This window comes from Variovorax sp. YR566 (genome assembly GCF_051992195.1).
GTDB lineage: Bacteria > Pseudomonadota > Gammaproteobacteria > Burkholderiales > Burkholderiaceae_C > Variovorax.
In genome coordinates this window covers 710,813-765,990 of the sequence record NZ_CP197092.1, presented here as the reverse complement: position 1 = coordinate 765,990, position 55,178 = coordinate 710,813, and the positions used below count along the sequence as shown (strand labels likewise).

Sequence of the window (55,178 nt, the reverse complement as noted above, 5' to 3'; positions counted from 1 at the left end):
GCACGAGCGGCGCACCGTCGAGGAACTTCTCGGAGAAGTGGCAAGCCACCAGCCGCTCGTCGAGCATGCGCAGCAGCGGCCGCTCTTCGTGGCAGCGCGGCGCCACGTGCGGGCAGCGCGTGCTGAACACGCAGCCCGAAGGCGGATTCAGCGGCGACGGCAGCTCGCCCTTGAGCACGATGCGCTGACTGCTCAGGCCCGGTGTCGAGGCCAGCAGCGCCTGCGTGTACGGATGCAGCGGCCGCGCGAAGATGCGCGACTTGGGGCCCTGCTCCACCGCATGGCCGAGGTACATCACGAGCACGTCGTGCGCAATGTGCCGCACCACGCCGAGGTCGTGCGAGATGAAGAGGTACGCCAGGCCGAGTTCGGCCTGCAGGTCGGCCAGCAGGTTCAGCACCTGCGCCTGGATCGACACGTCGAGCGCCGACACCGGCTCGTCGGCCACCAGCAGGCGCGGGCTCAGCATCAGCGCGCGCGCAATGGCAATGCGCTGGCGCTGGCCACCCGAGAACATGTGCGGATAGCGGTTGGCGTACTCGGGCCGCAGGCCCACGCGCGCGAGCATGTCGCGGGCCTTGGCAGCGCGCTCCGACTTGCCCATGGTGGTGTTGATGGCCAGCGGATCTTCGAGCACCGTCGAGATCTTCTTGCGCGGATTGAGCGAGCCGTAGGGGTTCTGGAACACCAGCTGCACAGCCTGGCGCAGCTCGTGCTTGCGCTCTGGCGGCGGGTTCACCGCATCGGCGCCGACCAGCGTGAGCTGGCCTGCCGTGGGCTTTTCGATCAGCGCGACCATGCGCGCCAGGGTCGACTTGCCGCAGCCCGATTCGCCGACCACGGCCAGCGTGCGCCCGCGCTCGATGCGAAACGAGATGTCGCCCACCGCGCGCAGATGCGACGGCGCGCGGAACAGGCCGCGGCGGATGTCGTAGGTGCGCTGGAGGTTGTTCGCCTCGACAACCACTTCAGTCGATGCACTCTCGCTCATGACAGCACCTCGGCCGCTTGCTGCTTCGGCGGATCGCTCTCTATGGCCGCCCTGCGCCCCGGCTCGCCGAGCGGAAAGTGGCAGCGCACCTCGGCGCTCTGCCACTCGCGCAGCGCGGGCCGCACCTGGCAGGCACGCTCGGTCACGTAGCTGCAGCGCGGCGCGAACAGGCAGCCTGCGGGCCTGTCGTGCACGCCGGGCACCACGCCGCTGATGGTGGCGAGCCGGCCCTCGGGCGCGGCGCGCTCGGGCAGCGCAGCAAGCAGCGCCTCGGTGTACGGATGCTGCGGCGACGCGAAGAGCCGGTCGACGCGCTGGTGTTCCATCACCTGCCCCGCGTACATCACGGCAATGCGCTGCGCCATTTCGCTGACCACGCCCATGTTGTGCGTGATGAGCACCAGCGCCATGCCGCGCTCCTTCTGCAAATCGCGCAGCAGGTCGAGGATCTGCGCCTGGATGGTCACGTCGAGCGCGGTGGTCGGCTCGTCGGCGATCAGCAGGCGCGGGTTGCAGGCGATGGCCATGGCGATCATCACGCGCTGGTTCATGCCGCCCGAGAGCTGGTGCGGATAGCTGCCCAGGCGCGACGACGCGGCCGGGATGCCCACCTGCTCGAGCAGCTCGGTCGCGCGCTTCTTCGCCTCGCGCTTGTCGAGCTTCAGGTGCAGTCGCAGCGTCTCCATCAGCTGGAAGCCGATGGTGAAGCAGGGGTTGAGGCTGGTGGTCGGCTCCTGGAAGATCATCGCGACCTCCTTGCCGACCAGCGCGCGGCGCGCCTTGTCGGAAATGCCGAGCAGTTCCTTGCCCGCAAAGCGCATGTGGTCCGCACGCACGCGGCCCGGAAAGCCGACAAGGCCCATCAGCGCCATCATGGTGACACTCTTGCCCGAGCCCGATTCGCCGACGATGCCGAGCACCTCGCCTTCCTCGAGCGTGAGGCTCACGCCGTCGACCGCATGCAGCACGCCGCCCTGCGTGGGGAACTCGACGTGCAGATCTTTGATTTCAAGCAAAGGCATCTGTTCTTTCCTTTGCTTCAGCGCTTGAGCTTCGGGTCGAGTGCATCACGCAGACCGTCGCCCAGAAGATTGAAAGCCAGCACCGCCGCGAGGATCGCCATGCCCGGGAAGGTGACGACCCACCACGCGCGCAGCACGAACTCGCGCGCATCGGCCAGCATGGTTCCCCACTCGGGCGAAGGCGGCTGCGCGCCGAGCCCGAGGAAGCCGAGCGCCGCCGCATCGAGGATGGCGGTCGAGATGCCGAGCGAGGCCTGCACGATCAGCGGCGCGGCGCAGTTGGGCAGCACCTCGCTGAACATCAGGCGCAGCGTGCCGGCGCCGCTCACGCGCGCGGCGGTCACGTAGTCGCGCGAGACCTCGGCGATGACGGCGGCGCGCGTGATGCGCACATAGTGCGGCAGCACGACAATGGCCACCGCGAGCATCGCGTTGACCAGCCCCGGCCCGAGGATCGCGACGATCACGATGGCCAGCAGCAGGCTCGGCAGCGTGAGCACGATGTCCATCAGCCGCATGATCGCGATCTCGAGCACGCCGCGGAAGAAGCCCGCGATCAGCCCGAGCACCACGCCCACGACCACCGACAGCGCCACCACCGCGACGCCGATCGACAGCGACAGCCGCGCGCCGTACATCAGCCGCGAAAGAATGTCGCGCCCGATCGCGTCGGTGCCCAGCAGGTAGCTGACGGAGCCGCCCTGCTGCCACACCGGCGGCTGCAGGAAGACGGCGCTGTTGGTTTCGTTCGGCGCGTGCGGTGCGATCCACGGCGCGAACAGCGCAACCAGCAGCAGGAAGACGATGGTGGCAAGCCCGATGACCGCGCCGCGGTTGGCCGAGAACGCCGTCCAGAACTCGCGCCACGGACCGGGAGGGGCGGTGCTTTTCGCACCGGTGGAAATGGTTTGTGTCGAGGCCATGAGCTCAGCGCCGGATGCGGGGATTGATGACGCCGTAAGCCACGTCGACGAGCAGGTTGACCAGCATCACGATGCCGCCGAGCAGCAGCATGCCGCCCTGCAGCACCGGATAGTCGCGCCGGCCGATGGCCTCGATGAGCCACTTGCCGACACCGGGCCAGGAGAAGATGGTCTCGGTGAGGATCGCGCCCGTGAAGAGCACGCCCACCTGCAGCCCGATGACGGTGACGACCGGGATCAACGCATTGCGCAGCGCATGCAGCCCCACCACGCGAAAGCGCGACAGGCCCTTGGCGCGCGCGGTGCGGATGTAGTCCTCGCCCAGCACTTCGAGCATGGCCGAGCGCGTCATGCGCGCAATGACCGCAAGGGGCACCGTGCCGAGCACGATGGCCGGCAAGATGAGGTGATGCAGCGCCGACCAGAAGGCATCGACGTCGCCGGCACGCAGCGAGTCGATCAGCAGGAAGCCGGTGTCGGGCTCGATGTAGTACTGCACCGCGATGCGCCCCGACACGGGCGTCCATCCGAGCTGCACCGAAAAGAACAGGATGAGCAGCAGCCCCCACCAGAAGATCGGCATCGAATAGCCGGTGAGCGATGTGGCCATCACGCCGTGGTCGAAGATGGAATTGCGCCGCACCGCCGCGAGAATGCCGGCCGGCAACCCCAGCAGCAGCGCGAAAAGAATGGCGCAGACCGCAAGCTCGACAGTGGCCGGGAAGAGCGCGAGGAACTCGCTCATCACCGTGTCCTGCGTGATGAGCGACTTGCCGAGATCGCCGTGCAGCACGCGGCCGATGTAGATGCCGTACTGCACGATCACCGGCTTGTCGAAGCCGTAGGCGGTGCGCAGTTCGGCATGGCGCGCGGGGTCGATCCCGCGCTCGCCGGCCATGGTTTCAATGGGGTCGCCCGGCACGAGCCGGATGAGAAAGAAGGCGAGCAGTGTCATGCCGATGAAGGTCGGCACCAGCAGGCTCACACGGGTCAGTAGGAATCGAAACATCGACCCGCGAATATGCAAGATCGATGCCGTGGCCCTACCCGGGCCGAACCCTTACTTCAGCGCTTACTTCTTGGCGTCGCGCAGCTCGCGGCGAAGGATCTTGCCGACCGGCGTCTTCGGCATGTCGCTACGAAACTCTACGATTCGCGGCTGCTTGTAACCCGTAAGGTTTGCTCTGCAGTATTCGCGCACCTGCGCCTCGGTGAGCGAAGGGTCTTTCTTCACGATCACGAGCTTCACGGCTTCGCCGGTCTTGTCGTCGGGCACGCCGACCGCCGCGCATTCGAGCACACCCGGAATCAGTGCAACCACGTCTTCGATCTCGTTCGGGTACACGTTGAAGCCCGACACCAGGATCATGTCCTTCTTGCGGTCGACCACCTTGAAGTAGCCGCGCTCGTCGACCACGCCGATGTCGCCGCTCTTGAAGTAGCCGTCGGGCGTCATGACCTTGGCGGTCTCGTCGGGGCGCTGCCAGTAGCCGGCCATCACCTGCGGGCCCTTGATGGCGATCTCGCCGCGCTCGCCGGTCGGCACTTCGTTGCCGTCGTCGTCGAGCAGCTTGAGCCAGGTGCTCGGCAGCGGCAGGCCGATGGTGCCGGTGTAGGCGGTGCTGTTGGTCGGGTTGCAGGTGGTGGACGGCGAGGTTTCCGACAGGCCGTAGCCTTCGCAGATCGGGCAGCCGGTTTTCTCGAGCCAGAGCTTCGCGACCGCGGCCTGCACCGCCATGCCGCCGCCGACCGAGACCTTGAGGTTCTTCCAGTTGACGGTGTTGAAGTCGGGGTGGTTCGCCAGCCCGTTGAACAGCGTGTTGACGGCCGGGAAGCTGTGGATGGTGTGCTTCGACAGTTCCTTCAGCACGCCGGGAATGTCGCGCGGATTCGGAATCAGGATCAGCTTGCCGCCCGTGCGCATGTTCAGCATCATGCCGACCGTGAACGCGAAGATGTGATACAGCGGCAGCGCGCACACGCTGGTGGGCTGCTCGTTGGCCGGCACCTTGTTCATGACCGGCTCGTTCCAGGCCTCGGACTGCAGCACGTTGGCGATCACGTTGCGATGCAGCAGCACCGCGCCCTTCGACACGCCGGTGGTGCCACCCGTGTACTGCAGCACCGCCACGTCGTCGGGGCCGATGGCCACGGGCTTGAGCGATGCGCTCGCGCCCTTGTCGAGCGCGTCGTTGAAGCGCACCGCGCCCGGCAGGTTGAACTGGGGCACCATCTTCTTGACGTTGCGCACCACGTAGTTGACAAGCGCGCCCTTCAGGAAACCGAGGCGGTCGCCCATGGAAGCCAGCACGATGTGCTTGACCGGCGTGGCCCCGATGCATTGCTGCAGCGTGGTGCCAAAGTTCTCCATGATGATGATCGCCTTCGCGCCGGAGTCCTTGAGCTGGTGCTCGAGTTCGCGCGGCGTGTACAGCGGGTTCACGTTGACCAGGATCAGCCCGGCGCGCAGGATGCCCGCGACCGAGATCGGGTACTGCGGGCAGTTGGGCATCATGACCGCCACGCGGTCGCCCTTGGCGAGGCCCAGGCCCTGCAGGTAGCCCGCGAAGGCCTTGCTCTGCCTGTCGGTTTCCGCGTAGCTGATGTCCTTGCCCATGAAGCTGTAGGCCGTGCGGTCTGCGTACTTCGTGAAGCTCTCTTCCATGAGCGCGACCAGCGAGGGGTACTGCGAGGCATCGATATCGGCGGGCACACCCTGCGGGTAGCTGCTGAGCCAGGGACGATCGGTCATTGGATTTGTCTCCTCCGGGAAGTCGGACTTGTTGAAAACGAAAACGGCGCTCGAAGTGGCGCCGCGAAGAACTCGCCCGCCGTGCGGGCAGGGACCTTCGGCCTATTCGATGGCCTTGCCCATATCTTCCACTACTTTTTTGGCATCGCCAAAGACCATCATGGTCTTGTCCATGTAGAAGAGCTCGTTGTCCAGACCGGCATAACCGGCGGCCATGGAGCGCTTGTTCACGATGACGGTCTTGGCCTTGTAGGCCTCCAGGATCGGCATGCCGTAGATCGGGCTGCCCTTGGTGTGCGCGGCGGGGTTCACCACGTCGTTGGCGCCCAGGATGATCGCCACGTCGGCCTGGCCGAACTCGCCGTTGATGTCTTCCATCTCGAACACCTGGTCGTAGGGCACTTCGGCCTCCGCCAGCAGCACGTTCATGTGGCCGGGCATGCGGCCCGCCACCGGGTGGATCGCGTACTTCACGGTGATGCCCTTCTCGGTGAGCTTGGCCGCGAGTTCCTTCACCGCATGCTGCGCGCGTGCGACTGCAAGGCCGTAGCCCGGCACGATCACCACCGTCTCGGCATTGCCGAGCACGAAGGCCGCATCGTCGGCACTGCCGGTCTTCACCGGGCGCTGCTCCTTGGCCGCGCCGCCGGCCGTGGCCGCCTCGCCGCCGAAGCCGCCCAGGATCACGTTGAAGAACGAGCGGTTCATGGCCTTGCACATGATGTAGCTCAGGATCGCACCCGAGGAGCCCACCAGCGAACCGGCCACGATCAGCATGGCGTTGTTCAGGCTGAAGCCGATGCCCGCGGCCGCCCAGCCCGAGTAGCTGTTGAGCATCGACACCACCACCGGCATGTCGGCGCCGCCGATCGGGATGATGATGAGCACGCCCATCACGAAGGCCAGCGCCAGCATCGCGAAGAAGGCCGGCCAGCTTTCGGTGAAGACGAACACCAGGCCCAGGCCGATGGTGGCCAGGCCCAGCACGAGGTTCAGCATGTGCTGGCCCGCGAACTGCACCGGCGCGCCCTGGAACAGGCGGAACTTGTACTTGCCCGAGAGCTTGCCGAAGGCGATGACCGAGCCGCTGAAGGTGACGGCGCCGATGGCCGCTCCCAGGAACAGTTCGAGCCGGTTGCCGCCCGGGATCGGGTCGCCCTTGATCGCGATGCCGAAGGCATGCGGCTCGGCCACTGCGGCCACCGCGATGAACACCGCGGCCAGGCCGATCATGCTGTGCATGAAGGCGACCAGCTCGGGCATCTTGGTCATCTCGACCTTGTTGGCCATGTAGGCGCCGAGGCCGCCGCCGAGCACCAGCGCGACCAGCACGTAGCTCAGCCCGTTGAGGTTGCCGCTGGCGAGCTTGTAGATCAGCGCGCCGGTGGTCAGCACGGCGATTGCCATGCCGGTCATGCCGAAGATGTTGCCGCGGATCGAGGTGGTCGGATGGCTCAGGCCCTTGAGGGCCTGGATGAAGCAGATGCTGGCAACGAGGTACAGCAGCGTGACGAGGTTCATGCTCACTTGGCGGCTCCCTCTTCAGCCTTCGGTGCGACGGCCTTCTTTTCTTTCTTCTTGAACATCTCCAGCATCCGCCGCGTGACGAGGAAGCCGCCGAAGACGTTCACCGCGGCCAGCGCCACGGCCAGCACGCCCATGGTCTTGCCCAGCGGCGTGTCGGTGAGTGCGGCCGCCAGCATGGCGCCCACGATCACGATGGCCGAGATGGCGTTGGTCACTGCCATCAGCGGCGTATGCAGCGCAGGCGTGACGGTCCACACGACGTGGTAGCCGACGTAGATGGCCAGCACGAAGATGATCAGGTTGATGACTGTGTGCGAAACGATGTCCATGTTCTTCTCCTCGGCGGGCGTTATTTCTTCGTGACCTGGCCGTCTTGCGTGACGCGGCAGGCGGCGACGATGTCGTCCTCGAGGTCGATCTTCAGCGCGCCCTCCTTGGTGACGATGAGCTTGAGAAAGTCGAGCACGTTGCGCGCGTAGAGCGCCGAGGCATCGGCCGCCACGAGCGCCGCGAGGTTGGTTTCGCCGACGATGGTCACGCCGTGCTTCACCACCGTCCTGTCGGCTTCCGACAGCGGGCAGTTGCCGCCCACGCCGCCCGCGCCCTTGCCTGCGGCGATGTCGACGATGACGGAACCCGGCTTCATCGACTTGACCATGTCCTCGGTGATGAGGGTCGGCGCGGCGCGGCCCGGAATGAGGGCAGTGCTGATGACGACGTCGGCCAGCGCCACGCGCTTGGCGACTTCGACCTGCTGGCGCGCGAGCCAGCTTGGAGGCATCGGCTTGGCATAGCCGCCGACGCCGACCGCGGCTTCTTTTTCTTCATCGGTGTCGTACGAAACTTCGATGAACTTGCCGCCCAGCGATTCGATCTGCTCCTTGACGCTGGGGCGCACGTCGGACGCCTCGATGACGGCGCCCAGGCGCTTGGCCGTGGCAATGGCCTGCAGGCCCGCCACGCCCACGCCGAGGATGACGACGCGCGCGGCCTTCACCGTGCCGGCCGCCGTCATGAGCATCGGGAAGAAGCGCTGGTACTTGTCGGCCGCGATCATCACGGCCTTGTAGCCGGCGATGTTGGCCTGCGAGGAAAGCACGTCCATGCTCTGGGCACGGGTGGTGCGCGGCGCGGCTTCGAGCGCGAAGCCGACGACGCCTGCAGCCGCCAGGCGCTGCAGGCCGGCCGCGTCGAAGGGATTGAGCATGCCGATGACGACGGCGCCGGACTTCAGCAGCGCGGTTTCGGCATCGGTGGGCGTGCGCACCTTGAGCACCATGTCGGCGGAGAAGGCCCCAGCCTGGTCGGTGATCTCGGCGCCTGCGGCCTGGTACGCGGCATCGGTGACGCTGGCTGCAACGCCGGCCCCCGACTGCACCCGTATGGAGTGCCCTGAAGCGACCAGTTTTTTCACCGTCTCAGGTGTAACAGCCACGCGGGTTTCGCCAGCCAGTGTCTCGGCGGGCACGCCTATCAGCATAGAGATCTCCTCAGAGCAAGGGGGCACAGGGAATGCGGGCAGAGCTTACAGCAAGATTACAGCCGCCCGCCGTCGCCAAAACGCTCTGTGGTTTTGACCCCAAAGTGCCGATGAATGCTGTCGCCATCGCTATTCAATTGATAGCAAATTCGGGTATTCGATAGCCGCCTCGCGAAGACCGCGGCACGTGTTCAACCTCGCGCCGTCCGAACTCCAGGCGGTTTGTCCAGCGAGAAATTCTCGACGGCCACCCATGACGCCCTCCATTCAGGATCTGCATTTGCATTCAACTGCCGTTAACTTCGTTAACAAGTGAACTGAAAACCTCGATTTGCGTGCATTAGTTGCAATTCAAAAACTTTACGTTAGTCGCAGATAGATACACTTCAGCCCAATCGTCAGTTCACAGAGACTGACGAAGGGGAGGAAGAAGGGGATGGAATGCGAATCGCGGTACTCAATGACGGTGCAGATCAATTCAAGCGAATCAATCGAACCATGGCGGCACTCGAGCACGAGTGCCATCCCTACACGGAAGGAAAAGCGCTGCTGCAGGCAATGCGCCGGCAGACCTTCGACCTGCTGATACTCGACTGGAACCTGTCCGACATGGAGGGCCCGGACGTGGTGAGGTCCATCCGTCACGAACTCAACAGCCGGCTTCCCATTCTTTTCGTGACCGACAAGCGTGACGAGGCGGACATGGTCGAAGGCCTCAACGCGGGCGCGGACGACTTCATGGTCAAGCCCACCCGTGCCGGCGAACTCGAAGCGCGTGTGAATGCGCTGCTGCGCCGGTCCTACCCGGCCCAGCACGAGATGGAACTGGTCTTTGGCCCTTACCACTTCTATCCGCCCTCGCGCGTTTTGAAGGTTCGCGGCGTGCAGGTCGAGCTGAAGAACCGGGAGTACGAGCTCGCGCTGTTCCTGTTCCAGAACCTCGGGCGACTGCTTTCGCGGGAGCACCTGCACGAGGCCGTCTGGGGCCTAGGCATCGAGGCGTTGTCGCGCTCGCTCGACACCCATATCTCGCGCCTGCGAACCAAGCTCGACCTGCGCCCCGCAAACGGCTTCCTGCTGCTGGCCATCTACGGCCTGGGCTACCGGCTGGAAACAATCGAAGCCGATGCGCTGTCCAGCATCAGCGCGCGCTGAGTCGGGAATCTCCGGCACGCTACAGTCTCCAACGCCCCCCGCCGTCATGTGCTTGCGCCACAAGGAATGAGACGAATGAATTCGATGATCCGGTTGCTGCTCGCCGCCGCGTTGTTCTGGAGCTGGTTCAGCCCCGCCGCTGCGCAGGAGGTCGAAGCCAGCGACATGGTGCGCGGCGGCATGCTGGCGATCCAGATGATCGACCAGGGCAAGGCCGGCGAACTGTGGGACGGCGCCACCCCGGCCACCCGCAAGCGCGTGACGCGCGCCGACTTCACCGGCCAGGTCGCCAGGAGCCGCGCCCCAATTGGCGCACCGCAGATGCGCACCTGGGTGGCGGTCAATCGCCAGGTCGTGGCCGACGCGGACAGCGAGACGGCCGGCCAGTACGTCAGCGTCGAATACGAGACCCGCTTCGCGAACAAGCCCGACGGCACGCTGCGCGAACTCGTGAGCTTTCACCTCGACAGCGACCGCGTCTGGCGCTTCAGCGGCTACGTGCTGAAATAAGCGCCCCAAACACGGCAAATCCCATGGCAGGCCCGCGCTGGAAACCCAACGTCACCGTGGCTGCGGTAATCGAGCGCGACGGGCGCTTCCTGCTGGTCGAGGAGCAGACCAGCGACGGCCTGCGGCTCAACACACCCGCGGGCCACCTGGACCCCGGCGAATCCCCGGCCGAGGGCTGTGCGCGCGAAACCCTCGAAGAAACCGCCCATCATTTCACGCCAACAGCGCTCATCGGCGTCTATATGGCGCGTTCCCGGCCGCTGGCCGAGCGCGGCGAAGACACCACCTACATGCGCTTCGCCTTCACAGGCATCCTGGGTGCATTCGAAGAAGGCCGACCGCTCGACGAAGGCATCGTGCGCACCATCTGGATGACGGCAGACGAAATCCGCGCCAGCGTGGCGCGGCATCGCAGCCCGCTGCTGCTGCAGTGCATCGAAGACCATCTGGCCGGCAAGCGCCACCCGCTGGACCTGATCCAAGTCGACGAATCGGTGCGGTCGTCGCCCTGAATCAGACGATGACGCCGCCGCCAAGGCAGCGTTCGCCGTCATAGAGCACGGCCGACTGCCCCGGCGTCACAGCCCATTGCGGCTCGCCGAAGCGCAAGCCGAACGCAGCGGCATCACCAGCATCCATCTCGCAAGCCGCATCGGCCTGCCGGTAGCGCGCCTTCGAGCCGTAGCCGCCCGGCACCGGCGCCTCGCCGGAGACCCAGCTCGCATCGTCCGCCTTCAGCACCGACGACAACAGCCACGGATGGTCGTGCCCCTGCACCACCCACAGCGTGTTCTTCTCGACGTCCTTGCGCGCCACGAACCACGGCGAGTGATCGCCCGAGCCGCGCTGCGCGCCCTTGTCCTTCACACCACCAATGCCCAGCCCCTGCCGCTGCCCCAGCGTGTAGAAGCTCAGCCCCTGGTGCTCGCCCAGCTTGCGGCCGCGGTCGTCCTTGATCGGGCCCGGCTCCTTGGAGATGTAGCGGTTGAGGAAATCGCGGAACGGCCGCTCGCCGATGAAGCAGATGCCGGTCGAGTCCTTCTTCTTCGCGTTGGGCAGGCCGATTTCCTCGGCGATGCGGCGCACCTCGGTCTTGTGCAGTTCGCCCACCGGGAACAGCGTCTTCGACAGCTGCGCCTGGTTCAGGCGGTGCAGGAAGTAGCTCTGGTCTTTCGAGGGGTCGAGCCCCTTCAGCAGTTCGTGCTTGCCGGTGGCCTCGTTCAGGCGCACGCGCGCGTAGTGCCCGGTGGCAATCTTCTCAGCGCCCAGCCGCATGGCGTGGTCGAGAAAAGCCTTGAACTTGATCTCGGCGTTGCACAGCACGTCGGGGTTCGGCGTGCGGCCGGCCTTGTATTCGCGCAGGAACTCGGCGAACACGCGGTCCTTGTAGTCGGCCGCGAAGTTGACGTGCTCGATCTCGATGCCCAGCACGTCGGCCACGCTGGCGGCGTCCACGAAGTCGATGTTCGACGAGCAGTATTCGCTGTCGTCGTCGTCTTCCCAGTTCTTCATGAAGATGCCGACCACCTCGTGCCCCTGCTGCTTGAGCAGGTGCGCCGTGACCGCGGAGTCCACTCCGCCGCTCAGTCCCACCACGATCCGTTGCTTTGCCATAAGCCCGCCATTGTCCCAGCCCGGCGGTAGGGGCTTCCCGTGTGTGGGAAATCGGGAAAACCCCTGTCGCCGGCTTGTCAGGCCCAGGTCCACAGCGCAAAGGCCCGGCGCTACAGTGCCGCTGAAGAAGGGCGGCGCAGACCCGCCACGCGATTTGCAACAACAGCACAGCGGAGACAAGACGCATGGCCACCCCCTCCCCCGCCGCCCTTTCCGGCGACAACACCCCCTGGACACGCGCCTACCCACCCGGCATGCGCTGGGACGCCGAGCTGCCCGTGAAGCCGGTGCAGCAGATGCTCGACGAGGCCGTCGAGCGCTGGCCCGACCACTCCGCCGTCGAGTTCATGGGCCAGGCCATCACCTACCGCCAGCTCGGCGCCGCGGTCGACCGTGCCGCCAAGGGCCTGCAAGACCTGGGCGTGAAGCCCGGCGTGCACGTCGGCCTCTACCTGCCCAACACGCCTCATTACCCGATCGCCTTCTTCGCCGTGCTGAAGGCCGGCGGCACGGTGGTGAACTACTCGCCGCTCGACGCCGAGCGCGTGCTGGCCCACAAGATCGAGGACAGCCGCACCGACATCCTCATCACGCTGGACCTCGTCAACCTGTACCCGCAGATGGCGCGCCTGCTCGACAAGTCGCGCCTGCAAAAGCTCGTGGTCGGCAGCCTCGGCGACTACGGCGCGATGGGCGACAAAGTGCAGGCCCAGCTGCAGGGCGCCGGCCAGATCGCTCCCGTGCCCACCGACGACCGGCATGTGCGCTTCACCGAGCTGCTGAAAAGCGAAGGCACGCACAAGACCCACCCGCTTGGCGACCTCGCCGAAGAAATCGTGGTGCTGCAGTACACCGGCGGCACCACCGGCCTGCCCAAGGGCGCAATGCTCACGCACGCCAACCTCACGTCGGCCTCGGCGCAGTACTACGAATCGACCAAGGGCGATCCGCCCATCCTGGCCGAAGGGGCGGAACGCTTCCTGGTCGTGCTGCCGCTCTTTCACATCTTCGCGCTCAGCGCCGCGATGCTGCTCGGCGTGCGCCTGGGCGCGGCGCTGGTGCTGCACACGCGCTTCGATGTCGACGCGGTGATGAACGAGCTCGCGGCCAGCAAGATCAGCGTGTTCCCCGGCGTGCCGACGATGTACACCGCGATCCTCGCCCACCCCAAGGCGAAAGAGATGGACCTGCGCTCGCTCAAGTTCTGCGGCTCTGGCGGCGCGCCGCTGCCGGTGGAGGTGGAGCAGCGCTTCTTCGCGCTCACCGGCTGCCACCTGAACGAAGGCTGGGGCATGACCGAGACCTCGCCCGTGGGCACCTTCACGCCCGCGCGCGGCGTGCGCAAGGCGGGCTCGTGCGGCATGCCGCTGCCGCAGGTGCGCATCAAGCTCGTGAGCCTTGACGATCCGGCAAAGGACGTCACCGCGTTCGGCGAGCCGGGCGAACTGTGCATCAAGGGCCCGAACGTGATGAAGGGCTACTGGAACAACCCGAAGGCAACCGCCGAGTCGATGACGGCCGACGGCTATTTCCGCAGCGGCGACGTCGCGAAGATGGACGCCGACGGCTACTTCTACATCGTCGACCGCACCAAGGACATGCTGCTGTGCGGCGGCTACAACGTCTACCCGCGCGTGCTGGAAGAGGCGGTGTACGAGCACCCCTCGGTGGCCGAGGTCTGCGTCATCGGCATCCCCGACGAGTACCGCGGCCAGTCGCCCAAGGCCTTCGTGAAGCTGAAGGAAGGCGCGAGCGAGCTGACGCTCGATGCGCTCAAGGCCTTCCTGAAGGATCGCCTGGGCAAGCACGAGATGATCGGCGCGCTGGAGATCCGGCCGGAGCTGCCCAAGACCGCCGTGGGCAAGCTCTCGAAGAAGGACCTCGTGGACGAGGAAGCCCGCAAGCGGGCCTGAGCTTTACTGCTTCGGCGCCTGTCCGAACGCGTTGGCCAGCAGCTCATAAGAGCGCAGCCGGGCCGCGTGGTCGAACACCTGCGAGGTGATCATGAGTTCGTTGGCGCCGGTGCGCGCGACGAACGCTTCCACGCCCTTCTTCACCGTCTCGACCGAGCCCACCGCGGAGCACGACAGCACCGAGTCGAGCAGCGCGTTCTCCGCGGGCCCGACCTTCTGACGATAGTTTTCCACCGGCGGCGGCAGGCGCCCCGGCCGGCCGCTGCGCAGGTTCACAAAGGCCTGCTGCCACGAGGTGGCGCGGAACTCGGCCTCTTCATCGGTGTCGGCCGCGAACACGTTGAAGCCCAGCATCACATACGGCTTCTGCAGCTGTGCCGACGGCTTGAAGGTCTCGCGATAGATCTGGATGGCCTGCATGATCTGCTGCGGCGCGAAGTGCGAGGCAAAGGCATAGGGCAGCCCCAGGTGCGCCGCGAGCTGCGCGCCGAAGGTGCTGGAGCCGAGGATCCACACCGGCACTTCGAGCCCCGCGCCGGGCACGGCCCGCACCGGCTGCTGCGGCGTCTTCGACATGAAGTCCATCAGCTCGATCACGTCCTGCGGAAACTGGTCTGCGTCCGATTCGAGGTTGCGCCGCAAGGCCCGCGCGGTGCGCTGGTCGGAGCCGGGCGCGCGCCCCAGGCCGAGATCGATGCGCCCCGGGTACAGCGATTCCAGCGTGCCGAACTGCTCGGCAATCACCAGCGGCGAATGGTTCGGCAGCATCACGCCGCCTGCGCCGATGCGAATGGTGGACGTGCCGGCCCCCACATGCGACAGCAGCACGGCCGTGGCCGCGCTCGCAATGCCCGGCATGCCGTGGTGCTCGGCCAGCCAGTAGCGCGTGTAGCCCAGCTTCTCGCCATGCTGCGCCAGCGAGAGCGAGTTGCGGAACGACTGCGCGGCGTCGCTGCCCTCGGTGATCGGGGAAAGGTCGAGGATCGATAACGGAATCATGGGCGCGATCATGGCGCGAACCGCCCAACGCCGTCGCCCGAGGGGCTATTCGGTTTGGTATAGCGTCGTCACGCTCGCGAAGTCGCGGCCGTTCTGCTCCACGTTCACCTGGAACGGCACGCTCTCGCCCGGCGCGATGGCCGGCAGGTTCTCCACCAGCTTGAAGCCCGTGAGCTGCCCGTTGCGGTCGCGCAGGCTGACCCACAGCCGCACCTTGCCGACGATGCCCGTGCCCGGGTTCTTCACGCTGCCCGTGACTTGCACGCTCTTGTAGGTGAAGCGCTGGCTGAAGTTGAGCAGCACGCTGCCGGTCTCGGCTTTGGTGCCCGTCACCTTCACCTCCAGCGGCTTGCGCGGACCCGGCAATGCCGCGCGGCGCATCGGTTTCCATTCGATGCGAGTCGCGGTGATGCGCTCCATGTCCTCGGGCTCGAGGAAGATCGGAAAGCGCTCGCCCGGATAGAGATACGCCAGCCCCGCGATGTTGGTCGTGCCATGCGCCTTGCTGCCGCTGAAGCGCGAGATCACGCCGCCCGGCGCGAGCACCACTGCATCGGCGCTGCGGTTCACCAGCTCGCCCAGGAACAGCCGCTGCTGGATGTTGTTGCGCCCGTCCACCAGCGGCAGCAGTTCGAGCTGCTTGTCGTCGAAGCGCTCGCTGTCGTCGGCCAGCAGGTCGTCGGTGCCCAGGCGCAGTTCGGGGTTGAAGGACTCGGGGCCGCCCACCGTGCGGATCACGCGGTCGGCATTCAGCACCGGCGTGCGCGTGCCTGAAGACTCGACCGTGCTGTAGCCGATGCGGTAGTCCCATGCCGCGATGGCCGTCGCGCGGCCGAAGCGCGCGATGCTCACGTCCATCGAAGTCCGCGTGCCCGGCTGGATCTCGTTGGCCTGCCCGTAGCCGTGGCCGAAGCCGATCACCTGCCCCGCGTCGTCGTACAGCGTGACCAGCACCTCGAAGCCGCCAAGCACCGTGGCGTCCTTGCGGTCGTTGGCGATGCGCCCCACCAGCCGCACGCGCTCGCCCTGCTGGATGAGCCGCACGCGCGAGAAGGCCATGCGCGGCCCCTGCACCGCGCTGTAGGGCTCGGCCAGCTTCTGCACGCGCAGTTCCTGCCGAGTGACGTTCTTGCCGTTGGGCATGTCGATCAACACGGGCGCACTTTCGCCGGGCTCCAGCACGGACAACGGCAGCATCTCGCTGCGCTCGTCGAGCTTGCTGTCGCCGTCGTAGTACGTGGCGCGAATGCCCGCGCGCGACAGCGACTTGCCGGTTTCGTTGCGCGCCACCACCAGCAGCTTGGGCATGGCCGAACTGCCGCTGCCCACCAGCACCTGGCGCGGCTCGTTGAGCTTCAGGCCATCGACGGGAATGGTGCGGTCGACCGCAGCGGCCACCACGGACCGCGGTGCACCGGATGCGGCGTCGCGGGAGTCGAAGAGAAACAACCCGACCACGCGAAACACCAGCACCACGCCCAGCAGGATGGCTATGGCTATGCCGACCTTGCGCAGCACCAGCTTCTGCCTCAGCGCCTCTTCAGCCGCGAGCCGGCGGCCGGCTTCGTTCTTCACCTGGTTGAGCACGCGCTCCAGCCGGTCGGACACGTTGTCTTCCACCAGCGTGACCGAGCCGCAGTGGTCGCAGGTGTATTCGTTGAGGCCGGTGCGCTTGAGCACGCTGCTGCCGCATTCGCCGCACTTGAGCGTCTGGAGGTCGATGGTCATTGAAGTGCTGCTCCCGTATTGTTTTTCCTGCGGCGCGCCAGCTGACTACCAGTCGAACAGGTCCGCGATGTCGCCGGCCTCGCTGGCGCCAATCAGCGGCGCGAGCCGCTCGATCAGGCGCGCGCGGTGCACCGGGTTGACGGAATCGTCGTCCATGAAGATGTCCTCGCCCGCCTCCTCCCACACCTGGCCGACAGTGCCGAGGCACGCGGCCATCTCGAGGATGTCGGCAAAGATCGGTGCATCGTCTTTCCACACACCCTCGCCATGCCGGGCGAACTGTATCGCGCCTGTGTTCAGGTCGAAGATGAAGGGGTCCGCGCCCTGGTCGGCCACCACCAGCCAGTGGTCGGGCCAGTCGGCAATGCGCTCGCCGGTGATGCCGTGCCAGCGGTAGCCGGCCTGCAGCTCCCACAGCCGCGCGAGCGTCGGAATGCTGAAGGGGTTGCCGGCGGTCGGCACCGTGAGGCCCGCATGGCCCACGCGGTCGTTGATCCACTCGCCGAGCGGGCCGACCTGTGCGTAGAAGGTTTCGATGGCGGCCGGCAGAGGGATCTCTCCGCGCCAATGCTCGGCGGCGGATTGCGGCGCCAGCGCGCCATGGGAAGCCAGCGCCGCGCGGGCCTGTTCGATCGATGCCATCTGTCCTCTCCGTTCAGGGGATGCAAGCAGCCTGCAATGCGGCGCGCAGGGCCTCGATGTCGCCCGGTGCTACCTCGCGCACGCCGGTCAAGCCTGCGAGGCCGCATGCGGTCGAGGCCACCACGGGCACCCCGGCTGCCACAGCGCGCAGCACCGCGCGTGGTGCGTGCTCGACGTGCGCGGGCAGCACGACGACGCTGGCGCCCGCCAGCCAGTCGCCTTGCCAGTTCATGTGTTCGATGTGCGCGATGCCGCGCCAGAGCTGCGCGTCATCCGAAGGCGAGCCCAGCACGCGCAGCCGGTACGGCCAGCCTTGCAGCGCCGCGGCAAGTTCGCGCGCGCCCTTGCGTGCCAGTGCGCTTGCGGCGAACACGACGAGCGGCGGCCCCCTGCGTTCGATGAAAGCAGCAGCCTTGACCGGGGGCAGCATCCAGTCGAGCTGCGTCAATGCTGCTTGCGGTGCCAGCTTGGCGAGCTGCCGGGCGACATCTGCATGCGGCGTGACCACGGCCTTCGCACGGGCAAGCGCCAGCGTCTCGGCGCGCACCAGCGACGGATCTGCGCGGAAGTCGCGCAGCGTTGCGTCACCGGGCCAGTGCCGGGCCGCGGCATCGAGCCGCTGTTCGATTTCGGCCATCGGCAACGCGCTGGCCAGCACGGTGACGCGGCGCCCGTCAAGCGCACCGATGCGCTGCAGGTGCGGCAGCAGTGCCTGCGCGACCACCAGTTCGGTGTGCTCCGGCGTCAGGCGGCTTGCCAAGGCTTGCGCGAGCCAGCGTTGGCCGTCGATCAGGCTCGCCTGCCGCCGGCCTGCATGCCGCGCCCAGAGCCGCTGCCACAGCGCGCGGCGCAGGCTCACGGCCCACAGTGTCTGCACGGGCACCGCCGTCTCACGGTGCCAGCCCGTCGCGGGCAGACGCCAGAACGCAAGCCGCAGCGGCGCCGGCTGCAGGCGCTGCGCGTGTGGATGTTCCTCGCGCAGGTAGCGGGCGAACTCCGGCGTCCAGCCATCGACCAGCACTGCGGCGCGGCCCTTGGGGCCGACGTCGACCTGGGGACGATGGCGAAAGCAGGAGGTCTGTTCGCAACTCAGGCAACCGCGCGCCAATGGCAGTGCTGCGCCCGCGTCGTCATTCGTTCGGCGCAGCACCACAGGAGCGGCCGGTGCCGCCAGCGGAGAACGCGCGCGGATGCGCAACACCAGTTCGCTATCGGTCAATTCCACTTCGAGCCGCCACGCATGCTTGGCGCGCAGCTTGAGATCGACGTAGTTCCAGAACACCGTCGCATCGACCGCGTCACTGTCGGCCGCGCCGGCCTGTTCGATGCGCGCCGTGTGCCCGTGGCGCTCGACCAGTTCGAAGCCCGCACGCACCGCCACGGTGGCGAGCGCGTTCGACAGCTGGCAGAGCCCGCCGGCCAGCGTCGGCACCACGCAGCCGCCGCGCAGCTCGCGGCCCTGCACGAAGCCGCGCCATGCGCCCGGCCGCCCCAGCTGGCGCCAGAAGCTCAGCACTTCGCCTGCTGGCACCTCGATGGCATCGAAGGCACGGCGCGCCACGCGCAGGTTCTGCACCTTGCCGGCCACGAGCGGAAACTCTTCGGCGCGGCCGTCGGACCACAAGGGAGTGCGGTATTGCGCGAGCACCGGCGCGTCGGCCAGTGCGCTGTCGCCGCCATGCCAGCGCCGGGCCGAAGGCCGCAGCGTCTCGCGCAACGCATGGGCCGTGGCCAGCAGCCGCGAGCGCAGCCAGAAATCGATCGCGTCGATGCGGCGCGGCGGCTGCCAGGCCTGTTGCACGCTCACGCGGAGGGGCCGCGCTTGCGCCATTGGCCGAGGTCGGCTTCGATGCGCTGGTCGACGTTGCCGCTCCATTGCACGCCGAAGCCGGCCGCGCGCAGCAGCTCGGCGATGCGATGGCCCACCACCACGGTGTTGGCTTCGCGCTGCTCGATCTCGGGGATCATGCCGCCGCTGAAGGCCAGGTGCAGGCGGCCGGTGCGCACCGCCGCGTCGAGGTCTTGCGCATGATAGAAGCAGCAGCCGCGAATGCCCGAGTCCATGCGCCCCGCGGCGCGCCATTGCTCGCGCACGTCGTCGTGGCCATCGGCGAGCGTGTTGCCTGCGCGGTGCAGCGCAATGATCTTCTCGCTGCGCAGCTGCGCGAACACGGCTTCGAGGCGGTCGTATTCGGTCTGCGCGGGCCACCCGGCCTCGGCCGCGCGCTTGGCGGCGCATGCACTTGCGGCCTCGGCCTTGACCCAGGCCCGGTCTTCGGTGGTGATCTCATCGGGATCGAGGTACTCGTCGGTGATCAGCCATTCGACATCGGCGTCGGGATAAAAGCCGCTCCACACCAGGTCGTGGATGCGTCCGCGCGTGTCTTCGGGGTCGAGAGTAAGGGCCATGCGTGTTGGGTTGCCGCCTCGGCTGCAACGGGATCATGCTTTCTTTTTTCCTGACGGAAGCGTGCTCGTATTTTCACCCGGCCGCACCACGATGACGCACTAATGCGAAAGCATGAAGTCTTGCGGCCACCCCTTCCGCGCCGCGCAATCATGAAGGATGCGCCGTGGCAAGGCAATGCGCCTTTTGGCGAAGGCAGCGCCGCCACATGGCCGGGAGCCGCACCGGCGTGGTGCTGCTTGTTTGCTGCGCGACTGGCTATGCTCGGCGGCTCTTCATGCTGCAGCGCCATTCCGCCATCGACCCGATCGCCCAGCCGGACGACGAAAGGCTGCCCACCGAATGGACCTCGCGCGCGCCACAGGCCACGGAGCGCGCGCCGAAGTCGGCCGCCGACTGGGCCGCGTGGCTGGTCGCGCTCGCGGTGCTGGTGTTCATGTCGGTCTTCGGCTTGCGGGCAATGACCTGGGCGCTGGCCGGTGGCTGGCAATGGCTCTGGCTGGCGGTGGGGCTGCCGTTCTTCGGGGTCTTCTCGGTGTCGGCGGTGCTGCTCGTCGTCACGAGGCTGCGCGAGCGCCGCCGGGTGCGCGTGGCGCTTGAAGGCATGTCGCTGGAGCGCGGGGAAGGCTTTCGCATCGGCGAGCCGTTCGAACTGCGGCTGCGTGCGACGGTGCCCGTTGCGCGGGAAGGCGAACGCACGGTGGCGCCAGAACGTATCGTCATGCGGCTGATGCGGCGGTCCCTCGTCGATGCGCCCGATGGCACGCGGTCGCTGGTCGATGAGTGCTGCGATGAAGCCCTCGCGTCCCGGGAGGATGCGCGGGCAGGGCGGCTGCTCTATGCCTGCGAACTCAGCGCAGGCTCCGGATACGGCGACGCCGCGCAATGGTTCGTCGAACTGCACGACCCGACCGACGACGACAACGCGCCCTTCCTCATCGCCGCGCTGCGGCTGCTGCCCGCGCGCTGACCAGGCGCAGCAAGCCAGACGCAAAAAGGCCGGGCCATGCATCGCATGGTCCGGCCTTTTGTCTCAGCCCCTGTCGGGGGACTGATTACAGCGGCAGTGCGTCACCGCGAGCGGCAGCGCGGGCTGCGGCACGCACCGCGGCGCGGTCCACCGTGCTTGCCACGACCGGTGCGACACCAGCTGCAGCGCCTTCGGCATACGGGTCAGCGCTGTGTGCAGCGGCAACTGCATCGGCGCGAACGGCGGCACGGCTGGTCGTCGAGACGATCACGCGAGCGGGGCCTGCGTCGGCGCCGGTGGCATAGGGGTTGGCGCTATGGGCTGCAACCACGGCCTGGCCGGCAACGTCGGCGCGGCTGGCGGCCGAGGTCACTTGGTGCACGCCTTCATACGTTTCAGCGTGTGCGGCACCGGCAGCGGCCAGCAGGGCGATGGAGATAGCGGAGAGGAGCTTAGAGGCGGTCATTTGGATGTCCTTCAATTCGTTTCAGTTCTTTGGATGATTTCGAACCGGTCTTGGGTGGGTCACCGTCCCTCCGGGGGCGGCCACCTCGCTCGGGGCCCTGTTCACCCAGATCGGCTTTGGGGCCGGTCTGTGAGATGAATTGTGCGCCGTTGTCTAAGTAAAAACCCTTAGAAAAAAGAACCACGGCGTTCACGAAGTGGAAACAATCAGCTGCTCCAAAGGGAGATCAGGGCTTGTCGTAGAGTCTTTGCATGAGCGCGCCGGCCCCCGCCTTTCCACCCCCGCCCCCCTGGGGCACTGCGGACACTGTCTTCGACAGGCTGGTGGGTGCATGGGACCTGGAACGAACCATCGAGGGCCAGGCCTCCATGACCGGCACAGCCGTGCTCACGCCGCTCGAGACAGGGATGCTGAAGTACCGCGAAGAGGGCCGGATCCGCCTTGCCGACGGCAAGGAATTCGACGGCCACCGCGAATACTTGTTCGAACGCGCCCCGGGCGGCTTCGTGGTGCACTTTGCCGAAACCCCGCCGCGCCTGTTCCACGCCATCGGCATCGTGCGCGACGGCGATGCGCTCGCCGGTTCGGCCACGCACCTGTGCATGCCCGACACCTACGACAGCAGCTACCGCTTTCTGGCGGACGGCTCCTTCACCATCCGCCACACGGTCCACGGCCCGCGCAAGGACTACCTCTCGGCCACCGTGTTCAGGCGACGCGGCAAGTAGCTCAGTCGCGGTCGAGCCGCCAGCCCGGCATGCCGCGCATCACCGTCTGCACGAGCATCGCGCAGATGCCGCACTTGATCAGGTCGCCGGGAATGAACACCAGCATGGCCAGCGCGGCCTGCGGCAGCGACATGTGGGCGATCAACGAAAGCCCGACGATGCCGAAGCCGTAGACCACGACGATCCCGCCGACCACTGACGACACAAAAGCCGCAACCAGCAGCCCCACGCCCGTGGCCCCGGCCATGCGACGCACGGCAAGGCGCATCAGCAGGCCGCAGGCGAAGGCCCCGAACATCCAGCCGAACAGGAAGCCCCCGGCCGGCGCCACGAACACGCTCAGGCCGCCACGGCCGCCGGGCAGCAGCGGCAGGCCCAGCGCCACCGCGAGCAGGAACAGCGCAATCGCCAGGAAGCCGCGGCGCGGCCCGAGCAGGCAGCCCGCCAGCATCACGCCCAGCGACTGCAGCGTGATCGGCACGCCGAACGGCAGGTCGATCTTCGGGATCAGGCCGAACACCGCCATCAGCGCCGCGAACAGCGCGATGTACGACAGGGAGCGGGACGAAGTGAGGGAGCCTGAAGTGGTGGTCATGGCAATCGCAATCGAGGAAAAGGAAGGAAGCTCAGCGCCCGAGCCGCGCGGCCAGCGCATCGGCCACGCGCTCCGCCGTCTGCAGCGTGCGGATGGTCAGCGGCGCCAGCAGCCGCAGGCCGCCGCCGTGGCCTGAACGCGCGCGGTAGGCGTCGTCGAGGCGCTGCCACTGCACATAGAAATTTTCGGCGAAGCGCAGCATCAGGCCAAGGCCCAGTGCGATCCGCTCGGTCGGCACGCCAAGGCGCTGCAGCGGATGCAGCACCGCTTCGAGCACCGCCAGCAGGTCTTCGAAGCGCGTGGTCAGCGTGAGCATCAGCGCGAGCGTGGCCGCGCTGGCAAGGCGCAATGCACTGGCCACGCCGAGCGGGGTCGTGCCCATCGCCCAGTGGAAGCCGACGATCAGCCCGCCAGCGACCGCCACGCCGACCAGCATGCGCACCCGGCGCCACGCAGGCGGCCCGAGCGAGACGAAGATCAGCAGCACCACCGCGCAGGCAACGGCCAGATGCACCGGCCGCTCGACCAGCACCAGCAGCGTGCCGCACACCGACAGCACCGCGAGCTTGACCCACGCCGCCATCGCATGCATCCACGTCGGCTGCTCCGAATAGAGGCTACGCATGGCGACCCCGCTCCGCCGCAGCGCGCTCGCGCACGTTCTCGGCATAGGCCTCGCACACTTCGCGGCCCGGCCCGTCGGCGCGCACCTTGCCCTGTTCGAGCCACAGCACGCGTTCGAAGTCGTAGACATGTTCGAGCAGGTGCGTGGACACGAGGATCTGGTGATCGCTCGCCTCGAGCTGCGCGGCCAATCGCGTCTGGCTCAGCAGATCGAGGCTGGCAAAGGGCTCGTCGAGCAGCAGCGTGGCGGGCTCGCTGATCTGCAAGGCCAGCAGGCACACCTGCTGGCGCTGCCCCTGGCTCAGCTCGCTCACGGCGCGCCCGGCCCAGGCTTCGAGCCCGCGCTGCGCAAGAAAATCGCGCGCCTGCTGCCGCGCCGCCTGCCGCGCTTCGCCGCGCGCCGTGAGGCTGAAGGCCAGTTCCTCGGCCACGGTCGGAAAGATGATCTGGTCGTCGGGGTTCTGGAACATCAGGCCCACGTGCTTCGACAGCTGCCTGCGGTCGGCCTGCGTGTCGCAGCCATGCACCACCACGCGCCCCTGCTGCGGCTGGTCGAGCCCGCTGATGAGGCGGAACAGGCTGCTCTTGCCAGCCCCGTTGTCGCCGACCAGGCCGATGCGCGTCTCCTGCAGGCTGAGCGTCAGCCCCTCGAAGACATGCTGGTTGCCGCGCACCAGCGTCACCGCCTCGAGGCGGATGCTGTGCGGGGAACTGGTTTCGGGCGGGGTCGGCTGCGGCAAGGGGCGCCCACTGTACCCGAACGCGCCATGGGGCCAAGGAGCTCAGGCAGTGGCGGCAAAGAGCCCGTTGATCTCTCCGACCGACAGCATGCCCTCGCCCATCGTGCCGAAGCGGCCATGCTCGAAGGCCTCCTTGGCGATGCGGTCCACCAGCCCCAGCGCCGACTGCAGCGGACCGCAGCCCAGGCTGATGCGCCGCGCACCGGCACGTGCCAGGCCATCGGCCGACGGTGCGCCGGCATAGCCCGCGTACACGTTCACGGGCAGGCTCAGCGCACCTGCCAGCCGTTCGATCTCTTCAAGATTGGACATGCCGGGCACGAAGATGCCGTCCGCACCCGCCGCCGCGTAAAGCTGTGCGCGGCGCAGCGCCTCTTCGAATCGTGCCACCGGGTCGTTCCAGGGCACGAAGTAGACGTCGGTGCGCGCGTTGATGAAAAAGCGCGCATCGAGCTTGCGGATGGCGGCGATGCGCTCGCACATCACCTCGGGTGATGCCAGCTCGCGCGTGCCCGGCCTTGTGCCGTCCTCGATGTTGATGCCGGCCGCGCCCATGCCGATCAGCGCGCTTGCCACGTCGCCCACCGCCTGCGTGCTGTCGCCGTAGCCCTGTTCGATGTCCACGCTCACCGGCACTCCCGTCACGCGGCAGATGCGCTCGCAGGCTGCGATCAGCTCGCTGACGGGCATGCGCTCGCCGTCCGCGTAGCCAAGCGACCAGGCCATGCCTGCGCTGGTGGTGCCGATGGCCATCGCACCGGCGCGCTCGACGATGCGGGCGCTGGCGGCGTCCCATGCATTCACGAGAACCAATGGATCAGGGCCGGCGTGCAGCCGGTGAAAGGCATCTGTCTTCTGTTGCGCGTCGCTGGATCGCATGTCTGGTCGTTCCAAAGGAGTTGAAGGATGACCGCAGCCTAGACGCAATGCGCCGCTGGGACTTGGAAAAAACTGCTGTCCGCGCCGCGACCTGCCTACATCAGCCCGACCACCGGATAGCGCCGCCACCCCGGCTCCGCATGGCGCCGGCCGTGCGCAAAGAGAAAGCCCAGCACAGCCTGCTGGTCAGACAGCTTCTCGGGGTGGTCCGCCTTCCACTGCTCGAACTGGCGCTTCAGCGCGGGCTCGTCCTCCAGCATCTGGAGTGCGGTGTCCTCGAAGACATAGGCCGAGAAGTTCTCCTTCTTCTCCAGCACGCTATTGAAGAAGCCCCAGCGGAAGAAGCTGTCGTGGGCTCCGGGCTCCAGCGTCTCGACCGCGTAGCGGGCGTTGGGTTGGTCCAGTGGCACCAGCACGTCGCCCACGCGCGCCTGGAAACGCTCGGTGTGCGTGGCGAGCACCAGCTGGTCATGGAACATGTGGCCTTCGTAGGCGCTCGCGCGTGAGGTCACGCTCTGCACGCGGTACACCCGGGCCGCATCGAACAACTGGTCCGCTTCCAGGCGCCGCAGCTCGACGCCGTTCCATTGCAGGCGCTCGATCACTTCGCGCCAGGCCTGGGGCACCAGGTAGGCCTTGGGCGCCGCGACCGCCAGATCTTCCACGCAGCGATCAAAGTGCACGATGTCTTTCTCCCAGGGCTGGCTGCGGTCGTAGGCCAGGCGCTCGTAGTTCCCGAGCCGGCTCGGCGTGCGAACCGCGCGATAGCCCTTGAAGCGAAGGCTCGCCGGCCGGCTGCGGTCGTTGCGCCATGTCAGCGGCCAGCGCGCCTGCTGCGCCGCAGCAGCCCTGGCGTCGCGGCGCAGATTCTGAATCTGCGCCGCATGCGCGACGGTGAATTCCAGCACCACATCGACCAGCGTCCGCATGGAAGCCACGCGGTCGGCAAAGGGCTTGAGCATGTGGGTCTCGGGCATGAAGCCGATGGTGTGGTGCAGCGCCGCATAACCGGTGGAAAAGCGCGGCAGGTCAAGGAAGTCCTCGATGCCGTCGTCGGGCGTCTCGGCCAGCAGGTTCATGTACGGGCAGGTGGGCCAGCCGCGTTGCGCCATATCGCCGTAGATCGCAGGCAGCATGCTTTCGCGCAGGAACTGCCCGAGCCCGCCGCCCAGCTTGTCGGGCTGGGTCGGGATCAGCGTCATGGTGTAGCTGTAGTCCGCGCCGTTGGAGGTGTGGGTGTCGACCATCACATCCGGGTCCCACGCGGTGAAGAAGCGGTTGAACACCTGCGCGGCCAGGCTGTCGCACTTGATGAAGTCGCGGTTCAGGTCCAGGTGCCGGCCGTTGCCGCGGAAGCCGAAAGATTCGGGCCCGAGCTGGTTCACGCGCGAGGTGTTCTGCCGGTTGATACAGCCGTCCACGTTGTAGACGGGAATGAACAGGAACACCGTGTCGCCCAGCGCCGCCAGCCGCCCGGGCTGCGTGCAGAAATCGCGCACCAGCGCCATGCAGGCGTCGATGCCTTCTGGCTCGCCGGGGTGAATGCCGTTGTTGTTGAAGAACACCGGGCGGCCCTGCTGCTTGAGCGTGTCGCGATCGAACACGCCGTCGGCAGTGACCACGCCGGCGTGAAGGGGAACGCCGGTGTCCGACACGCCGATCTCGCCCCAGCGCAGCACGCCGGGAAATTGCCCGGCCAGCCGCTCGTAGAAGGCGATGCATTCGGCCCAGGTGGTGGTCTGGTTGCCGTTGCCGGACTCGAACGGCGTGGGGTACTGGTTTTCGTGTGCAGCAGTCATGGGAAGAAGGCTACAGTAGTCGCCCCGATCCGGTCATCCAGCCCTTCTTTCTGCAAAGAGCCAGGAGCCTGCCAGGCACGGCCGCACGCACAACACACATTCAAGGAAACAGACATGGGCGCCCAATGGAAAGCGAAACACAAGGATCTGGCGGCCAATGCCAAGGGCCGGCTGTTCAGCAAGCTCGCCAAGGAAATCATGATGGCCGCGCGCAACGGCGCCGATCCGGCCTCCAACTCGCGCCTTCGGCTGGTCGTGGAGCAGGCGCGCAAGGCCTCGATGCCCAAGGACACGCTCGACCGCGCCATCAAGAAAGGCGCGGGCCTCACTGGCGAGGCCGTGCATTTCGAGCACGTGATGTACGAAGGCTTCGCGCCGCACCGCGTGCCGGTGATGGTCGAGTGCCTGACCGACAACGTGAACCGCACCGCGCCTGAAATGCGCGTGCTGTTCCGCAAGGGCCAGCTGGGCACCTCGGGCTCGGTGTCGTGGGACTTCGACCACGTCGGCATGATCGAAGCCGAACCCGCCAAGCCCGACGCCGACCCCGAAGTGGCCGCCATCGAAGCCGGCGCCCAAGACTTCGAACCGGCCAGCGAAGGCCACCCCGCAGTCTTCCTGACCGACCCCACCGACCTCGACCTCGTGAGCCGCGCGCTGCCGGCCCAGGGCTTCACCGTGCTGTCGGCCAAGCTGGGCTACAAGCCCAAGAACCCGGTCGATCCGGCAAGCCTGAGCGCGGCAGACCTGGAAGAAGTCGAAACCTTCCTGGCGGCCATCGACGCGAACGACGACGTGCAGAACGTGTTCGTGGGCCTGGCGGGCTGAGGCAGCTTCTTCATCGGCCGCATGCTCGCCGGCAAATGCCTCTGCGGCGCCGTCCACTACAAGGTGGCGGATGAATTCGTCTACGCGCTGAACTGCCACTGCTCGGACTGCCGGCGCGCGACCGGCTCGGCCTTCAAGCCCTTCGCGGGCATCGAGCGCGGCAAGCTCGCCATCACGCAGGGCGAAGACGCGGTGATGATCTACGGCAAGAAGGACGCGGGCGACATTCACTGCGCAAAGTGTGGCTCGCTGCTCTATTCGGTGGTGCGCGACGGCCAGTTCGTGCACGTCACGCTGGGCACGCTGGTCGATGCGCCAGCGATTCGCCCGACCGCACACATCTTCGTCGGCTCCAAGGCGCCGTGGTTCACGATCACGGACGACCTGCCGCAGCACAAGGGCCACGTCGGCGAGAACTGAGCGCTGCCGCGCAAGAAGATGCCACCGCGGCGCCGACAACCGCATCCTGTGCCGTGACGCGGCCCAAGTTCGGGCCCGCGCCCGCAGGGTGCGCACCTATGCTCGATGAAGTCCTCTTCTTCATCCTTGGAGCTTTTCCATGTCCCTGCAAGATTTCAAGGTCCTCACCTTCGACGTCGTCGGCACGCTGATCGATTTCGAGGGCGGCATGCTCGCCTACCTGCGCAGCGCGGCGCCCGATGCCGACGTGAGCGACGACGACTTCCTGGCCGCCTACCGGCGCGCGCGCGCCGACGGCAATGCCGGCTGGTACCCCGACGACCTGGAGCGCTGCTGGCACGCCGTCGCGCCGGCGCTTGGCTTGCCCGACACCGACGCCATCGCGCAGGGCCTGCGCGACTCGGTCGCGCAATGGCCGGCGTTCCCCGATTCGGTGGAGGCGCTGAAGCGGCTCGGCACGCGCTTCAAGCTGGTGACGATGACCAATGCCCAGGCCTGGGCATTGGCACGTTTCGACAAGACCCTGGGCTCGCCCTTCGACATGCTGCTGAGCTGCGACGACGCGCTGTGCGAGAAGCCCGACGCGCGCTACTTCGCCTATGCCCGCGGCCGCTTCGAAGGCGCCTGGGGCTTCAAGCAGACCGACAACCTGCACGTGGCGCAAAGCCAGTACCACGACATCGGCATCTCCAAGCAGCTGGGCATCACCACCTGCTGGATCGAGCGCCGCCATGCGCAGAAGGGTTCGGGCGGCACCATCGAGTCGAAGCACACCGTGCCCGACTACCACTTCCACACGCTGGCCGAGCTGGCCGATGCGGTCGAGGCCGGACGTTGAGCACCATGGGCATCACCATCCTTCGCCAGTCGGCCACCATCGGCGGCCTGCAAGACCAGGGCACGCCTGCACGCCCCCTGAGTCAGCCTCCCTGCCGGCTGAGCGGCATCGACGTCGAGCTCGCCGGCGCAGGTGACAACAAGAGCGGCATCTGGGAATGCGAGCCCGGCCGCTTCGAGCGCCAGCTGGCCAACGCCGAGGTCATGCACATCCTCGTCGGTGCCTGCACCTTCACGCCGACCGATGGCGCCGCGCTGGAGATCCGCGCGGGTGACACGCTGTTCTTTCCGGCGCACACCACCGGCGAGTGGCATGTGCACGAGACCCTGCGCAAAGTCTTCGTCGTAATCGCGCAGCAATAAGCAGCAGCGGCCTCAGGCCGCCTGCTTCGTCAGCTCATTCGCGAACCGGCCGATCGAGAAGCTCTCGATCGGCGTCGACGTCTGGCCAGTGGCGATCAGCTCGGCCATCGTCTCGCCCACGCCCGGGCTGATCGCGAAGCCCTCGCCATTGAAGCCGAAGGCATAGTGCAGGCCCGGCACGCGGGCGCTCGGGCCCATCACGGGTTGCCAGTCGGCGGTGTAGCCCTCGATGCCGCTCCACACGCGGATCAGCTGCACGTGCACGAAGGCTGGCACGAAGCGGCGCAGCTCGCGCAACTGGCGCAGCACGTTGTCGGGCTTCACGTAGGCGCGGATGTGCTGCGCATGCGCCGGCCCCTTGAGCCCGCCGCCGAAGACGATGTTGCCGCGCGCGATCTGCCGGAAGTACAGGCCCTCGTGCTCGACGGGCGACGAGATGCCGATCGACGGCCCGATGGCGTAGGGCAGCGGCTCCGTCACGCCCATCTGCGGGCCGCGCGCCTCCATCGGCACAGCTTCGCCGAACTGTTCGGCCATGCGGTTCGACCACGCGCCGCAGGCCACGAAGAGCTGCGCCGCGCGAAAGCGCCGGCCGTCCGCCGTGTGGGCGACGAAACCCGCGCCATCGCGCTCGACCTGCATCACCTCGGCCTGTTCGACGATGTTCGCGCCCGCGCGCCGCGCGGCGCGTGCGAAGGCCGGGCCGGCCAGGCGCGGGTTGGCGTGGCCGTCGTTCGGCGACAGCGATCCGCTCACGATGCCGGGCGCAAAGATGCCCCAGCGCCGGCGCAGATGCTCCGCATTGAACAGTTCGAGATCGAGGCCGAGCGGCTTCACGTCTTTCGCGTGCTGCTCCAGCACCGCGGCCTGCTGCTCGGTGTAGCAGACGCGCAGGTGGCCGTAAGGCACGAACTCCAGGTCTTCGCCGAGCAGTTCCTTCACGCGGCCCCAGACGGCGCGCGCACGGTTGGCCAGCGGCATCTGCGCCAGCGCGCGGCCCTGCCTGCGCACATTGCCGAAGTTGGTGCCGCTGGCCTGGCGGCCCACGAGCTCGCGTTCGAGCAGCGTGACCGACAGGCCATGCTGACGGCGCAGGAAGAAAGCGGCGGTGGTGCCCATCAGGCCGCCGCCGAGCACCAGCACGTCGGTGGTGGTCGTCGTATCGCTCATGCCTGCACCTCGCGCGTGTTCATCATCAGCGGCTTGACGGGCGCCTGCGAGCGCAGGCGCCCCACCAGTTGCACCGGCACGCCGCTGGCCTGCGCCACGATCTCGGCCGAGGCGTGGCCGCAGAAGCGGCCCTGGCAGCGCCCCATGCCGACGCGGCTGAAAGCCTTGGCGCGGTTGACTTCGTGGCTGTCCATCTCGTTGACGCAGCGGCGCAGTTCGCCTGCCGTCACGGCCTCGCAGCGGCACACGACCGCGTCGTCGGGCAGTGCCGCGGCCTGCGCATGCGGCCACGGAAATGCGCGCGCCAGGCCTTCGCGGAAGCGATTCATCTGCGCCAGCGTGCGGCGCAACGCGGCGGACTCGGCGTCGTAAAGCGCACGGCCCGGTGCATGGCCGAGATCGGCCAGCGCGGCGAGCGCTGCCAGTCGGCCGGCCGCTTCGGCACCATCGGCCCCGAGGATGCGAACCCCGTCGCCGGCCAGGTACACGCCCTTGGTGCTGCTGCGGCCGTCGGCGTCGATGCGCGGCAGCCACTGCCGGCTCAGCGGCTCGAATTCGAAGTCGCAGCGAGCAATGTCGGCCAGCTGCGTTTCGGCGCGCAGGTGCCAGCCGAGGCCCACGGCATCACACTCGAAGCGCTGCTCGCGCCCGTGGGCATCGCGCACGGCCACGGCCTGCACACCCAGGCTGTCGTCGCCGTCGATGCGCAGCGGTTCCACGCCCTGCAGCACCGGCACGCCCGCGCGGCGCAGGCCGCGAATCAGCGCGAGCCCGCGCAGTGCCAACCGCGGTCTTGCAAGCAAGCCGGCCACGGCGCCCCAGGGCTTGGCGGCCGGTGCGGTGTCGAGCACCGCCGCCACCTGCGCGCCGGCCTGCACGTACTGCGAGGCCACGAGGTACAGCAGCGGACCGCTGCCCAGGAAGACGACGCGCGAACCAATGGCGCAGGCCTGCGCTTTCAGCGCGATCTGCGAAGCGCCAAGGCTGTAGCAGCCGGCGCGGTGCCAGCCCGCCACGGGCATCAGCCGATCGGTCGCGCCGCTGCACACCAGCAGGGCATCGAAGGGCAGCGTCTGCGGCTCGCCGGCATGCACGACATGCAGCGCGCCTTCGCTCACGTTCCAGGCCAGCGTGTCGCCGCGGTAGTCGACATGGTCGCGCAGCGCGTCGAAGTCGCTGTGCAGCGCCTGCGCCTTTTCAGCCTCGGTGCCGTAGAGCTTGGCATAGGGCCGCTTGAAGCCCTCGGGCTGGCGGCGGTAGATCTGGCCGCCGTCGCGCCGGCTTTCATCGACGACCGTGGGCCGCACGCCGGCGCGCACCAGCGCCTGCGCGGCGCGCACGCCGGCGGGGCCGGTGCCGACCACGACGATGCGCGGTGAAGCAGAAGGGAAAGAAGGAGGCACCCCGCTCATGCCCCGCCCCCCGGCGCATGGCGAGCCAGCGACTGCTGCAGATCCGGTGTCGGCAACCAGTGGTCCGCCGGCGGGCGCGTGAGCACCGACATGCCCTCTTCCACCGGCGTCGAGCAGGCGCGCAAACGCTCGCCGGCCGGTGTCCACACCCAGCAGTCCTGGCAGGCGCCCATCAGGCAGAAGCCGGCGCGCGGCCCGTCGCCGAACTCGCTGTCGCGCACGCGTCGTCCGTTGCTCAGCAGCGCCACCAGCAGCGTGTCGCCGGCCAGCGCGGTGCGGGCCTCGCCGTCGATGTGCAGGGTCAGCGCGGGCCGGTCGGTTTCTGCGAGCCGCACGAAGCGGGCTGGCGGCTGGAAGCGAGGCTTGGGTTCGGGCATGGACGGTCGAAGGCGCCGGTCAGCGCTCGTGAGGAAAAAGCCGTTCGATCGGACAGTGCGTCTTGATGAACGGCGACTTGATGACGATGTAGCTGAAGTACTTCGCGATGCCGATGTTGCGTTCGAGCAGTCCCTCGATCACTTCCTGGTAGTGGTTCACGCCGCGGGTGAGAAAGCGCAACAGGTAGTCGTAGCCGCCGCTGACCAGGTGGCATTCGAGCACCTCGTCGACCTCGCGGATCGCAGCCTCGAAGCGCACGAAGTCCTCGCGGTGGTGGTCAGACAGCGTGACCTCGGTGAACACGGTCAGCGTATCGCCGAGCTTTTCGAGCCGAAGGTGCGCGCCGTAGCCGGCGATGTAGCCGGCCTGTTCCAGCCGCTTCACGCGAATGAGACAGGGGCTGGGCGAGAGCCCCACCGCATCCGCCAGGTCGACGTTGGTCATGCGCCCGTTCTTCTGCAACTGGGCCAGGATGCGAAGGTCGAGTCGGTCGATCTTGAAAGCTTCTGACATGGCGGTGCCTGATAACGAGAGAAAGCCCGATTCTGCGTCGTTGGCCGCCGGTCTTGCGGGCTTTGCGTGCCTGTTCGCTCAGGCCGCCATCGCGGCGCGAACGTCGGGTGCTTCCAGCACTTCGTCGAGCGTCTTCTTCAGCCGCGCGAACATCTGTGCGAACTCGTCCTCGGTGAAGGTGAGCGCAGGTGCAAAGCCGAGGATGTGGTCGCCGAAGGAGCGGAACACCAGCCCGTTGCGGTAGCCGGCGGCGAAGATGCGATCGGACAGCCCCAGCGCGGCATCGAAACGGCGCTTGCTGGCCTTGTCGCTCACCAGCTCCAGCGCGCCCAGCAGGCCGCGGTGGCGCGAATCGCCCACCAGCGGATGCGCGAGCAGCGCGTCGAGCCCGGCGGCGAAGTGCGCCGCGCCGCGCTGGCCGTTGGCGAGGATGCCGCCTTCCTCGTAGAGCCGCAGCACTTCGAGCGCAACAGCGGCGCCGACCGGGTGCGCCGAATAGGTCGCGCCGTGGCCGATGGAGGCGCCCTCGGGCGCGCCGTCGGCGATGCCGGCGTAGACCTTCTCCGACATCATGGTCGCGCCCATCGGCACGTAGCCGGCCGTGAGGCCCTTGGCCATGGTCATCAGGTCGGGCTCCACGCCTTCCGCCTCGCAGGCGAACATGGGACCGGTGCGGCCGAAGCCGGTGATGACTTCGTCCACGACGAAGAGGATGTCGAGCTCGCGCGCGGCCTCGCGCATGGCCTTCAGCCAGCCCTTGGGCGGCACGATGACGCCGCCCGAGCCCTGGATCGGTTCGCAGAAGAAGGCAGCCACGTTGTCCACGCCCAGCTCGGCCACCTTGGCGCGCAAGGCCGCGACCGACGAGGCGATCAGCGCCTGCGCGTCGGCGCCGTCGACATGGCGATAGGCGTAGGGCGACGCGATGTAGTGCTGCGTGGGCAGCGGCAGGTCGAAGCCGCGATGAAAGGCCGGCAGCGCCGTGAGGCCAGCGCCGGTGGACGACGAGCCGTGGTAGCCGCGCTCCAGCGAAATGAACTGCTTCTTCGACGGCCGACCGGTCGCGTTGTAGTACTGCACGATGAAGCGCACGGCGGCATCGACCGCCTCGGAGCCACCCAGCGTGAGGTACACGCGCGTCAGCGAAGAGGGCGTGATCTGCACCAGTTTTTCAGCAAGGCGGATGGCCGGCTCGCTGCTGAAATGAAAGTAGCCGGTTGCGTACGGCAGCTTGCGCATCTGCTCGGTGGCGGCCTGCACCACGCTCTCTTGCCCGTAGCCCACGTTCACGCACCACAGGCCCGCAAAGGCGTCGAGGAGTTCGTGGCCGTTGCCGTCGGTCAGCCATGCGCCACGGCCCGAGGACAGCACGGTGGGGCCGCGCTGCTCGTGCACGCGCCAGGGCGAGACGGGGTGGATCAGATGCGCGCGGTCGATTGCGTCGAGCGCGGCTTGGTGGGGCAATGCGGTGGGGTGCGTCATGGCGGTGTTGGAGGGAGCGAGAGCGAAGGAGCTTTCGATGCCCTCAGCTTAGGCGGCGCACCGCACGAGGTGGTGCTGCTTTGGGGGTGCCGCACAAAGCAGGCTGCGGTTGTGTGCATGGCACGCAGCAGATCGTGCGGTCGGTCTTCCTTCTTCCCGTCTTCAATACCCGCGTGCGCGATCGACCAGCCCGAGCATCGGCTCGCCGGCTTCGAAGCGCTCGAGGTTGTCGAGCACCACTTCGGCGGCGCTCAGCGGCTGCGTCATGCTCGCGATGTGCGGCGTGAGCTGGATGCGCGGATGGCGCCAGAAGGCATGCTCCGGCGGCAGCGGCTCGGGGTCGGTCACGTCGAGCACCGCATCGCCGATCTGCCCGCTTGCGAGCGCGGCCAGCAGGTCGGCATCCACAAGCTGCGGCCCGCGCCCCACATGCACCAGCCCGGCGCCCGTGGGCAGCAACGAAAACAGCCGCGCATCGAGAAAGCCGCGTGTCGAATCGGTCAGAGGCAGCAGGCACACGAGGATGTCGGTGCGCGCCAGAAAGGCCGGCAGCTCATCGGCGCCGGCATGGCATTGCACACCGTCGACCTCGTGCCGCGAACGGCTCCACCCTGCGCAGTCGAAGCCCAGTGCGACGAGCTGCGCCAGCACGGCCTGCCCGAGCGAGCCCAGCCCGAGCACGCCGATGCGCCGTTCCCCAGCGGGCCGCACAGACAGCGGCTTCCACAGGCCCTCCTGCTGCTGGCGCCGGTATTGCGGCATGTCGCGATGCAGGCCAAGCACAGCATGCGTCACGTACTCGACCATGCCGCGCACGATGCCGGGCTCCACCATGCGCACGATTGGCAACGAGGCCGGAAGCGCTGCGAAGTCGAACTGGTCGACGCCCGCACCGGAAGAAAACAGCACTTCCAGATTGGGAAAGCGCGTCGCCAGATCTTCCGGCGGCTCCCAGGCTGCGAGAAAGCGCACTTGTGCCGGATCGCCGATGTCGGGCCAGATGCGGAAGTCGATGTCGGGGGCGCGGCGGCGGAACACTTCGGCCCACAGGCGGCCTCTTGCCGGGTCGGATTTGTAGAGGAAGGTAGTTTTCATGATTGACTGGACTCGGCCGGGAACACGTTCAGGGTGCGTGCGAATGACACCGGGTACTCCCCTCCGCGAATGTCCCCCGTCGACGTGATCGCACCCTGAACAGCAAGCGCTCATCCAACAGCCTGAGTCACGATGGCAAAGAGCGAAGGACCACCCGCCGGAGTGACAAGCGGCGCACCACGCACCATCGTCGTAGGCGCATCCACACGCAGCAGCCCGATGCTCTCCAGGCACTCAGACAGCCCACTGTCGAAGTCGATGTCGATGCGCGTGAAGTGCCCGGCATTCACACTGGCCAGATGCGCGATCAACGCCTTCGCGCCGTCGACATCAGGCGCAACCACCGGCCCGATCGAATGCCCGCGCCCGAAGCGACGCAGCATCGCAAAGCCGCGCGGTTCGTTGTCATGGTCGAGCACCACGCAGGCATCGGCGGTGGACAGCAGGTCGCCAATCAATGCATCGCGCGGCATGCCACGCGCCGCCGCATCGAGGGCCTGCAGCGCCGCGGCCTCGTGAACACCGGCAGGCCGCAGACGCCAGCCCGGCTGCAAGGCCACCAGCGGCGCCGACTGCGCGATGCCCTGGTGCTGCCGCAATTCGCCGATGCGCACGAACCCCAGCCGCTCGTAGAGGCCGCGACCTTCGGCGGTGGCATGCAGCAGCACCGTGCGGTCTTCCAGGCCGTCGAGCAGCGCGCTCATCAGGCGATGCCCGATGCGCCGGCCCTGGCAGGCTGGCGTCACGACCACGAGGCCGAGGGTGGCGTGGCGTTCGCCCCAGAGCCAGCGCAGGGCACAGCCGACGATCTCGTCGTCGCGCTCGGCCACGATGCCTTCGGCATGCGCGAACACCTGCGCCCAGTCCGCCAGCCGGTGCGGCCAGCGCAACAGGTCGGTCAGCGCCTGCGCGAACGGCAGGTCGGCAGGCGTCATCGGTCTCAGCACCACGCCGTCTCCGGCGAGTGCATTCGGGGTCTGATCGGGCATTGAAAGGTCTCGGTGGCGAAGAGGATGTTCCTTCCATCTTGGACGACATCGGCGCACGGTGCCAGACCGAAATCGACGTTCACTGCAACTTGCAAGCTTCGGCTGCAACGTGCCCGGGTTTTGCAATTCGCTGCGGTGCGGTGCCTGCGTACGCATACAAATGCTGTGCCAACCTGCCTAGGATCGATCGCCGCTCTTGCGGTGTTCTCGCAACCTACGCCCATGCAAGCCTTCGACCCGCGACAGATCCACGTGCCTTCGGGCCATTTCATCGGTGGGCGCCTCGTGCCCGACGCCGGTCGCATCGTGGTGCACAGGCCCTCCGATGCGCAGGCGCATGCCGAGCTTCCACTGGCCGATGCCGACACGGTGGACGCCGCCGTGCGCGACGCATGGAATGCCTGGCGCCACAGCGACTGGGCACGGCGCGCGCCGCGCGAACGCGCTCGCGTGATGCGCCGCTGGGCCGAGCTGATCGAGGCCGATGCGGCAAATCTCGGCCCGCTGGAAGCCGTGTGTTCCACGCGGCCGGTGCGCGACGCCATCGCGTGGGACGTTCCGTTCACCGCCGAGGGCCTGCGCTTCTTCGCCGAGTACGCGGACAAGCTCGGCGGCGAAGTCGCGGCAACGCGCCATGACCACCTCGGCATGGTGGTGGCCGAGCCCTACGGCGTCATCGGTGCGATCACGCCGTGGAATTTTCCGCTGGTCATGGTGTCGTGGAAGGTCGGCGCGGCGCTCGCGGCCGGCAATGCGGTGGTGCTCAAGCCATCGGAGCTCACGCCCTGGTCGGCGCTGCGGCTGGCCGAGCTGGCCATCGAGGCCGGCGTGCCGCCCGGGCTCTTCAACGTCGTGCAGGGTGATGGCCGCATCGCTGGAGACGCGCTCTCGCGGCACCCGCTGATATCGAAGATGACCTTCACCGGCTCCACCCGCACCGGCGCCGCGATCATGGCCGCCTGCGCCATGACCGGCCCCAAGCCGGTAACGCTGGAGCTCGGCGGCAAGAGCCCGCAGCTGGTGTTCGACGATGCGCCCGACATCGACCGCCTGGCCGGCATGATCGCCGGCGCCATCACCGGCAACGCGGGGCAGGTGTGCGTGGCCGGGTCGCGGCTCATCGTGCAGCGCGGCATTGCCGAGGCGCTGGTGGAGCGCATCGCGGCGCGCTTCGCGGCGATGCGCCCGGGTGCGACCTGGGACGACACGGCCACGCTGCCGCCCATCATCTCGACACCGCAGGCCGGCCGCATCCTGGAGATCGTCGATCGCGCGCGCGACGCCGGGGCCACCGTGCGCTGCGGCGGCGGCCTGTTCGACGGCGGGCCGGGCGGCGCCTACTTCCAGCCCACGCTGATCGAGGGCGTTGACGGCGCCAACCCCGCCGTGCGCGAAGAGATCTTCGGACCGGTGCTCACGGTGCAGACCTTCGCCGACGAAGAAGAAGGCCTGGCGCTTGCCGCGCACGAGCACTACGGGCTGGCCAGCGGCGTGCACACCGCCGACATCGGCCGCGCGCTGCGGGCGATGCGCGGCATCAGTGCCGGCACGGTCTGGATCAACCGCTACGGCCGCAGCGCCGACTTCGTGATCCCCACCGGGGGTTATCACCAATCGGGCATCGGCAAGGACCTGGGGCGCCAGGCGGTCGAGGCCAACCTGCGCTTCAAAAGCGTGCTCATCGACTTCGCCGCGACGCACTGAGGTGCGCCGCCGCACGCATGGAGGGCAGACCGCATGGCATGCCGCCACGCCCCCTTCAAACCGCAGCTTTGTCGCGGCGGGCAACGTTTTTCCCTACAACTCCGGAGCGGCTGCGTGCTGCAATCAATTCGTAATGAGCTTGTCGCAATTGCCGTCCAAGGCAGGCGACCCGACCCGGTCGGCAACCGGTTTGAATGAACCCAAGGATTCGAGACCATGACCTTCAAGCCCAAGTACGTGACCTTCGACTGCTACGGAACGCTGACGCGCTTCCGCATGAAAGAGATGTCGCGTGATCTCTTCGCCGATCGCATTCCGGCCGAGCACATGGAGCAGTTCATCGCCGACTTCGCGGCCTACCGCTTCGATGAGGTGCTGGGCGCCTGGCAGCCCTACGAGGTGGTGCTGAAGAATGCAGTGCGCCGCCTGTGCCGCAAATGGAAGATCCAGTACTTCGACCTGGACGCGCAGAAGATCTACGACGCGGTGCCCACCTGGGGCCCGCACGCCGACGTGGCCGCCGGCCTGGCCAAGGTCGCGAAGGAAATCCCGCTGGTGATCCTGTCGAACGCATCGGACGACCAGATCCAGAAGAACGTCGCGATGCTCGGCGCGCCCTTCCACCGCGTCTACACCGCGCAGCAGGCCCAGGCCTACAAGCCGCGCCTGACGGCCTTCGAATACATGCTCGATTCGCTCGGGTGCAACCCGGAAGACGTGCTGCACGTGTCGTCCAGCCTGCGCTACGACCTGATGTCGGCGGACGACCTGGGCATCGTCAACAAGGTGTTCGTGAATCGCGGCCATGGGCCGGGCAACCCGGCGTACCGCTACACGGAGATCCAGGACATCGGCGGCCTGCCTGGCGTCGTCGGTCTCTGATCTTTCTTTCTTGCAGCACCAGCCCCACGCCATGAAGCTCGACTCCTACTGGACCGATTCGGCGCCAGCCTTCGCCCCCGAGGCACATGAGTTGCCGGCGCAGGTCGATGTCGCCATCGTCGGCGGCGGCTTCACCGGCCTGTCGGCGGCGCTGGCGCTGGCGCGGCGCGGAGCCCGCGTCGCGGTGCTGGAGGCCGGCTCGCGGGTGGCGGCAGAAGCCTCGGGGCGCAACGGCGGGCACGTCAACAACGGGCTGGCCGTGGACTACGCCGATGTGGCGGCCAAGGTCGGCGTCGAGCGCGCGCGCGGCTGGTATCACGCGTACGACGCCGCGGTCGACACGGTGGCGCGGCTGGTGCGCGAGGAGGCGATCGACTGCGACTTCATGCGCCACGGCAAGCTCAAGCTCGCCACGCGGGCGAACCAGATGGCCGCGCTCGAACACAGCGCCCGACGCCTGGTCGACGACGGCGTGGACTGCGACGTCGAACTGCTCGACGCGGCGCGCGTGCGCGCCGAGGTGCAGAGCGAGCGCTTCCACGGCGGCCTGCTCTACAAGCGCAGCGGCCAGATGCACATGGGCCGTTTCGCGCACGGACTGGCGACGGCCGCGCAGCGCAGCGGCGCACAGATTCACACCGCCACCGAGGTCAGCCGCATCGAGCGCATCGGCCAGGGCCATGCCCACCGATTGCACACCGGGCGCGGCGTGGTCACGGCGCAGCAGGTGCTGCTGGCCACGGGCGCGACGCGCCATGGCGGCTACGGCAGCTTCGGCTGGCTGCGCCGGCGCATCGTGCCGATCGGCAGCTTCATCGTCGTCACCGAGCCGCTGGGCGCCGAGCGTGCGCAGGCATTGCTCGCGGCGCGGCGCACGTACACGACCATCGCGAACATCCACCACTACTTCAGGCTCACGGCCGACCACCGGCTGGTGTTCGGCGGGCGCGCGCGCTTCGCGGTCTCCAGTCCGCAGTCGGATGCCGCGAGCGGCGACATCCTGCGCGCGGGGCTGGCCGAGACATTTCCGCAGCTCGGCGCGGTGCGGCTCGACTATTGCTGGGGCGGACTGGTCGACATGACACAAGACCGCCTGCCGCATGCCGGCGAACGCGACGGCCTCTACTACGCCATGGGCTACAGCGGCCACGGCACGCAGATGTCGGTGCACATGGGCGAACGCATGGCCGCCGTGATGGGCGGCCATGCGGGCGCCAACCCCTGGCAGGGCCGCGAGTGGCCCGCCATTCCCGGCCACTTCGGCCCGCCGTGGTTCCTGCCGGCGGTGGGCTTCTATTACCGGCTCAAGGACAGGCTGGCCTGAGGGCTTGCTGTCATCTCTTTCGTTCGTTTCCGATTTCTTCCACCCCACGGCCCCTCAGGAGCACCCACCATGAGCGACAGCAGCAACAAGAGCTTCGAAAACCTCGTCGGCCCAGACGAAAGCCTTCGCGTGATGGCATCGCTGCGACGCGGCGCCTCTCGGCGCGACATCCTGACGATGCTGATGGCCGGCGGCATGCAGGCCACGCTGGCCGGCAGCCTGGCGGGCATGGCGGTGTCGGCCCATGCGCAGACGCCGCGGCGCGGCGGGCGCATCCGGGTGGCGGGGGCCACCGCTGCCGCGACCGACACGCTCGATCCGGCCAAGCAGTCGAACCAGACCGACTACTCGCGCTGCAACATGATCTACAACGGCCTGACGACGCTCGACGGCAGCCTGACGCCGCAGCCCGCGCTGGCCGAATCGTTCACCACCAAGGATGCCAAGACCTGGGTGTTCACGCTGCGCAAGGGCGTGCTGTTCCACGACGGCAAGGCGCTCTCGCCCGCCGACGTTGTCTTCTCGGTGATGCGCCACAAAGACCCGGCCGCGGCCTCCAAGGCCAAGGTGCTCGCCGACCAGATCGAGAGCGTGAAGGCCACGGGCCCGAACGAAGTGACGGTGGTGCTGAGCGCGCCCAACGCCGACCTGCCGGTGATCCTGGGCACCTTCCACTTCCACATCGTCAAGGACGGCACCACCGACTTCAACACCGGCATCGGCACCGGCCCCTACAAGCTCAAGGAGTTCAAGCCCGGCATCCGCTCGCTGGTGGTGCGCAACGAGGCCTACTGGAAACCCGGCAAGCCGTACCTCGACGAGATCGAGTTCGTCGGCATCGGCGACGAGAGCGCCCGCGTCAACGCGCTGCTGTCGGGCGGCATGGACCTGGTGGGCTCGGTCAACCCGCGCTCGGTGGAACGCGTGAAGGGCACGCCCGGCTTCGGCATCTTCGTGACCCAGTCGGGCCAGTACTCCGACCTGGTGATGCGCAAGGACGCGGGCCCCGGCGCCAACCCCGACTTCGTGCTCGGCATGAAGCACCTGTTCGACCGCGAGCAGATGAAGAAGACCATCGCGCTCGACTACGCAGTGGTCGCCAACGACCAGCCGATCGACCCGACCAACCGCTTCTACTTCGGCGGCCTGCCGCAGCGCCCCTTCGACCTGGACAAGGCGAAGTTCCACCTGCAGAAGGCCGGCGTCACGGGCAAGGTGCCGGTGGTGGCGTCGCCCGCGGCGCTCTACTCTGTGGAAATTGCTCTGATGCTGCAGCAGACCGCGCAGCGCGCCGGCCTGGAGCTCGACATCAAGCGCATGCCGGCCGACGGCTACTGGTCGAACCACTGGCTCAACAGCCAGGTGGGCTTCGGCAACGTCAACCCGCGCCCGAGCGCCGACGTGCTGCTCACGCAGTTCTTCCAGTCGGGTGCGGCCTGGAACGAGTCGCGCTGGAAGAGCGAGAAGTTCGACCAGCTGCTGCTGGCCTCGCGCGCCGAGACCGACCTGGCCAAGCGCAAGCAGATGTACGCCGACATGCAGACCATGATCCACCAGGACGCCGGCATCGGCATTCCGCTTTTCCTCGCGAGCATCGACGGCCACACCTCCAAGCTCAAGGGGCTGTCGCCGATTCCGCTCGGTGGCCTCATGGGCTACAACTTTGCCGAGAGCGTATGGCTCGAAGCATGAGCCCGCTGACATGAACCGACAGATCCTCAAGCTGCTCGGCCAGCGCATAGCGCTGGCGCTGCTGTCGCTGCTGGCGGTGTCGGTGATCGTGTTCTCGATCACCGCGGTGCTGCCCGGCGACGCGGCCCAGGAGCAGCTCGGCCAGGATGCCACGCCGGAAGCATTGGCCGCGCTGCGCGCGCAGATGGGCCTGGACGTACCCGCGCCCAAGCGCTATGCGCAGTGGCTGCTGGGCATCGCGAAGGGCGATCTCGGCCGCTCGGCCACCACGCAGATGCCGGTGTCGGAGCTGGTTGCCAGCCGCCTGCCCAACTCGCTGCTGCTGGCTGCGGTCACGGCGCTGTTCTCGGTGCCGATCGCGCTGGCGCTGGGCATCGCCTCGGCGGTGTGGCGCGGCTCCTGGTTCGATCGCGTGGCCTCGACCTCGGCGGTGGCGGTGGTGTCGGTGCCGGAGTTTCTGGTCGCGACGCTGGCGGTGCTGGTGTTCGCGGTCAAGCTGCGCTGGCTGCCGGCACTTTCCTTCGTCAGCGACATCGATTCGCTGGGCCAGATGCTGCAGGCCTTCGCGATGCCGGTGCTGGTGCTGTGCTGCGTGATCGTCGCGCAGATGATGCGCATGACGCGCGCCGCGGTCATCGACCAGCTCGAGGCGCCCTACATCGAGATGGTGCGGCTCAAGGGCGCCTCGCCGATGCGCATGGTGCTGGCGCACGCGCTGCCCAACGCGGTAGGCCCGATCGCCAATGCGGTGGCGCTCAGCCTGTCGTACCTGCTCGGCGGCGTGATCATCGTCGAGACCATCTTCAACTACCCGGGCATCGCCAAGCTGATGGTCGACGGCGTCTCGCAGCGCGATATGCCGCTGGTGCAGACCTGCGCAATGATCTTCTGCTGCGCCTACCTGATCCTGGTGACTGCCGCCGACATCTGCGGCATCGTCGCCAACCCGCGGCTGCGGCACCGCTGAAGAAGAGGCAGCAAGCATGGAACCGTCCACTTCCCCCTCCTCTTCTCCGGCTGTGAACGCCACGGCCTCCATCGCGGCCGCGCCGCTGCCCGAGCCGAAGCGCGGCCGTCTGCACTGGCTCGCAGGCTTCGGCGTCTCCGGCCTGCTCGGCCTCGCGGTGCTACTCTTCTGGATGCTCGCGGCGGTGTTCGGCCCCTGGCTGCTGTCGTACAGCACGGCATCCACGGGCACCTCGAACGTCTTCATGCCGATCGGCGCGGCGCATTGGCTCGGCACCGACTACCTCGGGCGCGACATGCTGGCGCGCGTGATCGAAGGAGCGCGCTACACGGTCGGCGTCGCGCTGCTCGCCACGCTCGTGGCCAGCGGCACCGGCACCGTGCTGGCGCTGCTGGCAGCCGCCAGCGGCCGCTGGATCGACGCGACGCTCAGCCGCGGCCTCGACACCCTCACGGCAATCCCGAGCAAGATGTTCGCGCTCATCATGGTGGCGGGCTTCGGCTCCTCGGTGCCGATGCTGGTCTTGACCGCGGCCATCATCTACGTGCCCGGCGCCTACCGCATCGCGCGCTCGCTGGCCGTGAACATCAACGCGCTCGACTACGTGACCGTGGCGCGCACGCGCGGCGAAGGCACGCTCTACATCATGCTGCGCGAGATCCTGCCCAACATCGTCGGCCCGATGCTGGCCGACCTGGGCCTGCGCTTCGTCTACACCGTGCTGCTGCTGGCGAGCCTGAGCTTCCTCGGCCTGGGCATACAGCCGCCGGCCGCCGACTGGGGATCGCTGGTGCGCGAGAACATCGGCGCGCTGGCCATGGGCGGTGCCTCGGTGATCGTGCCGGCGCTGGCCATCGCGAGCCTGACCATCGCGGTCAACCTCGTCATCGACAACCTGCCCGGCGGCGCCGCGCGAGAAAAAGGAACACGCTGATGGGAGCACCACTCACAGTCCAGGGCCTGAGCATCTGCGCTGGCGCCAGCACGCTGGTCGACAACCTGAGCTTCTCCGTGCAGCCGGGCGAGGTGCTCGCGCTGATCGGCGAGTCGGGCTCCGGCAAGACCACCACCGCGCTGGCGCTGATGGGCTATGCACGCCACGGCTGCCATATCTCGGCAGGCAGGGTGCAGATCGGCGACACCGACGTGCTGGCGCTCGATGCCCGCGCACAGCGCGCGCTGCGCGGGCGCACCGTGGCCTACATTGCGCAGAGCGCGGCGGCCTCCTTCAACCCCTCGCGCACGATCATGGACCAGGTGGTCGAGCCGACCGTGATCCACGGCCTGTGCAAGCGGGCCGAGGCCGAGGCAAAGGCGGTGCAGCTGTTCCGCGAACTCGCGCTGCCCGATCCGGAAAGCATCGGCGCACGCTATCCGCACCAGGTGTCGGGCGGCCAGCTGCAGCGGCTGATGGCGGCGATGGCGCTCATCGGCGACCCCGACCTCGTGATCCTCGACGAGCCGACCACCGCGCTCGACGTGACCACGCAGATCGAAGTGCTGCGCGCCTTCCGCCGCGTGGTGCGCGAGCGCCGCGCCACCGCGGTGTACGTGAGCCACGACCTGGCGGTGGTGGCGCAGATGGCCGACCACATCCTGGTACTGCGCAACGGCCGCATGCGCGAGATGAACGCGACGGGGCAGATCCTCGCCGCGCCGGCCGACGAATACACGAAGAGCCTGCTGGCCGCCGCACGGCCGGTGCCGCGTGCTTCAGCCGGGGCCGCCGACGACGGCCGGGAGCTGCTGCTCGAAGTGCGCCAGCTCTCGGCCGGCTACGGCCCGGTGGATGCGCAGGGACGCCCGGCCAAGCCGATCCTGCAGGACATCGACCTGACGCTCTACCGCGGCCAGGCAATCGGCGTGATCGGCGAATCGGGCTCGGGCAAGACCACGCTGGCGCGCGCGGTGGCGGGCCTGCTGAAGCCCAGCCACGGCAGCGTGCTGTTCCACGGCCGCGAACTGAAGCCCACGCTGCAGCAGCGCGAGCGCGACGAGCTTCGCCGCATCCAGATCGTGTTCCAGATGGCCGACACGGCACTGAACCCGTCGCAGACCATCGAGCGCATCCTGGCGCGGCCGCTGGAGTTCTACAAAGGCCTGCGCGGCGAACCGCTGCAGAGGCGCATCCGTGAACTGCTGGACCTGGTGAAGCTGCCCCAGACCGTGGCCGGTCGCCTGCCGGGTGGCCTCTCTGGCGGGCAGAAGCAGCGCGTGAACCTGGCGCGCGCGCTCGCGGCCGACCCCGACCTGATCCTGTGCGACGAAGTCACGTCGGCGCTCGACACCGTGGTCGGCGCGGCGGTGCTGGACCTGATGGCAGAGCTGCGGCGCGAGCTCGGCGTGTCTTACCTCTTCATCAGCCACGACCTGCACACGGTGCGCGCCGTGTGCGACGAAATCGTCGTGATGCAGCACGGCCGCAAGCTCGCGCAGGTGGCGCGCGCCGACTACGATCGCGGCCCGCACCACCCCTACTACGAGCTGCTGGCGCGCTCGGTCCCCGAGTTGCGTCAGGGCTGGCTCGACGAGATGGACCGCGCGAATCACATGGACCGCGCCACGGCCCTCACATCATGAGAAAGACCGAAATGACACCGACCTTCCGCATCGCGCTGATCGCCGGCGACGGCATCGGCAAGGAAGTGATGCCCGAGGGCCTGCGCGTGGTGCAGGCCGCCGCGGAGCGCTTCGGCTTCGAGCTCGACTGCCGCACCATCGACTGGGCCAGCGCCGACTACTACGCAGCGCACGGCCAGATGATGCCGGACGACTGGAAGGAACAGCTCAAGGGCGTCGACGCGCTGTTCTTCGGCGCCGTCGGTTGGCCCGCGACCGTGCCCGACCACGTCTCGCTCTGGGGATCGCTGCTGAAGTTCCGCCGCGAGTTCGACCAGTACATCAACCTGCGTCCGGTGCGCCTGTTCGAGGGCGTGCCCTGCCCGCTGGCCGGCCGCAAGCCCGGCGACATCGACTACCTGGTGGTGCGCGAGAACACCGAGGGCGAATACACCTCGCTCGGCGGCGTGATGTACGAGGGCACCGAGCGCGAAATCGTGATCCAGGAATCGGTCTTCTCGCGCCACGGTGCCGACCGCGTGCTGCGGTACGCCTACGAGACCGCGCGAGCGCGCAAGCGCAAGCACCTGACGGTGGCCACCAAGAGCAACGGCATCGCGATCAGCATGCCCTGGTGGGACGGACGCGCCGACGCGGTGGGCCTCGACTTTCCTGGCGTGACGGTCGACAAGCAGCACATCGACATCCTGTCGGCGCGCTTCGTGCTGCAGCCCACGCGCTTCGACGTGGTGGTGGCGAGCAACCTGTTCGGCGACATCCTCTCCGACCTCGGGCCCGCGACCACCGGCACCATCGGCCTCGCGCCGTCGGCCAACCTGAACCCCGAGCGCAAGTTTCCGTCGCTGTTCGAGCCGGTGCACGGCTCGGCGCCCGACATCTATGGCCAGAACATCGCCAACCCGATCGCAATGATCTGGTCGGGCGCGCTGATGCTGGACTTCCTCACGCAGGGGCAAGGCGCGGGCCGCGCGGCGCACGATGCGATCCTGGGCGCGATAGAGGCGGTGCTGCGCGACGGTCCGCGCACGCGCGACCTCGGCGGCTCGGCGAGCACCACCGAAGTGGGCATCGCGATTGCAGAGCGCGTCGCGGCGGCCTGAAGAAAGACTTTTCGACCATGACGACACTCGAACTCGAACACAAAGACCTGATGCCCGGGCGCCAGCTCATCGGCGCCGATTGGCGCGAGGCCGGCGACGCCCGCCGCCTCGACGTGACCAACCCCGCCACCGACGCCGTCTTCGCGAGCGTGCCCGACGGCACGGCCGCCGACGCGCGCGCAGCCGTCGATGCCGCGCACGCGGCCTTCCCCGCTTGGCGTGCGGTGCCTGCCAAGCAGCGCGCGCAGATCCTCAAGCGCTGGAACGACCTGATGCTGGCGCATCAGCAAGACCTGGGTCGCCTGGTCTCGCGCGAACAGGGCAAGCCGTTGGCCGAGGGGATCGGAGAGATCGCCTACGCGGCCAGCTACGTCGAGTGGTTTGCCGAAGAGGCCACGCGCGCCAACGGCGAAGTGATTCCCGCGCCGGTACCGGGGCGCCGCATGCTGGCGTTGAGGGAGCCGGTGGGCGTGGTCGCGGCGATCACGCCGTGGAATTTTCCGGCGGCCATGATCGCGCGCAAGATCGCACCGGCCCTCGCGGCGGGCTGCACGGTGGTGTGCAAGCCGGCCGAAGACACGCCGCTGACCTCGCTGGCCCTCGTGAAGCTGGCGCAGGAAGCGGGCGTGCCGGCCGGCGTGCTCAACATCGTGACCGCATCGCGCGAACGCACGCCCGAGGTGGTGGACGTGTGGCTGGCCGACGCGCGCGTTCGCAAGATCAGCTTCACCGGCTCCACGCCCGTGGGCAAGCACCTGGCGCGGGCTTCGGCCGACACGCTGAAGAAGCTCTCGCTCGAGCTCGGCGGCAATGCGCCCTTCATCGTGTTCGACGACGCCGACATCGACGCCGCGGTGGAAGGCCTGATGGCCTCCAAGTTCCGCAATGGCGGCCAGACCTGCGTGTGCCCGAACCGCGTGTTCGTGCAGGCGCGGGTGCACGATGCGTTCGTCGACAAGCTGGCCGCGCGGGTCGGTGCGCTGCGCGTGGGCCCGGCTACCGAGCCAGACTCGCAGATCGGCCCGATGATCAACGCGCGCGCGGTCGACAAGATCGAGCGCCATGTGCGCGACGCCGTCTCCAGGGGCGCGCGCATCGTCGTCGGCGGCGAGCGGCTGCGCAATGCGCGCTGCAACGGCCCCAACTACTACGCACCCACCGTGCTGGTGAATGCCGACGCGACGATGGAATGCAGCTGCGAGGAAACCTTCGGCCCCGTGGTGCCCGTCACGCGCTTCGAGACCGAGGCCGAAGTGATCGCCGCCGCCAACGACACGCCCTTCGGGCTCGCGGCGTACTTCTATTCGACCGACGTGCGCCGCATCTCGCGTGTGGCCGACGCGCTGGAGTCGGGCATTGTCGGCATCAACGAAGGCGCGCTGGCCGCCGAGGCCGCGCCCTTCGGCGGCGTGAAGGAATCGGGCTACGGCCGCGAAGGCTCGGTGCATGGCCTGGAGGACTACATGCACATCAAGTACGTCTGCCAGGGCGGGCTGAGCTAGACGTTACCGGATCGCCTACTGGGCCAGCGCCGCCACGTCCGCGCTGCCCAGCGCGCCGCCGTAGATGCGGAAGTCGTCCACGCGCCCTTGCAGGTACGGATCGCCGGAGAACTGCGAGCGCCCCAGCCAGTTCTGCGTTGTCGAGCCGAGGTCGAAGGGCCCCAGGCTCATCTGCGCGTTGGAGCCGGCCTCGACGCCGTCCACGTACAAGGTGCCGAGCGCGCCGGACACGGTCACTGCAACGTGCACCCACTTGCCGGTCGGCAGCGCCGCCGATCCGTCGATCACCTGCTCGTTGTAGCCGTGGACGGTGGAGATCGCGAAACGCGGCGTGCCGCTGTTGCTGCGGGCGGTCAGCATCATGTAGCGGCGCTCGCCGGAGCCGAAGTCGAAGACCCGCGACCACGTCGCGAGGCTGTCGATGTACAGCCATGCGGTGATGCTGAAGTCGGCAAGGTCTTTCGACACCACGCCCGCAGGCAGGGCGACATAGCTGCCGGCCTTGCCGTCGAGCACAACTGCATTGCCTTCGCGTCCGGCAACCCAGGCCGCGCCGCCTTGCAGTGCGCTGGCGCCGAACCGGCCGGTCGCGTCGGCAGCTGTGGTGCCGCTCGCTTCATCGAACTTGAGCTGCATCAGCAGCTCGGCCTTGATCGCCGCCCGTTCTTCGTTGGAGGCAGCGCTCTCCCCCGACGCTGTCACGGCAACGATCACGTAGTAATAGACCGCTCCGGCAACGACGGTGCCGTCGGTGAACGTGAGCGTGTCGGTGATGCCCGGGGCGATGGTGGTGTACGGCCCGCCCGCGGTGCTCGCGCGCTTGACCGAATAGCTCTGCGCGTCGGGGCAGCCCCACCATGACAGCACCACCTGCGTGCCGCGCACCCGGGCCGTGAGCCCGCTCGGCTTTCCCTGTGCCGCGAGCGGATCGCGCGTGAAGGTCAGCGTGCCGAAGCCCAACTGGTCGCCGTTGCCACCGTCCCCCTCAGGGTACATCTGCGCGACCTGCAGGGCGGTGTAGGGCGTCGCGATGCCCAGGCGATTCGCGTAGTGGTTGTGCACGCTTTCCCATATGCCGCGCCGGTGCCCCTGGCCGGCAGTCGACAGCACCGACTGCGTGCCCTGCTTGTTGATGTTGGTGAAGAAGGGCACGGTGTAGAAGTCGCCGTTGCTGTCGCGCAGGTTGGACTTCGCCACGTACTCGGCGCCTGCGAGAAAGCGGTTGTTCTCGTAGCCGTACGTGTCGTCGCCCTGGTTCCACGCCATTTCGTGGAACGCACCCGCCAGGCCGATGCCCAGGGTGCAGTGACCCTGGTCGCGCCCGCTCTCCTGCCACTGACCGAGGTAGCCCGGGTGCACCTGGTAGACCGCCTGCAGGCCCGCCCCGTTGCCCTGGCCGGTCTTGTAGTAGCTCATCGCCTCGTCGTAGATGTCTTGCCGGTCACACAAGACGCCGATGGCCAGCATCGAGGCCAGGGTGCACTGATCCCAGTTGGCCCAGTAGTTGGTGATCTCGGAGCCGTTGTGGTCGATCAGGAAGCTGTGGTTCAGCGGATAGAACACGGTGAGCATCATGTTCTGGAAGCGCGCGAGATCGGCGGCCGCCCAGCCCTCGTAGGTGCGCATGATCTCGGCCGCATTGGCGAACTGGTAGCCGTAGATACCGGCGGCCAGGAAGCGGTCCGCGTTGCCGGTGAGCGCGGTCAGCGTGGACGACCATTCGTTCAGGAAGACCACAGCCAGATCGGCATAGCGCGTGTCCTGCGAGACCTTCCAGCGCAGCGCCAGCTGATAGGCGCGCGCGATGTCGATGTACATCTGCGCGAAGTTGGAGTCGTCGCCGCCGCGGATCACGGTGGCCAGCGGGCGCGGCTTCGCACCAAGCTGCGCGCGGCCGTTGCCCGTCAATGCGTTCCAGCCGTCGAGCCAGGGTTGCGCCTTGTCCTGGACCTTCTGGCGCATGCGCTCGAAGTCGGCTTCGGTGTGCAGCAGGCCGGGATGGACGAATTTGCGCGCTTCCACGGATGGAGTCGTCGATTCAGGGACAACGACATCGGCAACGGCCACTGCATCGGCCGACGCCGCCGCGGCCGTTCCCTGCTGTGCGGCGCCAGAGCCCGCCGCCATCGAGAAACCACCGCCTCCCCCACCGCCGCAAGCCGTTGTTCCCAATGCGAGGGCGCTTGCCGTGCCAAGAAAAAATACGCGGCGGTCCAGGGAGAAGCCGTTCTTGTCGTCCAACGAATGTGCCATTTGCCGAATCTTTGTAAAAATTTAATTCAGCAACATGCATGCCATTCGCTTTGCGCCGTGCAACCCCGTGCCATTGGTAGCACGGATGAATGCATTGGGCCTGGATTGCGTTGGCGAATCGCGCAATCCCATGACATTGATGTCACAGGCGGCTTGCGACGGCGCCAGAAATGTCGGCTATCGAAGAAAGCGGCCGGGCGCGAACGGCAGTGGATCGATGTCGCAAGGCTCGCCGTGCATCAGCGATGCCAGCAGGCGGGCCGTTCCCGGAGCGGTGTTGAAGCCGATGTGCTGATGGCCGAACGCAAGCCACAGGCCGGGACGCTGTGGGCATTCGCCAACGATCGGCCGGCTGTCCGGCAATGTGGGCCGGCTTCCCATCCAGGCCTCCGGTTCGAGGCGGCCGTCCAGCGGAAACGCTTCGCGTGCCGCGCGTTCCGCAAGTTCGAGTTGAACGGGGTTCTTCGGCGCATCGCGCTGCGCGAGCTGCACGCCGGTGGAAAGGCGCAGGCCCTGCTCCATGGGCGACAGCACATAGGCACCGCCGGTGTCGTACACGGGCCGTCCGAGCGAAGCGTTGCCCACCGCGCTGTAGTGCATGTGATAGCCGCGCTCGAACGCCATCGGCACGGAAATGCCGAGCGACTTCTTCGCGAACTCCCGTGTCCACGGCCCCAACGCGAGCACGACCTTCGACGCCTCGTGCACCGCGCCGCCCTCCTCGCGGAGCTGCCAGGCATCGGCTGCGCCGGAGCGGCCGAGCCCGCCGATCGACGCCTGCCTGATCTGCCCTCCGCGCGAGACGAAAAGCCTGGCGTACGCCTCCACGACGCGGCCCGGGCTGTCCACCGAATCGGTGTCCTGGATCCACAGCGCGCGCGGAAAGAGAGGCTTCAGATGAGGCTCGAGGTCCGAGAGCTCTTTCGCATCCAGCACGCGCGTGGCGACGCCGAAGCGATCGAAGGTCTCGCGCGAAAGACGGCTGCCGGCAAAGCCTTCTTCGCTGCGATAGAGAAACAGCCACCCGTTGGTACGCAGGCGATGCGCCGCACCTGCTTCGACGAGCAGGCGCCGGTGTTCCGACGTCGAGAGCCGGATCAGCGCATCCAGCGCGGTGGTGGTCTCCTGGAACACGCTGGCGCGCGCACTGGCGAGAAAGCGCACGGCCCACGAAAGATTCTTCGCAAGGAACGCGGGGTCGTAGCGAAAGCTCGCCGCGGTGTTCTTCAACAGCTTCGGCAGTACCGACCACAGCCCGGGATGATTGAACGGCATCAGCGAGCTGCGTGCGATCACCCCGGCGTTGCCATACGAGGTCTCGCGACCCGGGGCAGTGCGGTCGAACAGCGTGACCTCATGCCCTCTGCGTTGGAGCTCCAGGGCACACGACACGCCGACGATGCCGGCGCCCAGAATGGCAACAGTGTTCTTGTTCATTCCCTCGATTTTCGTCGGCGGCGAGGGCCAAGCCAGGTCCGTAACGCACTCGGGCTGCGAGATGGACGAATCAATCAGGCGTGCGCAGGCTCGCCCTTGGGCCTTGGCGCGGGAGCGAACGACGCCACGCCCAGGCCCTGGTAGTAGTGGCCGACCTTGGTGGCAAGGAACTGCCCGAGCGGCGCCTGCTCCTGCCCGACGAAACCGTGCGCGGGAAGCTGGCCCTGCCGCAGCAGTTCGAACACGCCGACGACGCCGGCGGCCGTGGTCAGCTCGATGGCGGTGCGGTCCTTGCCGCGCAGCGGCGCTCCGAACACGCGCCCGACGCGCGTCTCCTGCTCGAAGCGGCCATTGCGCATGCCCGAGGCCGACGCAAACAGGATCACCACGTCTTCGCGGCTGTGCGGCACTGCATGCTCGAGCACCTGGCGCAGCAGGTCGCGCCGCTCGATCAGGCGCAGGTCGTGCAGCAGGAAGTTCATCGCGTCGCGATGGCCGGGATAGCGGATGGTCTTGTAGTCGAGATTGCGGACCTTGCCTTCGAGCGTCTCGCACAGCGTGCCCAGGCCGCCTGAGGTGTTGAAGGCCTCGAAGGCTTCGGCGTCGAGCGTGAAGGTCTCGTGCCCTTCCATCGGCTGCACCGACACCAGCTGGCCGTTCACGATGGCGTCGCACGGGTTGCAGTACTCGTTGATGACGCCGTCGATGCTCCAGGTGAAGTTGTAGCGCAGGCTGTTGGTGGCATTGCGCGTGAGTGCGCCCACGCGCAGGCGCAGGTCGTAGAGCTCGTCGAAGCGGCTTGCGAGGTAGCCGCCGAGCATGCCGATCACGCCGGGCGCCAGTCCGCTCTGGGGCATGAGGACCGAGGTCGCCGTCTTCGAGATCTCGCGGATGGCCTTGGTTGCCGCCACGTCCTCTGTCAGGTCGAAGTAATGCACGCCGCATGCAGCAGCCTCGGTGGCCACGCGCTGCGCGAGGAAGAACGGCAGGCAGTTGATCACCACCGAGTGCGCGCGCAACGTGGTGCGCAGGTCTTCGGTGCTCTCCACGTCGAGCGCGATGCGCTGCACCAGCGGGTCGTTTTCGTCGCCGCGGCCCGGCCTCACGTCGGCCAGCGTCACGGGCAGGCGGTGGTATTCCGCAATCATGTCGGCCACGGTGCTGCCGACCTTGCCGGCACCCAGAACCAGGACTTTCTCGATCTTCACTTTGGTCATTTCATTTCTCCTGCGGGGCACCCGTTGCCCTGTAAAAGAACTGTAAAAGTGAGTCCTGGCAGTTGATAGAGAGCAGATCGGCGAAAGGGCTGCGCGCTTCGTCGATACGACGACGCCGTTCGTCAGCTTGGACTGTCGGCACAGGGACAATGACTTCCAGGCCTGAAGTCGCCGCGCGCAACGAAGCGCCGCATGTCCGGCCGAAACCGTCGAAACGACGCGCCAGACTGCATATCGCCGAAGACTCTGACGGTATGACGAGAGAAATCCGTCGTCCTGACGATGTGCCGCGTTGCTTGTGACAGTCCGCACTTCTAGACTCGGACTCGGGCCGGGAAGCGATACTTTCCTTTTCTTTTTATGGCGAGCTTCTTGCTTGGAGTGAACGTGCTTACCAAACGAATCCTTTTCCGTGCCCTCGTGGCTGTGACAACCGTCTGCGCGCTGGGCTCGACCTTTGCGCAGGAATCAGCAGAAAGCTCGCTGGCCCGGGTGCAGCGCACCAAGGTATTGCGCGTCGGCGCCGTCGCAGGCGCCATTCCGTATTTCGCCAAGGACATCACCACCGGCAAGTGGGAAGGCTTCGGCCCCGACTTCGCGGAAAGCCTGGGGCAGAAGCTCGGCGCCAAGGTCGAGTACGTCGAGACCACCTGGGGCAACGCGGTGCTCGATCTGCAGTCCAACAAGATCGACGCCATGTTCGGCATGGCCCCCACGCCGGCCCGCAAGGAAGTGGTGGGCTTCTCCGACACGCTCTTCGACAACACCTACACGGTGGTGTGCAAGAAGGGCATTCCGCAGAAGACCTGGGAGCAGCTGAACTCGCCCGACATGAAGATCGTGGTGGACGTCGGCTCCAGCCACGACCAGCTGGCAACGCGCGTGCTGCCCAAGGCCGATGTCTCGCGCCTGGAAAACTCCGGCGCCGCCACGATGTCGCTGCAGGCCGGCCGCTCCGATTGCCAGGTGCTGGTGATCCTGCTGGCCCAGCCGCTGCTCGCCAAGCGCGGCTCCATCGGCACCATGTACATCCCGCAGCCGGTCTACACCGCCCCGGTGAGCATCGGCCTGCGCAAGGAAACCGACACCGGCATGCAGAAGGCCGTCAACGCCTGGCTGGCCGATGTCCGCGCGAAGGGCGAAGTCCGCAGCGTCATCCTGAAGAACATGGAGAAACTCGCGGGCGTGCCCGCCAGTGCCTTCCCGCCCGAAATCAAGTTCTGAGGACGCCCCGATGGACAGCGTGGAATCTTCGAGCGAGCCGAAGAGCCGCTCCCAGCTCGGCACGGCCCTGCTGATCGTCCTGGCCCTGGCGGGCGCCTGGGCAGCCCTGAAGCACTTCTCGGGCGGAGCCCTGGGAGGCGGTGCAGGCAGCTACGACTGGGACTTCGGCGTGCTCTGGAAATACCGCAGCCTGCTGGTGTCGGGCCTGCTCTACACCCTGCTCTTCACGGTGATCTGCGTGGTGCTGGGGCTGTTCGTCGGCCTGGTGACGGGCCTGGGCCGGCTGTCGAGCAACCCGCTCATCACCGCGCCGCTGCGCGCCTACATCGAAGTCTTCCGCTGCACGCCGGTGCTGGTGCAGCTCGTGTGGTTCTACTACGCGCTGCCGGTGCTGACCGGGCTCGAGATGTCGGCGGTCGTGGCCGCCACGCTGTGCCTGTCGCTCTACGGCGGCGCCTTCTATTCGGAGATCGTGCGCGGCGGGATCATCTCGATCGACGCCGGCCAGACCGAAGCCGCCAAGGCACTGGGCATGACGCGGCTGCAGCTGCTGCGGCGCGTGATTCTTCCGCAGGCGTTCAAGAAGATGGTGCCGCCGCTGATGAACCAGTCGATCATGCAGCTGAAGAACACCTCGCTGCTGTCGGTGCTGGCCGTTCCCGACCTGCTCTACCAGGGCCAGGTCATCGCGCACGACACGTACCGGCCGCTGGAGCTCTACACCTTCATCGCGATCGCGTACTTCGCGGTTCTGCTGCCCATCACGATCTGGGCCAAGCGCATGGAATTCGGCTCCGGCCCGAAGGAGGTTTGACATGGCCAGCCCCCTGATCGAAATCGCCAACCTGAAGAAGGCCTTCGGGCAGAACGTCGTGCTGAAGGACATCTCGCTGCAGATCGAACGCGGCCAGGTGGTCGCGATGATCGGGCCCTCGGGCTCGGGCAAGTCGACGCTGCTGCGGTGCATCAACCTGCTGTCGATACCGAACGCCGGGCGCATCACGGTCGGCGAGCAGACCATCGAGTTCGACGGCGCGCGCACCACGCTGCCCAGCGAGCGCAGCCTTGCGCGCTTCCGGGCCTCGACCGGCATGGTGTTCCAGCACTTCAACCTCTTCCCTCACATGACCGCGCTGCGCAACGTGATGGAAGGACCGGTCACCGTGCTGAAGACGCCCAAGGCGCAGGCCGAGGCCGAGGCGCGCGCGCTGCTGGCGAAGGTCGGCCTGCTCGACCGGGCCGACTACTACCCGGACAAGCTGTCGGGCGGACAGAAGCAGCGCGTTGCGATCGCGCGTGCGCTGGCCATGAAGCCCACGGTGATGCTGTTCGACGAAGCGACTTC

General features: G+C 67.6%; 52 protein-coding genes (2 of these 52 running past the window's edge). 22 read left to right on the top strand and 30 right to left on the bottom strand.

From position 1 onward, the window contains the following. The 8 genes from ACTG4X_RS03615 to ACTG4X_RS03580 all read right to left on the bottom strand — a co-directional run. A protein-coding gene (locus ACTG4X_RS03615; protein WP_440533228.1) for a dipeptide ABC transporter ATP-binding protein crosses the window boundary here: on the bottom strand, positions 1-991 show its 5' portion. 47 nt of this gene lie to the left of the window's left edge; the window shows 991 of its 1,038 coding nt (coding positions 1-991); it begins with the start codon at positions 989-991; the stop codon falls past the left edge of the window. Further along, positions 988-2,013 carry an ABC transporter ATP-binding protein gene (locus tag ACTG4X_RS03610; RefSeq protein WP_097200475.1) on the bottom strand — a complete coding sequence of 342 codons (1,026 nt, stop codon included), beginning with the start codon at positions 2,011-2,013 and terminating at the stop codon, positions 988-990. Before ACTG4X_RS03610 ends, ACTG4X_RS03615 begins: the two co-directional genes overlap by 4 nt. A gap of 17 nt (positions 2,014-2,030) precedes the next feature. Then, positions 2,031-2,936, bottom strand: coding sequence for an ABC transporter permease subunit (locus tag ACTG4X_RS03605; RefSeq protein ID WP_097200476.1), 906 nt, complete (start codon positions 2,934-2,936; stop codon positions 2,031-2,033). A gap of 4 nt (positions 2,937-2,940) precedes the next feature. Further along, on the bottom strand, positions 2,941-3,945 hold the full coding sequence (locus tag ACTG4X_RS03600) for an ABC transporter permease subunit (RefSeq protein WP_093053963.1): 1,005 nt from the start codon (positions 3,943-3,945) through the stop codon (positions 2,941-2,943). A 63-nt stretch (positions 3,946-4,008) separates the two neighbouring features. Further along, the gene (locus ACTG4X_RS03595) at positions 4,009-5,688 is read right to left on the bottom strand and encodes a long-chain-fatty-acid--CoA ligase (RefSeq protein ID WP_097200477.1); all 1,680 of its coding nucleotides are present in this window, start codon (positions 5,686-5,688) and stop codon (positions 4,009-4,011) included. Between the two features lie 102 nt (positions 5,689-5,790). Further along, entirely contained in the window at positions 5,791-7,215 is a 1,425-nt protein-coding gene (locus tag ACTG4X_RS03590; RefSeq protein ID WP_440533227.1) for an NAD(P)(+) transhydrogenase (Re/Si-specific) subunit beta, read from the bottom strand. After that, positions 7,212-7,544 carry an NAD(P) transhydrogenase subunit alpha gene (locus ACTG4X_RS03585; protein WP_093053957.1) on the bottom strand — a complete coding sequence of 111 codons (333 nt, stop codon included), beginning with the start codon at positions 7,542-7,544 and terminating at the stop codon, positions 7,212-7,214. Before ACTG4X_RS03585 ends, ACTG4X_RS03590 begins: the two co-directional genes overlap by 4 nt. A gap of 20 nt (positions 7,545-7,564) precedes the next feature. Next, positions 7,565-8,695: a Re/Si-specific NAD(P)(+) transhydrogenase subunit alpha gene (locus ACTG4X_RS03580; RefSeq protein WP_093076932.1), complete on the bottom strand. Its 1,131-nt coding sequence runs from the start codon at positions 8,693-8,695 to the stop codon at positions 7,565-7,567. 441 nt (positions 8,696-9,136) lie between these two features. Between ACTG4X_RS03580 and ACTG4X_RS03575 the strand changes: the two genes are divergently transcribed. The 3 genes from ACTG4X_RS03575 (at position 9,137) to ACTG4X_RS03565 (ending at position 10,872) form a co-directional block, all read left to right on the top strand. Further along, positions 9,137-9,850: a response regulator transcription factor gene (locus ACTG4X_RS03575; protein WP_097200479.1), complete on the top strand. Its 714-nt coding sequence runs from the start codon at positions 9,137-9,139 to the stop codon at positions 9,848-9,850. 75 nt (positions 9,851-9,925) lie between these two features. Further along, the gene (locus ACTG4X_RS03570; protein WP_440533226.1) at positions 9,926-10,360 is read left to right on the top strand and encodes a DUF4019 domain-containing protein; all 435 of its coding nucleotides are present in this window, start codon (positions 9,926-9,928) and stop codon (positions 10,358-10,360) included. Between the two features lie 23 nt (positions 10,361-10,383). Beyond that, complete coding sequence (locus tag ACTG4X_RS03565) at positions 10,384-10,872, top strand: NUDIX hydrolase (RefSeq protein ID WP_097200481.1); 489 nt, start codon at positions 10,384-10,386, stop codon at positions 10,870-10,872. Position 10,873: 1 nt separating this feature from the next. On the opposite strand, the gene mnmA is transcribed toward ACTG4X_RS03565, so the two are convergent. Then, positions 10,874-11,974, bottom strand: coding sequence for a tRNA 2-thiouridine(34) synthase MnmA (gene mnmA, locus ACTG4X_RS03560; protein WP_097200482.1), 1,101 nt, complete (start codon positions 11,972-11,974; stop codon positions 10,874-10,876). Positions 11,975-12,159: 185 nt separating this feature from the next. On the opposite strand from mnmA, the gene ACTG4X_RS03555 reads away from it, so the two are divergent. Continuing rightward, complete coding sequence (locus ACTG4X_RS03555) at positions 12,160-13,887, top strand: long-chain-fatty-acid--CoA ligase (RefSeq protein WP_440533225.1); 1,728 nt, start codon at positions 12,160-12,162, stop codon at positions 13,885-13,887. A 3-nt stretch (positions 13,888-13,890) separates the two neighbouring features. Here ACTG4X_RS03555 and ACTG4X_RS03550 read toward each other — a convergent pair whose 3' ends face one another. The 5 genes from ACTG4X_RS03550 to ACTG4X_RS03530 are packed head-to-tail and all read right to left on the bottom strand — an operon-like array spanning position 13,891 to position 19,665. Beyond that, complete coding sequence (locus ACTG4X_RS03550; RefSeq protein ID WP_440534355.1) at positions 13,891-14,886, bottom strand: LLM class flavin-dependent oxidoreductase; 996 nt, start codon at positions 14,884-14,886, stop codon at positions 13,891-13,893. Between the two features lie 45 nt (positions 14,887-14,931). After that, complete coding sequence (locus tag ACTG4X_RS03545; protein ID WP_440533224.1) at positions 14,932-16,614, bottom strand: FxLYD domain-containing protein; 1,683 nt, start codon at positions 16,612-16,614, stop codon at positions 14,932-14,934. Between the two features lie 45 nt (positions 16,615-16,659). Beyond that, positions 16,660-17,256 carry a hypothetical protein gene (locus ACTG4X_RS03540; RefSeq protein ID WP_440533223.1) on the bottom strand — a complete coding sequence of 199 codons (597 nt, stop codon included), beginning with the start codon at positions 17,254-17,256 and terminating at the stop codon, positions 16,660-16,662. Positions 17,257-17,269: 13 nt separating this feature from the next. Next, complete coding sequence (locus ACTG4X_RS03535; protein ID WP_440533222.1) at positions 17,270-19,063, bottom strand: VanW family protein; 1,794 nt, start codon at positions 19,061-19,063, stop codon at positions 17,270-17,272. Next, positions 19,060-19,665, bottom strand: a complete 606-nt coding sequence (locus tag ACTG4X_RS03530; protein ID WP_097200487.1) for a DUF6891 domain-containing protein — start codon at positions 19,663-19,665, stop codon at positions 19,060-19,062. The genes ACTG4X_RS03535 and ACTG4X_RS03530 overlap by 4 nt, the downstream gene beginning before the upstream one ends. Before the next feature lie 206 nt (positions 19,666-19,871). On the opposite strand from ACTG4X_RS03530, the gene ACTG4X_RS03525 reads away from it, so the two are divergent. After that, complete coding sequence (locus tag ACTG4X_RS03525) at positions 19,872-20,633, top strand: hypothetical protein (protein WP_440533221.1); 762 nt, start codon at positions 19,872-19,874, stop codon at positions 20,631-20,633. Positions 20,634-20,718: 85 nt separating this feature from the next. Here the strand turns inward: ACTG4X_RS03525 and ACTG4X_RS03520 are convergent, their stop codons facing one another. Continuing rightward, on the bottom strand, positions 20,719-21,099 hold the full coding sequence (locus ACTG4X_RS03520) for a helicase SNF2 (protein ID WP_093053935.1): 381 nt from the start codon (positions 21,097-21,099) through the stop codon (positions 20,719-20,721). 251 nt (positions 21,100-21,350) lie between these two features. Here ACTG4X_RS03520 and ACTG4X_RS03515 point away from each other — a divergent pair, with 251 nt between their 5' ends. Next, a complete protein-coding gene (locus tag ACTG4X_RS03515; RefSeq protein WP_440533220.1) occupies positions 21,351-21,827 on the top strand; it encodes a DUF6314 family protein in 477 nt (158 codons plus the stop codon). A 1-nt stretch (position 21,828) separates the two neighbouring features. On the opposite strand, the gene ACTG4X_RS03510 is transcribed toward ACTG4X_RS03515, so the two are convergent. The 5 genes from ACTG4X_RS03510 to ACTG4X_RS03490 all read right to left on the bottom strand — a co-directional run bounded on the left by ACTG4X_RS03510 (position 21,829) and on the right by ACTG4X_RS03490 (position 26,464). Beyond that, entirely contained in the window at positions 21,829-22,422 is a 594-nt protein-coding gene (locus tag ACTG4X_RS03510; protein WP_093054258.1) for a biotin transporter BioY, read from the bottom strand. 31 nt (positions 22,423-22,453) lie between these two features. Beyond that, the gene (locus tag ACTG4X_RS03505) at positions 22,454-23,047 is read right to left on the bottom strand and encodes an energy-coupling factor transporter transmembrane component T family protein (protein WP_093053931.1); all 594 of its coding nucleotides are present in this window, start codon (positions 23,045-23,047) and stop codon (positions 22,454-22,456) included. Then, entirely contained in the window at positions 23,040-23,786 is a 747-nt protein-coding gene (locus ACTG4X_RS03500) for an energy-coupling factor ABC transporter ATP-binding protein (protein ID WP_097200489.1), read from the bottom strand. Before ACTG4X_RS03500 ends, ACTG4X_RS03505 begins: the two co-directional genes overlap by 8 nt. Positions 23,787-23,828: 42 nt before the next feature. Then, entirely contained in the window at positions 23,829-24,665 is an 837-nt protein-coding gene (locus tag ACTG4X_RS03495) for an isocitrate lyase/PEP mutase family protein (protein WP_440533219.1), read from the bottom strand. Positions 24,666-24,760: 95 nt separating this feature from the next. Beyond that, complete coding sequence (locus tag ACTG4X_RS03490; protein ID WP_440533218.1) at positions 24,761-26,464, bottom strand: M14 family zinc carboxypeptidase; 1,704 nt, start codon at positions 26,462-26,464, stop codon at positions 24,761-24,763. A 114-nt stretch (positions 26,465-26,578) separates the two neighbouring features. Between ACTG4X_RS03490 and ACTG4X_RS03485 the strand changes: the two genes are divergently transcribed. From ACTG4X_RS03485 to ACTG4X_RS03470, 4 genes are all read left to right on the top strand, one after another. Next, positions 26,579-27,292: a YebC/PmpR family DNA-binding transcriptional regulator gene (locus ACTG4X_RS03485; RefSeq protein ID WP_097200492.1), complete on the top strand. Its 714-nt coding sequence runs from the start codon at positions 26,579-26,581 to the stop codon at positions 27,290-27,292. Positions 27,293-27,313: 21 nt separating this feature from the next. Beyond that, on the top strand, positions 27,314-27,712 hold the full coding sequence (locus ACTG4X_RS03480) for a GFA family protein (protein WP_097200493.1): 399 nt from the start codon (positions 27,314-27,316) through the stop codon (positions 27,710-27,712). 139 nt (positions 27,713-27,851) lie between these two features. Further along, positions 27,852-28,550 (top strand): HAD-IA family hydrolase, encoded by a 699-nt coding sequence (locus tag ACTG4X_RS03475; RefSeq protein ID WP_440533217.1) that lies wholly within the window; start codon positions 27,852-27,854, stop codon positions 28,548-28,550. Positions 28,551-28,555: 5 nt separating this feature from the next. Further along, a complete protein-coding gene (locus ACTG4X_RS03470; RefSeq protein WP_440533216.1) occupies positions 28,556-28,912 on the top strand; it encodes a cupin domain-containing protein in 357 nt (118 codons plus the stop codon). A gap of 12 nt (positions 28,913-28,924) precedes the next feature. Here the strand turns inward: ACTG4X_RS03470 and ACTG4X_RS03465 are convergent, their stop codons facing one another. From ACTG4X_RS03465 to ACTG4X_RS03435, 7 genes are all read right to left on the bottom strand, one after another. Beyond that, positions 28,925-30,082, bottom strand: a complete 1,158-nt coding sequence (locus tag ACTG4X_RS03465; protein WP_440533215.1) for an NAD(P)/FAD-dependent oxidoreductase — start codon at positions 30,080-30,082, stop codon at positions 28,925-28,927. Then, positions 30,079-31,485, bottom strand: a complete 1,407-nt coding sequence (locus ACTG4X_RS03460) for an FAD-dependent oxidoreductase (protein ID WP_440533214.1) — start codon at positions 31,483-31,485, stop codon at positions 30,079-30,081. The genes ACTG4X_RS03465 and ACTG4X_RS03460 overlap by 4 nt, the downstream gene beginning before the upstream one ends. A gap of 5 nt (positions 31,486-31,490) precedes the next feature. Beyond that, entirely contained in the window at positions 31,491-31,871 is a 381-nt protein-coding gene (locus ACTG4X_RS03455) for a (2Fe-2S)-binding protein (protein WP_440533213.1), read from the bottom strand. 19 nt (positions 31,872-31,890) lie between these two features. Next, positions 31,891-32,385 (bottom strand): Lrp/AsnC family transcriptional regulator, encoded by a 495-nt coding sequence (locus tag ACTG4X_RS03450; protein ID WP_007828485.1) that lies wholly within the window; start codon positions 32,383-32,385, stop codon positions 31,891-31,893. A gap of 78 nt (positions 32,386-32,463) precedes the next feature. Continuing rightward, positions 32,464-33,867, bottom strand: a complete 1,404-nt coding sequence (locus tag ACTG4X_RS03445; RefSeq protein WP_097200499.1) for an aspartate aminotransferase family protein — start codon at positions 33,865-33,867, stop codon at positions 32,464-32,466. A 162-nt stretch (positions 33,868-34,029) separates the two neighbouring features. Then, a complete protein-coding gene (locus ACTG4X_RS03440) occupies positions 34,030-34,962 on the bottom strand; it encodes a 2-hydroxyacid dehydrogenase (RefSeq protein ID WP_440533212.1) in 933 nt (310 codons plus the stop codon). A 110-nt stretch (positions 34,963-35,072) separates the two neighbouring features. Next, positions 35,073-35,951, bottom strand: coding sequence for a GNAT family N-acetyltransferase (locus ACTG4X_RS03435; RefSeq protein WP_097200501.1), 879 nt, complete (start codon positions 35,949-35,951; stop codon positions 35,073-35,075). 222 nt (positions 35,952-36,173) lie between these two features. Here ACTG4X_RS03435 and ACTG4X_RS03430 point away from each other — a divergent pair, with 222 nt between their 5' ends. The 9 genes from ACTG4X_RS03430 to ACTG4X_RS03390 all read left to right on the top strand — a co-directional run bounded on the left by ACTG4X_RS03430 (position 36,174) and on the right by ACTG4X_RS03390 (position 47,702). Continuing rightward, positions 36,174-37,655 carry an aldehyde dehydrogenase family protein gene (locus ACTG4X_RS03430; protein ID WP_097200502.1) on the top strand — a complete coding sequence of 494 codons (1,482 nt, stop codon included), beginning with the start codon at positions 36,174-36,176 and terminating at the stop codon, positions 37,653-37,655. Between the two features lie 216 nt (positions 37,656-37,871). Beyond that, on the top strand, positions 37,872-38,537 hold the full coding sequence (locus ACTG4X_RS03425) for a haloacid dehalogenase type II (RefSeq protein ID WP_097200503.1): 666 nt from the start codon (positions 37,872-37,874) through the stop codon (positions 38,535-38,537). A gap of 31 nt (positions 38,538-38,568) precedes the next feature. Continuing rightward, entirely contained in the window at positions 38,569-39,861 is a 1,293-nt protein-coding gene (locus tag ACTG4X_RS03420) for an NAD(P)/FAD-dependent oxidoreductase (RefSeq protein WP_097200504.1), read from the top strand. A 69-nt stretch (positions 39,862-39,930) separates the two neighbouring features. Continuing rightward, positions 39,931-41,553, top strand: a complete 1,623-nt coding sequence (locus ACTG4X_RS03415; protein WP_093076890.1) for an ABC transporter substrate-binding protein — start codon at positions 39,931-39,933, stop codon at positions 41,551-41,553. Between the two features lie 10 nt (positions 41,554-41,563). Continuing rightward, complete coding sequence (locus ACTG4X_RS03410; protein ID WP_097200506.1) at positions 41,564-42,520, top strand: ABC transporter permease; 957 nt, start codon at positions 41,564-41,566, stop codon at positions 42,518-42,520. 16 nt (positions 42,521-42,536) lie between these two features. Further along, on the top strand, positions 42,537-43,454 hold the full coding sequence (locus tag ACTG4X_RS03405; protein ID WP_440533211.1) for an ABC transporter permease: 918 nt from the start codon (positions 42,537-42,539) through the stop codon (positions 43,452-43,454). Further along, on the top strand, positions 43,454-45,100 hold the full coding sequence (locus ACTG4X_RS03400) for an ABC transporter ATP-binding protein (protein ID WP_440533210.1): 1,647 nt from the start codon (positions 43,454-43,456) through the stop codon (positions 45,098-45,100). The genes ACTG4X_RS03405 and ACTG4X_RS03400 overlap by 1 nt, the downstream gene beginning before the upstream one ends. Before the next feature lie 11 nt (positions 45,101-45,111). Then, positions 45,112-46,200 (top strand): tartrate dehydrogenase, encoded by a 1,089-nt coding sequence (locus ACTG4X_RS03395; protein WP_440534354.1) that lies wholly within the window; start codon positions 45,112-45,114, stop codon positions 46,198-46,200. Positions 46,201-46,217: 17 nt separating this feature from the next. Then, complete coding sequence (locus ACTG4X_RS03390) at positions 46,218-47,702, top strand: NAD-dependent succinate-semialdehyde dehydrogenase (protein WP_097200509.1); 1,485 nt, start codon at positions 46,218-46,220, stop codon at positions 47,700-47,702. Between the two features lie 15 nt (positions 47,703-47,717). Here the strand turns inward: ACTG4X_RS03390 and ACTG4X_RS03385 are convergent, their stop codons facing one another. The 3 genes from ACTG4X_RS03385 to ACTG4X_RS03375 form a co-directional block, all read right to left on the bottom strand. Further along, on the bottom strand, positions 47,718-49,955 hold the full coding sequence (locus ACTG4X_RS03385) for a LamG-like jellyroll fold domain-containing protein (protein ID WP_097200510.1): 2,238 nt from the start codon (positions 49,953-49,955) through the stop codon (positions 47,718-47,720). Between the two features lie 177 nt (positions 49,956-50,132). Beyond that, positions 50,133-51,392, bottom strand: coding sequence for an NAD(P)/FAD-dependent oxidoreductase (locus ACTG4X_RS03380; protein ID WP_097200511.1), 1,260 nt, complete (start codon positions 51,390-51,392; stop codon positions 50,133-50,135). A gap of 74 nt (positions 51,393-51,466) precedes the next feature. Beyond that, positions 51,467-52,609 carry a saccharopine dehydrogenase family protein gene (locus tag ACTG4X_RS03375; RefSeq protein ID WP_093175327.1) on the bottom strand — a complete coding sequence of 381 codons (1,143 nt, stop codon included), beginning with the start codon at positions 52,607-52,609 and terminating at the stop codon, positions 51,467-51,469. 420 nt (positions 52,610-53,029) lie between these two features. Here ACTG4X_RS03375 and ACTG4X_RS03370 point away from each other — a divergent pair, with 420 nt between their 5' ends. The 3 genes in view from ACTG4X_RS03370 to ACTG4X_RS03360 are tightly spaced (at most 10 nt apart) and all read left to right on the top strand, a layout consistent with a single transcriptional unit that may run on beyond the window. After that, positions 53,030-53,833: a transporter substrate-binding domain-containing protein gene (locus ACTG4X_RS03370; RefSeq protein ID WP_256328945.1), complete on the top strand. Its 804-nt coding sequence runs from the start codon at positions 53,030-53,032 to the stop codon at positions 53,831-53,833. Positions 53,834-53,843: 10 nt separating this feature from the next. Beyond that, positions 53,844-54,647: an amino acid ABC transporter permease gene (locus ACTG4X_RS03365; protein ID WP_093053866.1), complete on the top strand. Its 804-nt coding sequence runs from the start codon at positions 53,844-53,846 to the stop codon at positions 54,645-54,647. 1 nt (position 54,648) lies between these two features. Next, positions 54,649-55,178 carry the 5' portion of an amino acid ABC transporter ATP-binding protein gene (locus ACTG4X_RS03360; RefSeq protein WP_440533209.1) on the top strand. Its footprint extends 283 nt past the window's final position, so the window shows 530 of its 813 coding nt (coding positions 1-530); its start codon is at positions 54,649-54,651; its stop codon lies beyond the right edge, outside the window.

What these genes read in the sequence shown, in the direction of transcription:
- ACTG4X_RS03605 (WP_097200476.1), bottom strand. Translation starts at nt 2,936, where the DNA reads ATGGCCTCGACACAAACCATTTCCACCGGTGCGAAAAGCACCGCCCCT.
- mnmA (WP_097200482.1), bottom strand. Translation starts at nt 11,974, where the DNA reads ATGGCAAAGCAACGGATCGTGGTGGGACTGAGCGGCGGAGTGGACTCC.
- ACTG4X_RS03420 (WP_097200504.1), top strand. Translation starts at nt 38,569, where the DNA reads ATGAAGCTCGACTCCTACTGGACCGATTCGGCGCCAGCCTTCGCCCCC.
- ACTG4X_RS03550 (WP_440534355.1), bottom strand. Translation starts at nt 14,886, where the DNA reads ATGATTCCGTTATCGATCCTCGACCTTTCCCCGATCACCGAGGGCAGC.
- ACTG4X_RS03425 (WP_097200503.1), top strand. Translation starts at nt 37,872, where the DNA reads ATGACCTTCAAGCCCAAGTACGTGACCTTCGACTGCTACGGAACGCTG.
- ACTG4X_RS03465 (WP_440533215.1), bottom strand. Translation starts at nt 30,082, where the DNA reads ATGAGCGATACGACGACCACCACCGACGTGCTGGTGCTCGGCGGCGGC.
- ACTG4X_RS03510 (WP_093054258.1), bottom strand. Translation starts at nt 22,422, where the DNA reads ATGACCACCACTTCAGGCTCCCTCACTTCGTCCCGCTCCCTGTCGTAC.
- ACTG4X_RS03375 (WP_093175327.1), bottom strand. Translation starts at nt 52,609, where the DNA reads ATGACCAAAGTGAAGATCGAGAAAGTCCTGGTTCTGGGTGCCGGCAAG.
- ACTG4X_RS03575 (WP_097200479.1), top strand. Translation starts at nt 9,137, where the DNA reads ATGCGAATCGCGGTACTCAATGACGGTGCAGATCAATTCAAGCGAATC.
- ACTG4X_RS03400 (WP_440533210.1), top strand. Translation starts at nt 43,454, where the DNA reads ATGGGAGCACCACTCACAGTCCAGGGCCTGAGCATCTGCGCTGGCGCC.
- ACTG4X_RS03450 (WP_007828485.1), bottom strand. Translation starts at nt 32,385, where the DNA reads ATGTCAGAAGCTTTCAAGATCGACCGACTCGACCTTCGCATCCTGGCC.
- ACTG4X_RS03480 (WP_097200493.1), top strand. Translation starts at nt 27,314, where the DNA reads ATGCTCGCCGGCAAATGCCTCTGCGGCGCCGTCCACTACAAGGTGGCG.
- ACTG4X_RS03505 (WP_093053931.1), bottom strand. Translation starts at nt 23,047, where the DNA reads ATGCGTAGCCTCTATTCGGAGCAGCCGACGTGGATGCATGCGATGGCG.
- ACTG4X_RS03395 (WP_440534354.1), top strand. Translation starts at nt 45,112, where the DNA reads ATGACACCGACCTTCCGCATCGCGCTGATCGCCGGCGACGGCATCGGC.
- ACTG4X_RS03430 (WP_097200502.1), top strand. Translation starts at nt 36,174, where the DNA reads ATGCAAGCCTTCGACCCGCGACAGATCCACGTGCCTTCGGGCCATTTC.
- ACTG4X_RS03445 (WP_097200499.1), bottom strand. Translation starts at nt 33,867, where the DNA reads ATGACGCACCCCACCGCATTGCCCCACCAAGCCGCGCTCGACGCAATC.
- ACTG4X_RS03415 (WP_093076890.1), top strand. Translation starts at nt 39,931, where the DNA reads ATGAGCGACAGCAGCAACAAGAGCTTCGAAAACCTCGTCGGCCCAGAC.
- ACTG4X_RS03470 (WP_440533216.1), top strand. Translation starts at nt 28,556, where the DNA reads ATGGGCATCACCATCCTTCGCCAGTCGGCCACCATCGGCGGCCTGCAA.
- ACTG4X_RS03540 (WP_440533223.1), bottom strand. Translation starts at nt 17,256, where the DNA reads ATGGCATCGATCGAACAGGCCCGCGCGGCGCTGGCTTCCCATGGCGCG.
- ACTG4X_RS03495 (WP_440533219.1), bottom strand. Translation starts at nt 24,665, where the DNA reads ATGCGATCCAGCGACGCGCAACAGAAGACAGATGCCTTTCACCGGCTG.
- ACTG4X_RS03580 (WP_093076932.1), bottom strand. Translation starts at nt 8,695, where the DNA reads ATGCTGATAGGCGTGCCCGCCGAGACACTGGCTGGCGAAACCCGCGTG.
- ACTG4X_RS03610 (WP_097200475.1), bottom strand. Translation starts at nt 2,013, where the DNA reads ATGCCTTTGCTTGAAATCAAAGATCTGCACGTCGAGTTCCCCACGCAG.
- ACTG4X_RS03515 (WP_440533220.1), top strand. Translation starts at nt 21,351, where the DNA reads ATGAGCGCGCCGGCCCCCGCCTTTCCACCCCCGCCCCCCTGGGGCACT.
- ACTG4X_RS03475 (WP_440533217.1), top strand. Translation starts at nt 27,852, where the DNA reads ATGTCCCTGCAAGATTTCAAGGTCCTCACCTTCGACGTCGTCGGCACG.
- ACTG4X_RS03565 (WP_097200481.1), top strand. Translation starts at nt 10,384, where the DNA reads ATGGCAGGCCCGCGCTGGAAACCCAACGTCACCGTGGCTGCGGTAATC.
- ACTG4X_RS03555 (WP_440533225.1), top strand. Translation starts at nt 12,160, where the DNA reads ATGGCCACCCCCTCCCCCGCCGCCCTTTCCGGCGACAACACCCCCTGG.
- ACTG4X_RS03595 (WP_097200477.1), bottom strand. Translation starts at nt 5,688, where the DNA reads ATGACCGATCGTCCCTGGCTCAGCAGCTACCCGCAGGGTGTGCCCGCC.
- ACTG4X_RS03570 (WP_440533226.1), top strand. Translation starts at nt 9,926, where the DNA reads ATGAATTCGATGATCCGGTTGCTGCTCGCCGCCGCGTTGTTCTGGAGC.
- ACTG4X_RS03485 (WP_097200492.1), top strand. Translation starts at nt 26,579, where the DNA reads ATGGGCGCCCAATGGAAAGCGAAACACAAGGATCTGGCGGCCAATGCC.
- ACTG4X_RS03410 (WP_097200506.1), top strand. Translation starts at nt 41,564, where the DNA reads ATGAACCGACAGATCCTCAAGCTGCTCGGCCAGCGCATAGCGCTGGCG.
- ACTG4X_RS03405 (WP_440533211.1), top strand. Translation starts at nt 42,537, where the DNA reads ATGGAACCGTCCACTTCCCCCTCCTCTTCTCCGGCTGTGAACGCCACG.
- ACTG4X_RS03530 (WP_097200487.1), bottom strand. Translation starts at nt 19,665, where the DNA reads ATGGCCCTTACTCTCGACCCCGAAGACACGCGCGGACGCATCCACGAC.
- ACTG4X_RS03435 (WP_097200501.1), bottom strand. Translation starts at nt 35,951, where the DNA reads ATGCCCGATCAGACCCCGAATGCACTCGCCGGAGACGGCGTGGTGCTG.
- ACTG4X_RS03365 (WP_093053866.1), top strand. Translation starts at nt 53,844, where the DNA reads ATGGACAGCGTGGAATCTTCGAGCGAGCCGAAGAGCCGCTCCCAGCTC.
- ACTG4X_RS03600 (WP_093053963.1), bottom strand. Translation starts at nt 3,945, where the DNA reads ATGTTTCGATTCCTACTGACCCGTGTGAGCCTGCTGGTGCCGACCTTC.
- ACTG4X_RS03520 (WP_093053935.1), bottom strand. Translation starts at nt 21,099, where the DNA reads ATGACCGCCTCTAAGCTCCTCTCCGCTATCTCCATCGCCCTGCTGGCC.
- ACTG4X_RS03585 (WP_093053957.1), bottom strand. Translation starts at nt 7,544, where the DNA reads ATGGACATCGTTTCGCACACAGTCATCAACCTGATCATCTTCGTGCTG.
- ACTG4X_RS03455 (WP_440533213.1), bottom strand. Translation starts at nt 31,871, where the DNA reads ATGCCCGAACCCAAGCCTCGCTTCCAGCCGCCAGCCCGCTTCGTGCGG.
- ACTG4X_RS03380 (WP_097200511.1), bottom strand. Translation starts at nt 51,392, where the DNA reads ATGAACAAGAACACTGTTGCCATTCTGGGCGCCGGCATCGTCGGCGTG.
- ACTG4X_RS03525 (WP_440533221.1), top strand. Translation starts at nt 19,872, where the DNA reads ATGGCCGGGAGCCGCACCGGCGTGGTGCTGCTTGTTTGCTGCGCGACT.
- ACTG4X_RS03390 (WP_097200509.1), top strand. Translation starts at nt 46,218, where the DNA reads ATGACGACACTCGAACTCGAACACAAAGACCTGATGCCCGGGCGCCAG.
- ACTG4X_RS03440 (WP_440533212.1), bottom strand. Translation starts at nt 34,962, where the DNA reads ATGAAAACTACCTTCCTCTACAAATCCGACCCGGCAAGAGGCCGCCTG.
- ACTG4X_RS03490 (WP_440533218.1), bottom strand. Translation starts at nt 26,464, where the DNA reads ATGACTGCTGCACACGAAAACCAGTACCCCACGCCGTTCGAGTCCGGC.
- ACTG4X_RS03385 (WP_097200510.1), bottom strand. Translation starts at nt 49,955, where the DNA reads ATGGCACATTCGTTGGACGACAAGAACGGCTTCTCCCTGGACCGCCGC.
- ACTG4X_RS03545 (WP_440533224.1), bottom strand. Translation starts at nt 16,614, where the DNA reads ATGACCATCGACCTCCAGACGCTCAAGTGCGGCGAATGCGGCAGCAGC.